53 protein-coding genes (2 of these 53 running past the window's edge) are annotated in these 57,671 nt (G+C 41.4%); 19 read left to right on the top strand and 34 right to left on the bottom strand.

Annotated elements, in window-relative coordinates; translation table 11 throughout:
* From VOI46_RS13565 to VOI46_RS13590, 6 genes are all read right to left on the bottom strand, one after another.
* Window positions 1-1,821 carry the 5' portion of a DEAD/DEAH box helicase family protein gene (locus VOI46_RS13565; RefSeq protein ID WP_324738067.1) on the bottom strand. It extends 642 nt beyond the left edge of the window, so 1,821 of the gene's 2,463 nt are visible here — the first part of the coding sequence; it begins with the start codon at window positions 1,819-1,821; the stop codon falls past the left edge of the window.
* Window positions 1,814-2,590 carry a hypothetical protein gene (locus VOI46_RS13570; RefSeq protein WP_004587590.1) on the bottom strand — a complete coding sequence of 259 codons (777 nt, stop codon included), beginning with the start codon at window positions 2,588-2,590 and terminating at the stop codon, window positions 1,814-1,816. Before VOI46_RS13570 ends, VOI46_RS13565 begins: the two co-directional genes overlap by 8 nt.
* 335 nt (window positions 2,591-2,925) lie before the next feature.
* A complete protein-coding gene (gene gcvP, locus VOI46_RS13575; RefSeq protein ID WP_324738068.1) occupies window positions 2,926-5,817 on the bottom strand; it encodes an aminomethyl-transferring glycine dehydrogenase in 2,892 nt (963 codons plus the stop codon).
* Window positions 5,818-5,971: 154 nt separating this feature from the next.
* Window positions 5,972-6,361, bottom strand: coding sequence for a glycine cleavage system protein GcvH (gcvH, locus tag VOI46_RS13580; protein ID WP_004587592.1), 390 nt, complete (start codon window positions 6,359-6,361; stop codon window positions 5,972-5,974).
* Between the two features lie 72 nt (window positions 6,362-6,433).
* Window positions 6,434-7,516 carry a glycine cleavage system aminomethyltransferase GcvT gene (gcvT, locus tag VOI46_RS13585; protein WP_289156407.1) on the bottom strand — a complete coding sequence of 361 codons (1,083 nt, stop codon included), beginning with the start codon at window positions 7,514-7,516 and terminating at the stop codon, window positions 6,434-6,436.
* A 98-nt stretch (window positions 7,517-7,614) separates the two neighbouring features.
* Complete coding sequence (locus VOI46_RS13590) at window positions 7,615-8,214, bottom strand: hypothetical protein (protein ID WP_004587594.1); 600 nt, start codon at window positions 8,212-8,214, stop codon at window positions 7,615-7,617.
* A gap of 126 nt (window positions 8,215-8,340) precedes the next feature.
* Between VOI46_RS13590 and VOI46_RS13595 the strand changes: the two genes are divergently transcribed.
* Complete coding sequence (locus VOI46_RS13595) at window positions 8,341-9,189, top strand: LysR family transcriptional regulator (RefSeq protein WP_054982828.1); 849 nt, start codon at window positions 8,341-8,343, stop codon at window positions 9,187-9,189.
* A 199-nt stretch (window positions 9,190-9,388) separates the two neighbouring features.
* Here VOI46_RS13595 and rlmB read toward each other — a convergent pair whose 3' ends face one another.
* The 5 genes from rlmB to VOI46_RS13620 all read right to left on the bottom strand — a co-directional run bounded on the left by rlmB (window position 9,389) and on the right by VOI46_RS13620 (window position 14,664).
* Window positions 9,389-10,132, bottom strand: a complete 744-nt coding sequence (gene rlmB / locus VOI46_RS13600; RefSeq protein WP_004587596.1) for a 23S rRNA (guanosine(2251)-2'-O)-methyltransferase RlmB — start codon at window positions 10,130-10,132, stop codon at window positions 9,389-9,391.
* Entirely contained in the window at window positions 10,129-12,636 is a 2,508-nt protein-coding gene (gene rnr / locus VOI46_RS13605; protein WP_004587597.1) for a ribonuclease R, read from the bottom strand. The genes rlmB and rnr overlap by 4 nt, the downstream gene beginning before the upstream one ends.
* Before the next feature lie 146 nt (window positions 12,637-12,782).
* Window positions 12,783-13,397, bottom strand: a complete 615-nt coding sequence (locus VOI46_RS13610) for a response regulator transcription factor (protein ID WP_004587598.1) — start codon at window positions 13,395-13,397, stop codon at window positions 12,783-12,785.
* Between the two features lie 2 nt (window positions 13,398-13,399).
* Entirely contained in the window at window positions 13,400-14,497 is a 1,098-nt protein-coding gene (locus VOI46_RS13615) for a sensor histidine kinase (protein ID WP_004587599.1), read from the bottom strand.
* Window positions 14,494-14,664 carry a hypothetical protein gene (locus tag VOI46_RS13620; RefSeq protein WP_004587600.1) on the bottom strand — a complete coding sequence of 57 codons (171 nt, stop codon included), beginning with the start codon at window positions 14,662-14,664 and terminating at the stop codon, window positions 14,494-14,496. Before VOI46_RS13620 ends, VOI46_RS13615 begins: the two co-directional genes overlap by 4 nt.
* 158 nt (window positions 14,665-14,822) lie before the next feature.
* Here VOI46_RS13620 and VOI46_RS13625 point away from each other — a divergent pair, with 158 nt between their 5' ends.
* From VOI46_RS13625 to queG, 4 genes are all read left to right on the top strand, one after another.
* Complete coding sequence (locus VOI46_RS13625) at window positions 14,823-15,689, top strand: DMT family transporter (RefSeq protein ID WP_004587601.1); 867 nt, start codon at window positions 14,823-14,825, stop codon at window positions 15,687-15,689.
* The gene (locus VOI46_RS13630; protein ID WP_004587602.1) at window positions 15,686-16,387 is read left to right on the top strand and encodes a glycerophosphodiester phosphodiesterase family protein; all 702 of its coding nucleotides are present in this window, start codon (window positions 15,686-15,688) and stop codon (window positions 16,385-16,387) included. The genes VOI46_RS13625 and VOI46_RS13630 overlap by 4 nt, the downstream gene beginning before the upstream one ends.
* Before the next feature lie 313 nt (window positions 16,388-16,700).
* Window positions 16,701-17,918 carry a methyl-accepting chemotaxis protein gene (locus VOI46_RS13635; protein ID WP_004589438.1) on the top strand — a complete coding sequence of 406 codons (1,218 nt, stop codon included), beginning with the start codon at window positions 16,701-16,703 and terminating at the stop codon, window positions 17,916-17,918.
* Window positions 17,919-18,035: 117 nt separating this feature from the next.
* Complete coding sequence (gene queG, locus VOI46_RS13640; protein ID WP_039972514.1) at window positions 18,036-19,169, top strand: tRNA epoxyqueuosine(34) reductase QueG; 1,134 nt, start codon at window positions 18,036-18,038, stop codon at window positions 19,167-19,169.
* Between the two features lie 32 nt (window positions 19,170-19,201).
* On the opposite strand, the gene VOI46_RS13645 is transcribed toward queG, so the two are convergent.
* The 3 genes from VOI46_RS13645 to VOI46_RS13655 all read right to left on the bottom strand — a co-directional run bounded on the left by VOI46_RS13645 (window position 19,202) and on the right by VOI46_RS13655 (window position 22,972).
* The gene (locus tag VOI46_RS13645; RefSeq protein ID WP_004589436.1) at window positions 19,202-20,329 is read right to left on the bottom strand and encodes a response regulator; all 1,128 of its coding nucleotides are present in this window, start codon (window positions 20,327-20,329) and stop codon (window positions 19,202-19,204) included.
* A 49-nt stretch (window positions 20,330-20,378) separates the two neighbouring features.
* Window positions 20,379-22,370 (bottom strand): ATP-binding protein, encoded by a 1,992-nt coding sequence (locus VOI46_RS13650; protein WP_004589435.1) that lies wholly within the window; start codon window positions 22,368-22,370, stop codon window positions 20,379-20,381.
* 110 nt (window positions 22,371-22,480) lie between these two features.
* A complete protein-coding gene (locus VOI46_RS13655) occupies window positions 22,481-22,972 on the bottom strand; it encodes a GNAT family N-acetyltransferase (protein WP_004589434.1) in 492 nt (163 codons plus the stop codon).
* 82 nt (window positions 22,973-23,054) lie between these two features.
* Here VOI46_RS13655 and VOI46_RS13660 point away from each other — a divergent pair, with 82 nt between their 5' ends.
* From VOI46_RS13660 to VOI46_RS13685, 6 genes are all read left to right on the top strand, one after another.
* Window positions 23,055-23,627, top strand: a complete 573-nt coding sequence (locus VOI46_RS13660) for a glutathione peroxidase (protein ID WP_004589433.1) — start codon at window positions 23,055-23,057, stop codon at window positions 23,625-23,627.
* Window positions 23,628-23,706: 79 nt separating this feature from the next.
* Complete coding sequence (locus VOI46_RS13665; RefSeq protein ID WP_004589432.1) at window positions 23,707-23,988, top strand: peptidylprolyl isomerase; 282 nt, start codon at window positions 23,707-23,709, stop codon at window positions 23,986-23,988.
* A 55-nt stretch (window positions 23,989-24,043) separates the two neighbouring features.
* A complete protein-coding gene (locus tag VOI46_RS13670) occupies window positions 24,044-24,622 on the top strand; it encodes a glutathione S-transferase family protein (protein WP_324738069.1) in 579 nt (192 codons plus the stop codon).
* A 17-nt stretch (window positions 24,623-24,639) separates the two neighbouring features.
* A complete protein-coding gene (locus VOI46_RS13675; RefSeq protein WP_004589430.1) occupies window positions 24,640-24,990 on the top strand; it encodes a DUF2750 domain-containing protein in 351 nt (116 codons plus the stop codon).
* A 153-nt stretch (window positions 24,991-25,143) separates the two neighbouring features.
* A complete protein-coding gene (locus VOI46_RS13680; protein ID WP_004589429.1) occupies window positions 25,144-25,824 on the top strand; it encodes a hypothetical protein in 681 nt (226 codons plus the stop codon).
* 148 nt (window positions 25,825-25,972) lie between these two features.
* On the top strand, window positions 25,973-28,546 hold the full coding sequence (locus tag VOI46_RS13685) for a M1 family metallopeptidase (protein WP_004589428.1): 2,574 nt from the start codon (window positions 25,973-25,975) through the stop codon (window positions 28,544-28,546).
* 65 nt (window positions 28,547-28,611) lie between these two features.
* Here the strand turns inward: VOI46_RS13685 and VOI46_RS13690 are convergent, their stop codons facing one another.
* Complete coding sequence (locus VOI46_RS13690) at window positions 28,612-28,977, bottom strand: hypothetical protein (protein ID WP_004589427.1); 366 nt, start codon at window positions 28,975-28,977, stop codon at window positions 28,612-28,614.
* Window positions 28,978-29,040: 63 nt separating this feature from the next.
* Window positions 29,041-29,913, bottom strand: coding sequence for a hypothetical protein (locus tag VOI46_RS13695; protein ID WP_004589426.1), 873 nt, complete (start codon window positions 29,911-29,913; stop codon window positions 29,041-29,043).
* Window positions 29,914-30,029: 116 nt separating this feature from the next.
* On the opposite strand from VOI46_RS13695, the gene VOI46_RS13700 reads away from it, so the two are divergent.
* The 3 genes from VOI46_RS13700 to yjjG all read left to right on the top strand — a co-directional run bounded on the left by VOI46_RS13700 (window position 30,030) and on the right by yjjG (window position 32,209).
* Complete coding sequence (locus tag VOI46_RS13700) at window positions 30,030-30,929, top strand: phosphoribulokinase (protein ID WP_004589425.1); 900 nt, start codon at window positions 30,030-30,032, stop codon at window positions 30,927-30,929.
* 63 nt (window positions 30,930-30,992) lie between these two features.
* Entirely contained in the window at window positions 30,993-31,535 is a 543-nt protein-coding gene (gene yjjX, locus VOI46_RS13705) for an inosine/xanthosine triphosphatase (RefSeq protein ID WP_004589424.1), read from the top strand.
* Entirely contained in the window at window positions 31,535-32,209 is a 675-nt protein-coding gene (gene yjjG, locus VOI46_RS13710) for a pyrimidine 5'-nucleotidase (protein ID WP_004589423.1), read from the top strand. The genes yjjX and yjjG overlap by 1 nt, the downstream gene beginning before the upstream one ends.
* A gap of 129 nt (window positions 32,210-32,338) precedes the next feature.
* Here the strand turns inward: yjjG and lpxC are convergent, their stop codons facing one another.
* The 16 genes from lpxC to mraZ form a co-directional block, all read right to left on the bottom strand.
* Complete coding sequence (gene lpxC, locus VOI46_RS13715; RefSeq protein ID WP_004589422.1) at window positions 32,339-33,250, bottom strand: UDP-3-O-acyl-N-acetylglucosamine deacetylase; 912 nt, start codon at window positions 33,248-33,250, stop codon at window positions 32,339-32,341.
* Between the two features lie 107 nt (window positions 33,251-33,357).
* Window positions 33,358-34,605, bottom strand: a complete 1,248-nt coding sequence (gene ftsZ, locus VOI46_RS13720) for a cell division protein FtsZ (RefSeq protein ID WP_004589421.1) — start codon at window positions 34,603-34,605, stop codon at window positions 33,358-33,360.
* A gap of 23 nt (window positions 34,606-34,628) precedes the next feature.
* The gene (ftsA, locus tag VOI46_RS13725) at window positions 34,629-35,861 is read right to left on the bottom strand and encodes a cell division protein FtsA (protein WP_004589420.1); all 1,233 of its coding nucleotides are present in this window, start codon (window positions 35,859-35,861) and stop codon (window positions 34,629-34,631) included.
* Window positions 35,858-36,643 carry a cell division protein FtsQ/DivIB gene (locus VOI46_RS13730; RefSeq protein WP_004589419.1) on the bottom strand — a complete coding sequence of 262 codons (786 nt, stop codon included), beginning with the start codon at window positions 36,641-36,643 and terminating at the stop codon, window positions 35,858-35,860. Before VOI46_RS13730 ends, ftsA begins: the two co-directional genes overlap by 4 nt.
* Before the next feature lies 1 nt (window position 36,644).
* Window positions 36,645-37,565 carry a D-alanine--D-alanine ligase gene (locus tag VOI46_RS13735; protein ID WP_004589418.1) on the bottom strand — a complete coding sequence of 307 codons (921 nt, stop codon included), beginning with the start codon at window positions 37,563-37,565 and terminating at the stop codon, window positions 36,645-36,647.
* A complete protein-coding gene (murC, locus tag VOI46_RS13740) occupies window positions 37,562-39,013 on the bottom strand; it encodes a UDP-N-acetylmuramate--L-alanine ligase (RefSeq protein ID WP_004589417.1) in 1,452 nt (483 codons plus the stop codon). Before murC ends, VOI46_RS13735 begins: the two co-directional genes overlap by 4 nt.
* On the bottom strand, window positions 39,014-40,090 hold the full coding sequence (gene murG, locus VOI46_RS13745) for an undecaprenyldiphospho-muramoylpentapeptide beta-N-acetylglucosaminyltransferase (RefSeq protein WP_004589416.1): 1,077 nt from the start codon (window positions 40,088-40,090) through the stop codon (window positions 39,014-39,016).
* A complete protein-coding gene (gene ftsW / locus VOI46_RS13750) occupies window positions 40,087-41,262 on the bottom strand; it encodes a cell division protein FtsW (protein WP_004589415.1) in 1,176 nt (391 codons plus the stop codon). The genes murG and ftsW overlap by 4 nt, the downstream gene beginning before the upstream one ends.
* Window positions 41,259-42,593, bottom strand: a complete 1,335-nt coding sequence (murD, locus tag VOI46_RS13755) for a UDP-N-acetylmuramoyl-L-alanine--D-glutamate ligase (RefSeq protein WP_004589414.1) — start codon at window positions 42,591-42,593, stop codon at window positions 41,259-41,261. The genes ftsW and murD overlap by 4 nt, the downstream gene beginning before the upstream one ends.
* Window positions 42,594-43,676 (bottom strand): phospho-N-acetylmuramoyl-pentapeptide-transferase, encoded by a 1,083-nt coding sequence (mraY, locus tag VOI46_RS13760; RefSeq protein WP_004589413.1) that lies wholly within the window; start codon window positions 43,674-43,676, stop codon window positions 42,594-42,596.
* A complete protein-coding gene (murF, locus tag VOI46_RS13765) occupies window positions 43,676-45,058 on the bottom strand; it encodes a UDP-N-acetylmuramoyl-tripeptide--D-alanyl-D-alanine ligase (RefSeq protein ID WP_004589412.1) in 1,383 nt (460 codons plus the stop codon). Before murF ends, mraY begins: the two co-directional genes overlap by 1 nt.
* Entirely contained in the window at window positions 45,055-46,533 is a 1,479-nt protein-coding gene (gene murE, locus VOI46_RS13770; RefSeq protein ID WP_004589411.1) for a UDP-N-acetylmuramoyl-L-alanyl-D-glutamate--2,6-diaminopimelate ligase, read from the bottom strand. The genes murF and murE overlap by 4 nt, the downstream gene beginning before the upstream one ends.
* Entirely contained in the window at window positions 46,526-48,343 is a 1,818-nt protein-coding gene (locus tag VOI46_RS13775) for a peptidoglycan glycosyltransferase FtsI (protein WP_004589410.1), read from the bottom strand. The genes murE and VOI46_RS13775 overlap by 8 nt, the downstream gene beginning before the upstream one ends.
* Complete coding sequence (gene ftsL, locus VOI46_RS13780) at window positions 48,340-48,666, bottom strand: cell division protein FtsL (RefSeq protein WP_004589409.1); 327 nt, start codon at window positions 48,664-48,666, stop codon at window positions 48,340-48,342. The genes VOI46_RS13775 and ftsL overlap by 4 nt, the downstream gene beginning before the upstream one ends.
* Window positions 48,663-49,601 (bottom strand): 16S rRNA (cytosine(1402)-N(4))-methyltransferase RsmH, encoded by a 939-nt coding sequence (gene rsmH / locus VOI46_RS13785; RefSeq protein WP_004589408.1) that lies wholly within the window; start codon window positions 49,599-49,601, stop codon window positions 48,663-48,665. The genes ftsL and rsmH overlap by 4 nt, the downstream gene beginning before the upstream one ends.
* Window positions 49,602-49,629: 28 nt before the next feature.
* Entirely contained in the window at window positions 49,630-50,088 is a 459-nt protein-coding gene (mraZ, locus tag VOI46_RS13790) for a division/cell wall cluster transcriptional repressor MraZ (RefSeq protein ID WP_004589407.1), read from the bottom strand.
* 769 nt (window positions 50,089-50,857) lie between these two features.
* On the opposite strand from mraZ, the gene VOI46_RS13795 reads away from it, so the two are divergent.
* From VOI46_RS13795 to VOI46_RS13805, 3 genes are read left to right on the top strand one after another with little or no spacing between them, the layout of a single operon-like run.
* Window positions 50,858-51,196, top strand: a complete 339-nt coding sequence (locus tag VOI46_RS13795) for a hypothetical protein (protein ID WP_004589131.1) — start codon at window positions 50,858-50,860, stop codon at window positions 51,194-51,196.
* Window positions 51,197-51,202: 6 nt separating this feature from the next.
* On the top strand, window positions 51,203-51,649 hold the full coding sequence (locus tag VOI46_RS13800) for a hypothetical protein (protein WP_004589130.1): 447 nt from the start codon (window positions 51,203-51,205) through the stop codon (window positions 51,647-51,649).
* Between the two features lie 10 nt (window positions 51,650-51,659).
* A complete protein-coding gene (locus VOI46_RS13805) occupies window positions 51,660-51,902 on the top strand; it encodes a hypothetical protein (protein WP_004589129.1) in 243 nt (80 codons plus the stop codon).
* 60 nt (window positions 51,903-51,962) lie between these two features.
* Here the strand turns inward: VOI46_RS13805 and VOI46_RS13810 are convergent, their stop codons facing one another.
* Window positions 51,963-52,943 carry a glutathione S-transferase family protein gene (locus tag VOI46_RS13810; RefSeq protein ID WP_004589128.1) on the bottom strand — a complete coding sequence of 327 codons (981 nt, stop codon included), beginning with the start codon at window positions 52,941-52,943 and terminating at the stop codon, window positions 51,963-51,965.
* A 21-nt stretch (window positions 52,944-52,964) separates the two neighbouring features.
* Complete coding sequence (locus VOI46_RS13815; protein ID WP_004589127.1) at window positions 52,965-53,807, bottom strand: pirin family protein; 843 nt, start codon at window positions 53,805-53,807, stop codon at window positions 52,965-52,967.
* A gap of 345 nt (window positions 53,808-54,152) precedes the next feature.
* On the opposite strand from VOI46_RS13815, the gene VOI46_RS13820 reads away from it, so the two are divergent.
* Together VOI46_RS13820 and VOI46_RS13825 are read left to right on the top strand one after the other, a co-directional pair.
* Window positions 54,153-57,173: an EAL domain-containing protein gene (locus tag VOI46_RS13820; RefSeq protein ID WP_004589126.1), complete on the top strand. Its 3,021-nt coding sequence runs from the start codon at window positions 54,153-54,155 to the stop codon at window positions 57,171-57,173.
* Window positions 57,174-57,246: 73 nt separating this feature from the next.
* Window positions 57,247-57,671 carry the beginning of a LysR family transcriptional regulator gene (locus VOI46_RS13825; RefSeq protein WP_004589125.1) on the top strand. 466 nt of this gene lie beyond the right edge of the window, so 425 of the gene's 891 nt are visible here — the first part of the coding sequence; the start codon lies at window positions 57,247-57,249; its stop codon lies off the right edge, out of view.

The following is a 57,671-nucleotide window of genomic DNA, read 5'->3' on the forward strand; positions in this document are numbered from 1 at the left end:
ATCCATCCACTCTACATCTGCCTTGAAATGTAAGAGTCTGACATATAATTCATCCGTTAATGAGTCTGCATCGAAATATGTAAAATGAAGGCCAGCCTCAATGAATGAGGCTTTGAGTTTATCTAACTCACCTTCATGCTCAGAAATTAAAAAAGCTTCCCTTTCCCTGATTGCCATCACTGTATTTTTCTTATTGATGGCCTCTGTTCTCTTATCTAAATCTGTGGAATGCTCAATCGTTTCATCAAACTGTTCTATGTCAAATTCAAGTAAAGTGGGGTTTTTAATTACATCTTTAAAAGTATTCGACTTTAGCTGTTTAATCTTATTCAGCATATTACTTCGCTGACGGTTAAACTCTTCGGAATTAACAAAATGAATGGTTGGTTCGAGTTTGTTCAAATTAGAAGCTACTCCGTTAAAAATCTCATTCAACCGATTTACTCGCCCGATAAGGTTGATTAGCTTCTTAGTATCTAAGTCATACGTATTTAAAATATATAAATTATCAATGGGCAGATTAACTCCTTCCAAAATGACGGAGTTTGCTACCAAGTATTTCAATTCAGATATATGACGAAACTTGTATTCTAAATACTCTTTAATCAAATCTGGTAATTTGCCATGAATATATAATAAACCTTTCTTTACAAGTTCGACACAATAGAAATCTTCATGAACATTTCTGGCGATGACATCCGCAAGCTCAGTCAAAACTTCATTATCCGAGTTAGGAAGTTCTTGAGCTAACAGACCAGCAAAACTCTCAACTTTCCTAGGTGCTCTCAAATAAAGAAAGTTATTCTGTTTACTTTCAGAAAGTATGTATTGCATAAAATTAGTGTTATCACTAACTTCAAACTGCTTATCGAGAAACCTGTTATATATATAGCTTTGATTATTTAATTTGTATTCAAAAAGCTTGGCTTCTTTAATATTGAAGTGAATTTTTTTACCTTCAATATTCTGCTGCTCTTCAAATTTTAAGTTATTAATATCATTAATCAGCGGAGAAAAATAAAATATTCGGGACCTTGTTTCTCTTTTTCTATTTCTTCTAATTAAGCGACTTAGCAAGATGCTCCTGCTATCCTTTTCAAACAAATTGTGAGCTTCATCTATTAAAAGTGCGTCAAAAGCTAAGCTTGATTCACTCTTCATTAATCTCAAAGCTCTTTCTTGAGTGAATACAGCAATGAAGTTATTTTCACCATTATACATTTCATCATGGAAAATTACTTTTCTCTGCTTGAATGCATCATTAATCAAACGATAAGTTTGTGTCAAAAGTGACTTTGTAGGCACGATAATCGCTACTTTAGCTAGATTCAATTCATTAATTAAATCGACCATAAGTGAACTTTTACCAAACGATGTCGGTGCAACGTAACAACAATCTATTGCTTCAGTATGCAGAATATCAGTGCGATTTACTTGTTGATCTAGCGTTTCTGTTATTTCGTTGTACGAAAATCTTCCTAATTTTTTTTCAATGAAATGACCGTTTAACGTTGATGAATCAACCATTCCATAATTAATAAGGCTTTTTGTAATGGGATAAAAACCAAGGTTAGTTGCCATATCATACAAAGGTTCATAGTCCACCATTAGCAGGCTGTAACTTAAAATTAGATAATATCCAAATTCTAAATAAGATCCCCTTCGCTTATCTGACTGATATGTTTTAATAAAAAATATAGCAACGGCTAGACAATATATTGATTCATCATCGCTCAAATTAGTACCTAATGAGAGCTTTCTTATTATCTCAGTGAGCCTTTCATCATCCTTCAGCCAAGTGAGTGTTTGAATACTACTCATTACGTCCCTCCAAATAAGCTAAGAAAGCCGCAATAGTTTTATTTGTGATACATACTACTTTTAAGGTTTTGGCTTTTAACGCAAGAAAAAATACATCATCTTCGGCTAAAATTGATTCAGAAAAGTGTGCCGACCATTCATCGTCAAGAAAAAGACTAGAACATGGTATGACATTGAAATTTTCTATCTGTTGATAGATCCCTTGATCAAATAGATCAGACAATTCTTTCAAGTTATTTCGTATGCTTTTTTTTGTGTTTACATCAATATGACTCGCATGATTATATGCATTTCGCCACGGATTATTTTGACCTTTTGCACTTTTTTTACTTGCACCACCTATTGTTGATACTATGTCATTATAAGCTTCTTTAATCTTAGCTTTATGCGAAATGTTCCTAGTTGATTCAAAGCCAGATTTGCTTTCAACAATGAATTGAGTTTCACCTTGCGAAAAATAACCATCAAAACCTTTTTTGATTGATCGTTCTTCTAGATTGTAAAATAGAAACTCTTGCTTGTAGCCAAGCTCTCTTAAGAATAAGTGAATAAAAAACTCTGCAACAGCACCTATTTTTGTTGTGTCATCTTTATTGCTCAAAAAATCTAAAAACGTTAACTTCGCGGCATCAAGTGAAGTATCACTTTCTCCTTCACATATTTCCACTAGATTTCTATTTATTAGGCTAATTGTATCTAGACACAAAGTTGGCAAGTCATAAACATATAGTTCTAAATCAGGTGAGATATGTTTTACTTCTGGAATCATTAGAATATCCTTAAAAAACTCTTCCTTTTCGAAGTAACTACTTCGTTATTTCAGGTCATACAACCAATATCTGCGGAGTCACTTATAGCAGCATTGCTTTTTACTGATAAAAATATACCAATATTAATTTTTAATTAAACTTCAACAAAATAACACTTTTGATAAGCAAGTTGTAGACAAAAATTCATATTGCTTTTGGAAATACCTCCATAAAATTCGATTTTTAACGTCATAACTTAGTACTACATTATTAAAACAAAAAAGGTGAGCACTAGGCTCACCTTTTCAATTCATTATGAGTCACAGACTTTATTAAAGTACGACAAGTTCAAAAATTAATCGCGATAAGTCTCTACCGCTGGGCATGAACATACTAAGTTACGGTCGCCGTATACGTCATCTATTCGTGTAACGGTTGGCCAGAACTTGTCTTTTGCTACCGAAGGCACTGGGAATGCAGCGTAAAAACGGTCGTACGCGCGGTCCCATTCGTTACCAAGTACGTCAGCTTGTGTATGTGGTGCAAACACAAGTGGGTTGTTTTCAATTGACCATTCGCCAGAGATTACTTTGTCGATTTCGCCTTTGATTGACACCATAGCTTCGATAAAGCGGTCTATCTCGCCTTTTGACTCAGATTCAGTTGGCTCAATCATTAACGTGCCCGCTACTGGGAACGACATAGTGGGTGAATGGAAGCCGTAATCTTGCAAGCGCTTAGCGACGTCCATTTCAGTAATGCCTGATTGCTCTTTAAGTGGGCGTAGGTCAACAATACATTCGTGCGCAACGCGGTTGTTACGGCCACGGTATAAAATTGGGAAGTGCTGGCTTAACTCGTGCGTTAAGTAGTTAGCATTCACAATCGCCATTTCAGTGGCTTGTTTTAAGCCCTCTGAGCCCATCATGGTAATGTAAGCCCATGAAATAGGTAAAATAGCGGCTGAGCCGTAAGGCGCTGCTGATACTGCACCGTTGTTAATGTTTGTACCCGGTACGTTAATTACGCTGTGGTTTGGCATAAATGGCGCTAGGTGCGATTTAACACCAATTGGGCCTACACCTGGGCCACCGCCACCGTGCGGAATACAAAACGTTTTGTGCAAGTTTAAGTGCGATACGTCTGAGCCAATAAAGCCTGGGCTTGTTACGCCTACTTGCGCGTTCATGTTTGCGCCATCCATGTAAACTTGACCACCGTGCTCGTGCACAATGTCACAAATTTCACGAATGGTTTCTTCGTAAACGCCGTGTGTAGATGGGTATGTGATCATAATACACGATAAGTTTTCAGACACTTCTTCGGCTTTCGCTTTTAGGTCGGCCATGTCTACGTTACCGTTTTTATCGCAATCAACCACTACAATTTTCATGCTGGCCATTTGCGCAGATGCAGGGTTAGTACCGTGCGCTGAGCTTGGAATTAAACATACGTTACGGTGCGCATCGCCGCGTGACTCGTGGTATTTACGAATAGCAATTAAGCCTGCGTATTCACCTTGTGCGCCAGAGTTTGGCTGAAGTGAAACGGCATCGTACCCAGTAATGTTAACTAGCCAGTCGTGTAGCTCGTTAATCATTATTTGGTAACCTTCGGCCTGATCGAGCGGGCAGAATGGGTGCAAGTTTGCAAATTCAGGCCATGTAATTGGGATCATCTCAGCGGTCGCGTTTAGTTTCATGGTACATGAACCTAACGAGATCATTGAGTGGTTAAGCGCTAAATCTTTGTTTTCTAGGCGCTTAATGTAGCGAAGCATGTCTGTTTCGCTGTGGTAGCTATTAAAGTTTGAATGCGTTAATACTTCGTCATCACGTACTAAACTAGCTGGAATAGAGTCGCTACCGTTTGCTTCAATATCGGCTGCAATACTATCTACGCTTAGGCCATGCCCTTCACCTAGTACAATATCAAATAGCTCAGCTACATCGGCGCGTGTGGTGGTTTCTGAAACCGAAATAGAGTATTCACCATCGTGGTTTGTGGCAAAGTTAACGCCTTTGGCAAGTGCACGTGCTATTACGTCTTCTTTGCTGTCGCTTACTACTGTTAGCGTATCAAACCAGGTGCTGTGTTTAAGTGCGATACCTTTAGCTTTTAGGCCAGCAGCTAAAATATCAGCAAAGCGATGTATACGCTGCGCGATAGTTTTTAAGCCTTGTGGGCCATGGTACACCGCGTAAAACGCGGCCATGTTGGCAAGTAGTACCTGCGCTGTACAAATGTTTGAGTTGGCTTTGTCGCGGCGAATGTGTTGTTCGCGCGTTTGCATTGCCATACGTAGTGCGTCGTTACCTAAACGGTCTTTAGATACGCCAATAATACGCCCTGGTAATGAGCGTTTGTATGCGTCACGCGTTGCAAAAAATGCAGCGTGTGGTCCGCCGTAACCCATAGGTACACCAAAACGCTGAGCCGAACCAAGTACTACGTCGGCACCTAATTTACCCGGTGCTTTTAATAGTAATAAGCTCATAATGTCGGCAGCAACACAGGCAATGGCCTTTTTGCTTTGTACGCCAGCAATTAGGTCGGTTATATCGACTACTTCACCTGTTGTAGATGGGTATTGGAAAAGTGCGCCAAAAATGTCGTGGTTAACGGCATCTTCTGCTTTACCTACAATGATTTCAAAACCAAACTGCTCAGCACGGGTGCTTACTACGTCGATTGTTTGTGTGTGTACGTCGTCGGCAATAAAAAAGGCATTGGCTTTTTTAGCTTTAGATACGCGTTTTGCAAGGCCCATAGCCTCAGCAGCAGCGGTTGATTCATCAAGTAACGACGCACTTGCTAAATCTAGGCCTGTTAAATCTAGGGTCATAGTTTGAAAATTTAATAACGACTCTAAACGCCCTTGCGCAATTTCTGGCTGGTACGGCGTATACGCAGTATACCAACCTGGGTTTTCTAGTACGTTACGTAAAATTACGTGCGGTACGTGCGTTGGGTGGTAGCCTTGGCCAATGTACGATTTGAAAACTTTATTTTTGCTTGCTACCGATTTTAAGTAGCTTAGTGTTTCAACTTCAGTACGGCTTTCGCCAACTGTTAATGGCTGCGCTAAGCGAATGCTTGCAGGTACAGTTTGGTCGATCAGCTCTTGCACACTTGATACTTCTAAAGCACTTAGCATATCGCTTACTTGTGCTGGGCTTGGCCCAATGTGGCGGCGAATAAAATCTTGCTTTTGCTCTAACTGTTCAAGAGATTTGGCGTTTGACATGCGTCTAGATTCCTATGATCCTAAATACTAACGGGTAATTAGTATTGATTAAAATATGTGATGATTTAATAACGTACTGTGTATGGGAAGTAGGCCGTTAAATCATAAAAGCCCCAAAAACTGTGAATGGGGCTTTTGTCATCTACTTAGAGTATTACTCTTCGTCGATTGTGTTAGCGTAGTCTTCTGCGCTAAGTAGGTTTTCAAGCTCTGACTCGTCAGTTGCTTTAATGCGGAATAACCAGCCGTCACCGTATGGGTCGTTGTTAACCGTTTCTGGTGCGTCTTCTAGCTCTTCGTTAATCGCTACAATTTCGCCGCCAACTGGTGCGTAAATGTCTGATGCAGCTTTAACCGACTCTGCTACTGCACAGTCTTCGCCTGCATCTACTGCATCGCCTACTTCTGGTAGTTCTACAAATACCATGTCGCCAAGCAGCTCTTGCGCATGCTCAGAAATACCCACAGTAAATGTACCGTCACCTTCGTTGCGAACCCACTCGTGAGAAGAGGCGTATTTTAAATCGCTAGGGATATTGCTCATTATTTTGTTCCTTTGGTTTATATTGGGAGGATACCAATCACAATAATTATTGTGATTGGTATAACCAAATTTTTAAATGATTGATTTGCCGTTACGTACAAAGCTAGGCTTTACTACTTTAACGTTAACTAATTTTTTGCGCATTTCTACTTGGGCTGTATCCCCTGTTGAACGCGGTACACGTGCAAGGGCTACACTAAAACCAAGTGTTGGTGAGAAAGTACCTGAGGTAATTACCCCTTCACCACCTTCAACAATTACTTTTGAGCCGCTACGCAATACGCCTTTTTCTTCAAGCACTAAACCAACAAGTTTATGGGTGCTTTTTTCGGCGCTTTGCTTAACAAGTACGTCACGACCAATAAAGTCACGATCTTCTGGTTCCCATGCAATAGTCCATGCCATGTTAGCTGCAAGTGGCGATACGCTTTCGTCCATATCTAGGCCGTAAAGGTTCATACCTGCTTCTAAGCGTAGCGTGTCGCGTGCACCTAAACCGGCTGGCGCTACACCTGCATCTAGCAGTTGTTGCCATAAATCGGCTGCTTGCTCGTTCGGTACTACAATTTCGTAACCGTCTTCGCCAGTATAACCCGTTGTGGCAATAAATAAATCACCCACTTGTACACCAAAAAATGGCTTCATGCCTTCAACGGCTGCTTGTTGCTCAGCATTTAAAAGTGTGGCTGTTTTTGCTTTTGCGTTAGGGCCTTGTACTGCAATCATTGCAAACTCTGGGCGCTCAGTTACGGTTACTGTAAAGTCGGCAGATACTTTAGCTAAGTGAGCTAAATCTTTTTCGCGGGTGGCAGAATTTACCACTAAGCGATAAAACGTTTCGCTAAAGTAGTAAATAATTAAATCGTCGATTACGCCGCCTTGCTCGTTAAGCATGCCCGTGTAAAGCGCTTTACCAGGGACTGTTAATTTTGCTACGTCGTTTGCTACTAACTTACGTAAAAATGCTTTTGCTTGTTCGCCTTCAATATCAACAATGGTCATGTGTGATACGTCAAACATACCTGCATCGGTACGCACTGCATTGTGTTCTTCTATTTGTGAGCCGTAGTTGATTGGCATTTCCCAGCCATGAAAATCAACCATTTTTGCGCCTGCTTCAAGGTGCTTAGCATGTAGTACAGTTTTAGAAGTCATAACATTCCTTCACTTTTAAATTAACCCTGTGCGGGCGTGGCTTAAATAGATTTAATTAAACAGGCAAACACGGTTATGTTTACCGGTTATTTTATGTATTAGGCAGCTTCGTTTTGCATTAGGGCAAAACCTTGTGCTTGTAAGTGCTGTTGCCATTTTTGTAGTTCTTGTTGCTTGGCTACTAACACAAAGTGCTGTTCGTCGTTTTTATCTATGGCGGTAATAAATACTTCGCCGCTTTGCGCGCCATAGCATAGTTGTGGGTTTGATAAACGCAGCCCTGGCGTTAATTTAAACGCGCTAATTAAGGTATCAAATGCGTTTGCTCCACACAGCGCAAGAGTTGCAAGGTCGCTACGTAGTACATAATCAATATCAAAACGAAGTTGCTGCTCGTTTATCAGTGCTTGTAATTGCAAGCTTGCGCTGTGCGGTAATACAAATCTAAATGCGGTTTCGCTAAAGTAATAAACGGCAAAGCTGTAATCAGAATTTAAATCACCATCTAGCGTACCTTTTAGGCCTAAGCCGCTGGCTGTAAGCTTTGTGAGATCTAACCCTAAAATAGTGCTTAAAAATACACTGGTTTCACTGCCACTAAAATCCATTACAACGAGGTTGTTATTTGCTTGCACGGCATTGGTAACTGCACTTGCAGCATTGCTGTGGCGGGCAAACATTATTGGGTTAAAAGTCATAACAAACACCTGTGTATTTTTGATACCAAAAGTATATTGCGCCACTGTGACAACAACAAATTGTAATTATTTATCAATTGATAAATAATACTTATATATGTAGCTATATAAATTGTAATTTTAAATATGAAAAACATATCAACCGACAGTTTGCGTACCTTTGTAATGGTTGTTGAGGTAGGTGGATTTGCAAAAGCCGGCGACCTTCTGGGATTATCGCAGCCTGCGGTAAGCTTGCAAATTAAACGCCTTGAAGATTTACTCGGTTATAAATTATTTAAAAAGCAGGGCCAGCGCCAAGTGCTTAATCAGTACGGTGAGCTACTTTTGCCTATGGCAAAACAAATGATGCAGTATAACGATGCTATTTTGCAGCAGTTCACCTCAGAGAGCATAACCGGTAAAGTGCGCTTGGGTATTCCTAGCGAATTTGCAGCACGTATTTTGCCCTCTATTATTGGTGATTTTGTCTCGCTTTATCCTGAGGTATCGCTGGAGGTTAAATCGCGTTTAAGTAAACATTTGCTGTCGGCCTCAAGGCAAGATCAATTTGATCTTGTTTTAGCACTTAACGAGCGCCTTAATTCAGACAAGTTCCCTATTTTTATGCAAGACGAGCTAGTATGGGTGGGCGACCTAGCACAGGCAAAAAATGAGGTAGTAACCTTAGTCACCGCGCCCGAGGGCTGTATTTATAGGCGCCGCGCTACAGATGCACTTAAAAGTGCCAATATCAAATACCGTATTGTTTACAGTAATGCCGATTTAACCGGATTAATAGCCGCTATAAAAGAAGGCTTAGGTATTACTGTACTGGCTAAAAGTACGGTGCCAAGCGATCTTAATTTTCAGGCGCAAAGTAAATATTTACCAGCTCTTGGTAGCATAGGCATTAGCTTAATAAAAAGCGGCGGCGAGTCGGAGCATGCTGTAGATAAACTTGCTGAATTTATCGCATTACGTTTAGGCTATTAGTGCGCGTTAGCGATTTGCTTAACCTGTAAAATTACCAACTACGCTACATAAAAAACGCCGAGGTTAAAATAACCTCGGCGTTTTGTAAGCTAAACCTGGCGCTAACTAAAACCCTCATTTGAACGATTAAATAACGAGTTTTTGTCTATCGACACGCTTAGCTGCCTAATAATAAATATATTAATTAAGCAAATGGATATTAGTTATTTACGTTACGTTGGCGTAGCACTTCAAATAAACAAATACCGGTGGCTACCGATACATTTAAGCTAGAAACACTTCCTGCCATCGGAATTTTAACTAACACGTCGCAATGCTCACGCGTTAAACGGCGCATGCCCTCGCCCTCTGCTCCCATTACTATTGCCATTGGCCCAGTAAGGTTTGCATCAAACACGTGGGTGTCTGTTTCGCCAGCTGTGCCCACAACCCATACGCCTGCATCTTTAATTTCGCGAAGCGTACGCGCCAGGTTTGTTACCTGAATAAGCGGTACGGTTTCGGCTGCGCCACAGGCTACTTTACGTGCTGTGCCGTTAAGCTTGGCCGACTTATCTTTAGGTACAATTATAGCGTGTACACCTGCTGCATCTGCGCTACGTAGGCAGGCACCTAAATTATGCGGATCGGTTATGCCATCTAGTACTAATAAAAACGGCGTGTCTTCGCGAGCAATGATCTCATCTAAATCTTTTTCGTTGTAAACACGCGCAGCTTTTACATTGGCAATAATGCCTTGGTGCTGCTCATCGTTTGCTTTGTTATCTAGCGCTTTTCGCTGCATAAATTGTACAGAAATACCAAATTTACGTGCTTCATTAATAATCGGGGTTAAGCGCTTATCATCACGACCTTTTAGGGCATAAATTTCTAAAAAACGCTCTGGCTCTTTTGTTAAAATTGCTTCAACAGAGTGAAAGCCAAAAATTAATTCATTACTCACGTATTGTTTGCTCCTGGGCTATTACGTTTACGGGCATTTTTGCCTGGTCTTTTAGGCTTTTTAACTGCCTTTTTTTTCGGTTTTTTCTTAGCGGTGGTTTCAGCGGCTTTTTTACCGGCTGGTTTTGCGCCAGACTTACCCGCTGGTTTGCCTTTGCTTTTGCTTTTACTGGCTGGTTTTTTACCAGCTTTGGGTTTTTCATCGCCTGATGTGTTTTTTCCAGGGATTTTACCCGCTTTAAGCTGCGATCTTACACTTGCTGGTGCATGGCTTGATTTACCGCGCCCTGCTCCTTTAGCTGAGCCACGGCGACGCGCGTATCTATCTTGAGCTACATCACCACTGAGCGTTAAATTTATACGGCGCTCATCTAAACTTACCGAAGCAACTTGTACCGTTACTTTATCGCCAAGGCGGTAAACGGTATGTGTATGCTCGCCAATTAGGGTGTGTTTTGCACCATCATGATGGAAGTATTCATCACCTAAATTAGTAACATGGATCAGCCCATCAATTTGTAAGTCGTCTAGGCGTATAAATAAACCAAAGTTAGTAACGGATGAAATAACCCCATTAAACTCATCACCCACGTGGTCTTGCATAAACTCACATTTAAGCCAGTCGGCAACTTCACGCGTTGCGTCGTCTGCACGGCGCTCGGTGGTTGAACACTGCTCGCCTAGTTGGTCTACTTCATCATCGGTGTAAGCGTATGCGCCCGATGTTTGCTGACCTTGTGCTTTTATTACCGCTTTAATTGCACGGTGTACCACTAAGTCAGGGTAACGGCGAATCGGTGAGGTAAAGTGTGCGTACGCAGGCAGCGCTAAGCCAAAGTGGCCTATGTTGTCTGGCTGATAAACCGCTTGCTTCATTGAACGAAGTAGCATGGTTTGAATAAGCTCGGCCTCTGGGCGGTCGCCTAAACGGGCTAACACTTGGGTAATTTCTTTCGGTGTTGGCTCATCGCTTAATGTGCTTTGAATGCCAAGTTCACTTAAAAACTGAGTAAAGTTACCTAGTTTTTCTTGATCTGGCTCATCGTGCACACGGTAAAGCGCGCTGGCTTCGTGTTTTTCTAATAATTTAGCCGCCGATACGTTGGCTAAAATCATACATTCTTCAATCAGTTTGTGCGCGTCGTTACGAACAACCGGCACAATTGATTCTATTTTACGGTGTGCGTTAAATACAAAACGCGTCTCGAGCGTTTCAAACTCAATAGCACCACGGGTTTGGCGCGCCGATTTAAGCGCCATATACATTTGCTGTAAGTCAGTTAAATGTGGTACTACGGGTGCGTATTCTTCGCGTAGTTTTTCATCGCCTTGTAAAATGGCATTTACTTTGGTGTAGGTTAAACGCGCATGCGAGTTCATCACCGCTTCGTAAAACTTATAACCCGAAAGCTTACCTGCGTCTGATACAGTCATTTCGGCCACCATACAAAGGCGGTCTACTTTAGGGTTAAGCGAACATAAACCGTTCGACAACACTTTTGGCAGCATTGGAATTACTTGCTCAGGAAAATACACTGAGTTACCGCGAGCAATCGCTTCTTTATTTAGCGGCGTGTTCATACCTACATAATGCGATACATCGGCAATGGCTACCCATAAGCGCCAGCCGCCAGATTTTTTACGCTCACAATATACGGCATCATCAAAGTCGCGGGCGTCTTCACCATCTATGGTGACCAGTGGAAGGTCGCGTAAATCTACACGGCCTTGTTTGTCGGCTTCATCAACAAACTCACCTAAATGAGCTACTTGTTCTTCTACTTCTTCTGGCCAAACATGAGGAATATCGTGATTGCGCAGTGCCACTTCTATTTCCATACCTGGCGCTAAATGCTCGCCCAGTACGTCAATAATTTTACCTACCGCGTTCATGTTGCGGCTAGGATTTTGAGTGATTTGCACTTGCACCATTTGGTTATGGCGCGCGCCGTTTTCACTGCCTGGCAGAATAATAATATCTTGGGTAATACGTGGGTCTTCTGCTACAACAACTGCAATACCATGCTCAACAAAGTAACGCCCTACAATAGGTGCGCGCTCGTTGGTAAGTACTTTAATTATGCGGGCATCACATTTTGAGCCTGAGCCACGTTTTGTGCCTTTAGCAAGTACGATGTCGCCGTGCAGCACCATGTTCATTTGATGCTTGGCTATAAACCAATCTTTGCTCTCGCCTTCAACTTCTAAAAAGCCAAAACCGTCTCTGTGGCCAATTACTTTGCCTTTGGTTAAACCGGCTTCGTCAATTAGGGCGTAACATTTAAACTTATTAAAATACAATTGGCCATCGCGCTCCATGGCACGAAGGCGGCGCTTAAATGCAATTTGGCGTTCGGTATCGTTTACAGCTAATTCATCACAAAGTTGCGTGAAGTTAGCAGGTTTTGAACGCTCTTGAAGGTGAGTAAGTATAAACTCACGACTAGGGACTGGGTTTTCGTACTTTTCTTGTTCTCGGCTGAGATTTGGATCTTGGTTTGACATTCACTATCTTGTTAGTTGGTTATGTAGGTATTTTAACCCATATACGTAAAATGAGACAGGTAAAAGCGTATGAAACTTTTAATAAACCGCTTTAATAAGTAAAACATACGCTTAATGGCCTTAATCAGCACTTAATATAAGTGCGATTATAACCAGCCTTTTTGCTTTGCAATACGCGCTGCATCTACGCGGTTAGTGGCATTGAGTTTTGCGATAGCATCGGATAAATAATTACGTGTTGTGCCTTCGCTTATAAAAAGCTGTTTGGCTATGTCGCTTGTTTTTAAGCCATCGCTTGCAAGCTTAAGTGCTTTGCGCTCTTTATCGGTGAGCGGGTCGGCATCATCAAGCGCGTTAATGGCAAGCTCTGGGTCTATAACCTTTTGCCCTTGCATTACTTTTTTAAGTGCATTGATAAGCTCATCACTTGGCGCTTCTTTTAAAATGAAACCTTTAACGCCTAGGGCGAGCGAGCGCCTAATATAACCAGCTCGCGAAAACGTGGTCATAATAACCATTTTAATGGTTGGGAACGTGGCCGCTATTTGCTCACTTAGCTCTATACCGCTCATGTGTGGCATTTCAATATCGGTTAAAATTATGTCTGGCAATGCCTCATCGGCCAGTGCTTTTATTGCATTAAGTGCATCTTGGCCGTTACTGGCTTGGCCTATCACTTCAATATTAAAATCAAGGCTTAACAATGCCCCTACTGCGTCGCGCACGAGTGCTTGATCTTCCACTAAATATACTTTGATCATTGTTAATCCTTAGCTGAAATTGGCAGCATTACGTTTAAAGTAAACTTCTCACCACAGGTAAACGTGGCATGGCCATTAAGTTGCTCTGCGCGCTCTTTAATACCATTTAAACCGTTACCTGCGTTTAACGTGCTGCAAGGTGCGTTATCAACCACACTTATATGCAGCTGATGCTGTGTTTGCTCTATATTTATTTCGGCGTTTTTATTACTGCTATGGCGTAATAAATTAGTTACCGCTTCTTTAATTATAAGCCCTGCGATCCCTTCTACTTTAGGAGGCAAGGTATTTAATACAACATTAAAGTTAACGTTAAAGTCTTGCTCTATTAGCCTTTGTTTAAGCTGGGCTATTTGGCTTATTAAATTAAGTTGTTTTAAATCGCTTACGGCGTTTCTTACATCGCTAAGTAACTGCCTTGCTAGATCTGCTACTTGTGCTATTTCGTTATTGGCTTGTTCGTAGCGCTCTCCTTGATTTAGCTTATTAGCAAGCTCAGCTTTTAAAGCAATAGATGATAGTGAGTGGCCTAAAATGTCGTGTAGGTCGCGCGCTATTCGTTCGCGCTCAGCAATGGCGGCCAATTGCTCTAATTGGTTAGCGCTTTCTTGTTCGCGCTTTTTATGCAGGCGCTCTTTTTGGGTTGCAATGCCAAAAGCCAACAGCGCTCCTGAAATTAATAAAGTGCCGGCTAAAAAGTATTTTATGTTTGCTATATCTGCCAAATAGGCGCTTAACGCCACCGTAAATATAAGGCTAAAAACGGCATATAATCTGCTTTTTTTAGCGTATGACTCACCAGCTATAAACGCGATAAAACCAAATAATGTAGAGGTCCCGATGGTATAAAATGTGGCGCTAAAACACACCACTAACATAATAACAAACAGCGTTGTTATACGCTTTGTTTCACAGTGCATGGCTTTTATGTAAAGCAAAATAAATACAATATAAAACGCCACGCTCATTACAATGGTATTGACTGGCAAGTTAGATAGATTAAAAAGAGTCGGAAGCAAATAAAACCCAGTAAAAATTAAAGGTGCGTATTCCCAAAACTTTTTATTACTGGGCTTTGAAGGCGTATTTGTTGTACTCATGCCAGTACCCCTAGTTCATTGTTATTGCTTATAACATTATTTTTATTAATAAATATAAATAACACAAAAATACTAATGAGTATAAAGTAATCATTTATTGAAACACTAAAGCTAAGTGATTCTAAAAACTCGCTAATAGCGAGACTTATTAAAATTAACGTATTCATAGCCACCTCCCATTAAGATAAGTTAACTATGCCAAAGCCAAAAAATAATAAGAGTGTGAAATGTCATTAACTTTGCTGACATTTGTCATGTTTTAAAAATTTCATCCTGTGAGTTCGCACCCAGTGATAAGATAATAAAAAAAGGAGTTCTCATTTAAATGCAGCCACAACAGCAAAGCCTGATTTACTTACATATTGCCGTGTTACTTTTTGGGGGCACCGCCCTTTTTGCAAAGTTAATAGGGTTAAATGCAATTGATATTACGGTGTACCGTACCGCTATTGCTGGCATGGCGATTTTGGCTATGCTGTATTTTCAAAAAAAACAAATTAAGTTAAACAAACCAAAAGATTACCTCATTGCGTTATTTTTAGGTGTGGCGGTAGGCATGCATTGGGTTACTTACTTTGCAGGTATGCAAATGGCGGGCGTAACTGTGGGTATGCTGGCTTTTTTTAGCTACCCAGTAATGACGGTATTTTTAGAGCCCTTGTTTAATAAAAGCAGGCCCCAAGCAAAAGATATTATAAGCGCAGCTGTGGTTGTATTAGGTATATATTTACTCGTACCCAGCGCAAATTTAGGCGACGATGTAACCTTAGGGGTTATTATGGGTGTGGTTTCGGCTTTGTTTTTTTCGATTAGAAATATTACCCATAAGCGCTTTTTTAGCCAGTATGGCGGCCCACAAACCATGTTTTATCAAACCTTAGTGGCAAGTGTTATGCTTTGCGCATTTATTAAGGTCCCTGTATATGAGGTGAGTAACCACGACCTTATTTTAATTGCTGTGGCGGGTATTATTTTTACCGCTACACCGCACTCGCTGTTTGCAGCGAGTTTAAAGCACTTATCGGCAGCTACTGCAGGGCTAATTTCATGCTTGCAGCCGCTTTACGGCACTTTGTTGGCTATTGTTATTATTCATGAGCGGCCAACGCTACTAACACTTATTGGCGGTGCACTCATAGTCAGTGCAGCCTGTTTTGAAACATGGTCTATTACTCAAAAGGCTAGCAAATGAAAATATTTGCGCACCGCGGGGCAAGCGGCAATTACCCAGAAAACACTAAAAGCGCTATTTTAGAAGCGTTAAATGTAGGGGTAGATGGCATTGAAGTTGATATTCAAAGTGCGCTTGATGACTATATGCTTATACACGACTCGTGGCTAGATAGAACCACCAGCGGGCACGGTAAAGTAAGCGACTTTACGGCGCAGCAACTTAGTCTGTTGGATGCCGGTAACGGCGAGCAAATCCCCACTCTACAGCAATTACTTGATTGGAATAGCAATAAAACATTACTCAATATAGAGCTTAAACATACCTTTGAGCTTGAAAAGTTTGCCACTATTTTAAACAACAATATTGCTAAAGGCGTTATTACTAAAGGTAATATTTTAGTGTCGTCGTTTGATCACCATCAAATTCATTGGCTTAAAAATAGGTTACCGTGGTTACACATTGGCGCGTTAACCTCATCAATTCCGTTAAATTATGCACAGTTTGCTCAACAGTTAAATGCGTATAGTGTTCATGTAGACAAAAGCTTTGTAAATAAAGCTTTTGTAGATGATGCCACAGCACGAGGCCTGCAAGTTTACGCCTACACCGTAGATAGGCCAGAAGACATGGATTTTATGCTAAAAATTGGGGTGCATGGTATTTTTACTAATTACCCCGCTCGTTCTAAAAAATATTTAGCAAACATTATTACTTGAGTTAACGGTAACTTAGTCGATAATCTAGCTAGGGCGTGATGATCTTTGCGGATTGAAATTTGTTCAATCTAGGGGCGATTAAATCGCGGCGCGAGGCTTGTAACCTAGTGGGCTAAGTAAAAACCGAGTAACAAAGAGTTTATCGCCCTTAGGCAGAACCCAAAGGGCAGCGCATGTTTGGCATTTATGCAGCGTTATCGCCTATTTATGGGGAATAACCACACTTCATAGGCTCTGCCTTGCCTAAAAGCCAAACATACTGCTGCAAATTCAACCATCAAAGGTCAACACACCCTAGATGGGTAAGCAATAAATGAGTGGTGTAATGCAATTTTATAATTATATTGAGCGAACATTTTTTTATACGCTTACGCGTAAAATAGTGGGTAATTTAAGCTTTGTTTTTTTGTTTCAGGCCATTACCTTATTTTGGTTATATCAAAGCTTAAGCGAGCAGCACAGTACTAGCGCATTTTGGTTGTTAACCTTGGTTATTGTAGCGGGCTTTGCCTTTACTATTTTTTATATGCGCTATTTAATAGTGCGCCCTGTAAAAGCTATGTGCGACACTTTAGTAAACATAAACCAGCAAGAGGCTAATTTAGCCGCCAACTTACCGCAATTTTCTTTTGACGAATTTAAAGAACTAAGTACGCAATATAACTTATTTACTAATCACTTAAGTGATTTACTAAGTACAACTCACGCCAGCGCTAAAGCCAGCGAGCAAAGTAATGTTGATGTAAATACCGCTATGCAAAATACGCAGCAGTTAAGTGAGCAGCAAACTCAGCTAAGCCACAATATTATTAATGCGAGTAACCAAATAGTGCAAAGCTTAGAGGGCATAGTGAGCAATACCGACAGCGTGCATAGCGTTAACAGCGAGCACTTAGACTTTGTTAAGCTTTCGTCGCAAGAGCTTGCAAGCTTAGTCGATAAGGTGTCGCTTATTGGCACCTTGCTGCAAAGATTTTCTAAAACGGTGTCTGGCCTTAAAGAAAACAGCGAAAACATTCGCAGCATTTTAAAAATGGTTGAGGAGTTTTCGGATCAAACTAATTTACTGGCACTAAACGCTGCCATTGAAGCGGCACGCGCTGGCGAAGCTGGTAGAGGGTTTGCGGTTGTTGCTGATGAAGTACGTACATTATCGGTAAAAGTAAGTGGCGCAACCCGACAAATAAGCGACTTTATTAACCAAATGAATGAACTGGTTAACGAAACCAACCAAGAAAGTGAGCAGTTAATTAGCCACTCAAGTACCGCACAAAGCGCAATTAGTAATACCTCTGAAGGGTTTAAAACAATGCTAAGCGAGTTTGAACAAAACCAACAGCAGCTACAGCAAATAGCGGATGCGGTGCATACGCTAGAGCAAGCGCAGCAGCACACTCACCAATCGGTAGAGCAAATTGTTACCTTAGGCGAGCAAGCTAAAAGCGCTATTGATCATGCACTAAGTAATAGCCAGCAATCACATGCACTTAGCCAACAAACGCAACAGCAATTAAAGCGTTTTGTGCAATAAGCAACTACAAAACAAAAGCCGAGCGGTATATTGCCTTAATATTTTAACTAGCAACATTCAACAGCGCTTTATAAATATGGTAAATTACGCAGCTAATTATTTAAGTGTGTAATGTGTGTGAGTAACTCAACCCCTAACTATCAACAGCTAGCCAAAAATATTAAAGCCTGGGGCCAAGAACTCGGCTTTAGTGAGGTGGGTATTACCGATATAGACCTATCTAAACACGAAGCACAATTACAGCGCTGGTTAGATGCGGGCTACCATGGCTCTATGGATTATATGGCAGCCCACGGCATGAAACGCGCACGCCCTGCTGAACTAGTCCCTGGCACCCAGCGGGTTATTTCGGTAAAAATGAACTACCTGCCCCCTGATGCTAGTTTTGCCAAAACACTAAAAAACACCGAAAAAGCCTATATTAGCCGCTACGCATTAGGGCGTGACTATCACAAATTAATGCGCAACCGACTAAAAAAGCTGGGCCAAAAAATAGAGCAAGAAATTGGCGATTACGGTTTTAGGCCATTTGTAGACTCTGCGCCTGTGCTTGAGCGCCAGCTTGCTGAAAAAGCGGGATTAGGCTGGCGAGGTAAACACTCTTTATTAATAAACCAAGAAGCTGGGTCGTGGTTTTTTTTAGGTGAGCTTTTTGTTGATTTACCCCTGCCAATAGATAATGAAAACACGTTTGAAGGCTGCGGAAAATGCGTTGCTTGCATTACGCTTTGCCCAACAGGCGCAATTGTAGAGCCGTATGTGGTAGATGCACGCAAATGTATTTCGTACTTAACCATTGAGCACCAAGGGCCTATACCTGAGCAATACCGTGCATTCTTGGGGAACCGAGTTTATGGCTGCGACGATTGCCAATTGGTTTGCCCATGGAACCGTTATGGTCAAATTACCGATGAGCAAGACTTCCATCCCCGTACGCAATTAAAAAACAAAGACTTACTTGAGCTATTTACCTGGGACGAACCTACATTTTTAAAAAATACCGAAGGCAGCCCAATTCGCCGTATTGGACACGAACGTTGGTTGCGTAATTTAGCGGTGGGTTTAGGCAATGCCGATTTTAGCCCTAGCATTATTAACGCTTTAGAAAGCAAACATGAGTCTAGCTCACAGCTAGTAAAAGAGCATATAGAGTGGGCGCTTGAGCAACAAAATAATAAACAACGAGAACAACTTCGTAAAACACAGCGCCTAATTAGAATTGTCGAAAAAGGCTTACCTCGTGATGCGTAAATCTCTCAGGTGAGCCTTATTATGGGAGAGATTTATTTTTTAAGTAACAAAGATAAATCTTGTTCAATTTCAGTAAAGGCGGCTTTAACTTGTTTAACCGACTCTTCTCTGGCAATTGAATTTTGAATAGTTTCGTCCACTTTTTTATAAATAAACACCTCTTGGTCTTCATCTAACCCCATTGTGGGTATGCGCACTTCAAGGTCTTCTTGTAATTGCTTGAATACTTTTTCGTTACTTTCACGGTTTTCGTTTAGTAACCCAATCAAGCCATGAAACTTACTATGCACTGTGCTGGCTACATCATTTAGCTTTTGCTGCTGCGACTCAAGCATTTGCTTGGTCATAATTGCACGTAACTGCTGCTCAGTCACACTGACAATAAAGCAAACGTGGTCACGAATACGCCCGTGTTTATCTGGGTCGTGATCTGGCATATTCAGAATTAATAAGCTTATCATCTCGTAGTTAACTAATATTCGGTGAGAAAACTCATGTAAGCGACCTTTGTTTTTAAGCATATCAAACAGCTCAATTACAATAGGCGAACACACTCCGCTAAGGGCAAAGTGCTCTATTGTATCGCCATGTCTAAATTCAACATTACTTTGTAGGTCAAACGTTTGTAAGCAGTCTATTAAGGCTTTACCTAAATCTTGCGGATTATTAATAAAACCAATGTTTTCAATGTAATTAACTATTTGCCCCATTTCGCTACTGTTTGCCATAGCGTTAAATGCCGTAGATGTTGCATCTTCTACTTGTTTTTCAAGGCTTTGTTTTTCTATTAATACTTGGTTTAAGTTTTTAAGTTTTGATTTAAGCTCATCATGCCCAAACGGTTTTACAATGTAATCCTCAGCACCGACTGAGTAACCTTCCATACGCTCTTCAACCGTTCCTCTAGCGGAAACAAACATAACAATTATATGCGCGGTATTCGGGTTCGCCTTTAATGCTTTACACACTTCGTAGCCATTCATTTGCGGCATGCTTACATCAAGTAAAATAACTTGGGGCATGTAGCCTTCAACCATGGCTAAACACTCAGGGCCGCTTGTAGCAACTTGTAATTCGAAATCAAGCTCTTCTAAAATTTCTTCAATAATTTCAAGGTTGAAAGGTTCATCATCTACAGCAAGAATTTTAGTTAAGGCCATATTTTCATCATCCAATTAAATATTATTTAAACATTAATTACACATATAATTAGCTATCTTGCACTGCTAGCTTATCATCGGCTAAATGCTCATCTAAATCTATTTCTAGGGGTACCTGAATCCTAATTGTTGCACCACCATCGCTATTATTACTTGCCGTAATTTCGCCTTGATGAAGTGCTACAAACTCTCTACAAAGCGCAAGCCCTAAACCAGTACCACCAGCGCCACTGTTCGTTTTGCTGCTTTGTACAAATTTAGTAAACACGTGCTCTAATTCATCCTCAGGTATACCTATTCCATTGTCTATTACATCAATAATGGCGCTATCTTGATCAGCCATTAAGTTCACTTCAATACGACTTTTAGGTTCGCTAAATTTAAGTGCGTTACCTAACACATTGCGCAATAGCTGATTAATTTGCTCTTCATCACACTGCACAACCACTGGCCCGGGTTTTGAAAAAACAATTTCAATTTCTTTTTCCATAGCCGTACCAGAGACATCATCAATACTGGTTTTTATAATACTTTCTATATTGTATGGGCGTGGATTAAATGGAAATTTCCCCACATCCAATTTAGATAAATCAAGTAAGTTGTTTAATAACGACAGTAAACGCTCGCCGCTGCTTTCAATACGGGATAAATATTTTAAGAGTTTATCTTTAGCAAAATCGCCCGCTTCTAACTTACTCAAACCAAATCGAGAAAAGCTTAATATAGAGTGCATAGGGGTGCGTAACTCGTGCGACATGTTAGCCAAAAATTCCGATTTGCTTAAATTGGCAGCTTCGGCCACATTTTTAGCGTGCTCTAGCTGCGAAGTACGAGCTCGCACTTGCTCCTCAAGTAGGTCTTTGGCTTCAAGGAGTAATTCTTCTTTTTGTTTTAAGTGAGTTACATTTTTAAATATAACCGCTAACGCAATTTCGCCATGGTGGTCTATTTCGTTAAACGAACCAACTAGCGGAATATACCCGCCGTCTGTTTTTTGCAAACGTAGGTCGCTACTAAATTGGCGGTTACGATTGAGTGTGCTGATTTTATTTTTTATTTCAGCACTTGATTCCTCATCTAAAAATTCAAATACAGAAAAGCCCGCGAGTTTGTCAAAGGGCAGCTTAAACAGCCTTAAGCAGGCATCGTTTGCTTCTATTACTTTGCCGCTGCGCTCAAATAGCATAATGGCGTCAGGCGTATTTTTATAAATAACTTGTAGTAGGCTGTCTTTTTCGATTAATGCATCAACGGTATCTTGTAAACGCTCAACTAGCTCAGCGTTACGGCGTTTTAAAAGCTCTGTTTGCCACAATTTATGGACCGATTGCAGCAGTACGCTATCGGTTAGAGGCTTTATTAAAACATCTTCGACCCCTTTACGAATTGCCTCAATCATTGAAACTTGCTCAGGGCGTGCGGTAAACAATAAGCATCGGCAATCTGGCTGAGACATTTTAATAGCAGAAAAAATATTTAAACCGGTGCCATCTTCAAAGCTAAAATCGCTAATTAAAATATCTATACTGTTTTCATTCGCCACTGTCACCGCCTCGGTAGCACTGGTTGCGGTTAGCGTTTTGATATGCGCCCCGACTAAATTACTTTTCATTTTTTCAAGGCGCTCAGGCATATGATCAACAAGTAAAATAGTGGGGAGTTTTAGAACGTGACTAGAGCCAAGCTCTAAGAGGTTTTCGAGTAATGAGATAATTTCTTTATTTGAAAAAAACGGATAAATAACCGTTGCATCTGGGACTAGCTTATTAAGCTCGCTAAAGGCGCTAAGTTGCTCACCGCTTTCGGCTTTAGGGGCAAGTAATACACAGCGGTCTTGTGAGATTTTTTGAGCTAACGACTTTACTACTTCGCACGGCACTCCGTAAGCACCAATTACCAAGTCATACTGGCTGGTGTTAGAGTATAAATCAATCATAGAGTAATGAACGAGCTCAGCCTCACAACCTATTAATTCTAGTAAAACTTTCACTCTCATTGCGATAACACTGCTGCTATCTACAATTAAAATTTTTCGACTCATTAAGCCACACTATCGTAAACACTTTATATGTTAATAGCGTAGCCTATAATTTCTTAGTTGGTATAGGTTGTTAGACTTAATTTTGATTTTTTTACCGATAAGCTCCACAACTATTTTGGTAGATGCTTACCGAATATTGTTAAACTGTAGCGCGTGTTATCCATTACCGCGATATGAGGCAACTCACCCCATACGCTAAAACCAAAGTGCTTGAATAACTTAATACTTGGTAAGTTGTGGCTAAATATAAAACCAAGCAATACATCAATTCCTAGCTGTTTAGCCTCTATTTGGGCAAACTCCATCAGCTTTTTGCCAAGTCCTTTACCTTGCGCCGCTTTGGTAATATAAATGCTCATTTCGACGGTGCCATCGTATGCGGGGCGCCCATAAAACGATTTATAACTTAGCCAGGCAAGTACTTGGTCATTTTCGCAATAAACATAAATAGGCCGCTTATCGGTGTGGCTATTAAACCACTCACGTTTGCTCTGTACCGATACTTCTTCGGTATCGGCGGTCACCATACGCGAGGCGATCGTTTCGTTGTATATTGCGACAATGGCAGGTAAATCTTCTATAGTGGCTAAACGTGTAGTCATAACAGCTTAATATTGTTGATCACTTTTGTGCATATTAGCGTAAGATAGACTAGTCAAACAATTATAAATTTAGGCGTTGAGTATGTTAAAAAAAACGATACTAGGGCTCAGTATTTTTATTACGAGCTTAGCTGCCCAAGCAAATGACACGTTACCCAGCAAACAACAGCAGCAACAATGTGAAGACTTTACAAATGTAGAGATACGTAAGCTGCGCTCAAAAGAATCCTTAAACTTATGCCAATTTAAAAACCGCCCTTTGCTCATTGTAAATACGGCTAGCAATTGTGGTTTTACATCTCAATTTGAAGGCCTTGAAAAAGTACACCAACAATACAAAGACAAAGGTTTAGTGGTATTAGGTTTTCCATCTGATGATTTTTTTCAAGAAGAAAACGATGAAAAAGACATAGCAAAAGTGTGTTTTATTAATTACGGCGTTACTTTTACTATGTTTACTACCAGCGAAGTTCGCGGCAGTGATGCAAATCCAATATTTAAACACTTAAACGCGCAGACCAGCTCACCTAACTGGAACTTTTATAAATATTTAGTTTCAGCTGATCGCAAAACAATTAAACGCTTTAACAGTAAAGTAGCTCCTAATTCAAAAGAATTAATTGATGCAATTGAAAATACGCTACTCATCAATTAAGTTTATACTGGTACTGCGAGTTAAAACTAACTAGACTGGCTTTAATGGTTAAATACACCAACTTTAAACAGGAGATTTTATGGCAGTGGCAAGTGCAAGGCACATTTTAGTAGACAGCGAAGCAGAGTGCTTAGATTTAAAAGCTAAGATTGAACAAGGCGAAGACTTTGCAGAGCTTGCAAAAACATATTCAAACTGTCCTTCTGGTCAAGACGGCGGAGCACTTGGCGAGTTTGGCCCAGGTATGATGGTACCTGAGTTTGATAAAGTTGTATTTTCAGCGCCAATTAATCAAGTACAAGGCCCTGTACAAACACAGTTTGGCTATCACTTACTAGAAGTGACAAGCCGCTCAGAATAACGTTGACTTATCGCAACGCAAAAAGCCGCTTATGCGGCTTTTTTTAGGAGCAATTATGAAACTTATAGGATCTAACCCTTCTCCATTTGCGCGCAGAGTAAGAATGTGGACAGCACAAAACAATGTTGACTTAGCGCTAGTAAACCTAGATATTTTTTCTGAGCAAGACCGCCCTACCTTAGCCAGTAACAACCCTGGAAGAAAAATACCGGTTTTAATTGATGGTGATTTAACGCTAAGCGATTCAACCATTATTTTACGTTACCTTATCGCCAAGGCTGGTAAAACACCACTAAGCTGGTCGCAAGAGCACCTACTTAATATTATTAACGCCTGTAACGACTCGTTAGTAGAATTAGCACTTAGCAGACGCTCAGGGTTTGATACTAGCGACGATAAATTATTTTTTAATCTGCAAAGCGAACGAATTGCACAAACATTAAGCTATTTAAATAGTCATTTAAACGATTATGAATTTAAAGGCTGTGAATGCCTTAACATCAGTTTATACTGCCTACTTGATTGGATTTGCTTTCGTGAATTAACAGACTTTAGCCAACACGCTGCTTTAGTCAGTTTTTATAACGACTATGGCACGCGTCAAGCTGCAGTAAGCACCGATCCCAGACTCTAAACAAATAAGGTAAACACATGAGCGATATTGAAATTGAATCACAACTAGTTAGCTTTGTAGAAAAAGTACGTTTAAGCGAGCAAGTGTGGGCGTTAGGTGGCGACGACGGCGGCTTTGTAGTGTGCGAATCTAACCAGTTTGCCGAAACGGATGTACTGCTTTTATGGGAAAGCGAAGACGCAGCAAAAGCCCAGTGTAAAGAAGAGTGGCAAGAATTTACGCCTGTAGAAATTAATTTAGATGAATTTTTAGATGAGTGGGTAGAAGATTTAAACGAAGACAGCGCATTAGTTGGTTTAAATTGGAATGACGACCAAGTGTGTGTAGAAATAGAGCCTGTTGGCTTAGCACGCGCACTTAGCGAATAACTGCCACTATAAATTAAATAGTGAATACAACACCTGCTTTTTAAGTGGGTGTTTTTGTTTTGTAGCTAAAAACATAAATACTAAAATCGATACTCGCATGTTTATCTGTTTTAAGTATAAAATATAACATGTCATTAATTTCAAGGGATTACGTTGAAAACCCATCTTGGCCGCCGCCCTTTTTCAGCAATGGAACTGCATACGCTTTATAACGGCTATATTTATGGCGACTTTAAAGTAGCAAGAGAGCAAGCAAAGCATTGGCATTTTTGGTTGCCTTTAATTGCCTATTACAGTGGCGCATATAGCGATGAAATTGGCTGCTTAACGCTTGACGATCTTGAGCTTAAAAATGGCATTTTATGTTTTAATTTTCATACTAATGGAAAAATAAAAGCGCGCTTGGTTCCGGTGCATCAAGCCTTAGTTGATGCAGGGCTTAACGACTTTATTGCCTTTGTTAAAGCACATAATCACACACGTTTGTTGTTTGATTTACCGGCTAAGTCTGGCCGTTACAGCGAAAAAGTACGCATTTGGTTTACTGGTGAAGGTGAGCGTGCGGGTTATTTGCAAAAATGTGCCATTCCCACTGTTGATCAACTCGGTATGAAAACCGCCATAAGTAGCCTACGACTTAATTTTGAGCAACAAGTACGTATTTACGCATTACAGGCTAATTCAAAAGACGCCTTTAATTATTTAATGGGGTTTAACGAATACCCCAATGATAAATTTGACGATACCGCCTTACTAAACAACGTAATACAGCAAATTCGGACCATTAACCCACAGCTGCATTGGCAGCGCTTTAAGCAGCGCCAGAGCCACTGACACTATTTGTTACTATTTTAAATCCAAGCAGCCACTTTATTAAATTACTCTCATAAAAAAAACTGCTAGGATATCTAAATCTCAATTTTTAAGGGCATAGAAATGCCTGTTTGAGTCAGTTTCTAACAACAACAATCTAGGGATCACTATGTTTTTAAAAAGCCTATTAACAGTAAGTGTTGCTTTAGCAATGACTACTGCCAACGCTAACGAGTTCGTTATCGAAAAGCTTGCTAAACCAAGTTCACAAAAGGTGTCGTTAACACTCGACCCAAGCCAAGACACCTTTACAGGGATGACAGAAGTAGCCCTAGAAGTGTTAAAACCCACTCATTACATTGAACTTAACGGCGTGGCTTACGCTGTTAAAATGGCGCAGTTACTAGGCGATGAAAACTGCGACTTAAATAACGAAATGCTAAAAACAGAAAAAGTAAAATTTAGCTGTGATGAGCAAATTCAACCGGGTAAGTACACCCTAAAAATAGATTTTTCGGCGCCGTATAATCGCCAAAGTGTAGGCTTATACAAAACAATTGATCAGGGCACACCTTATTTATTTACTCAGTTTGAAATGAATGATGCACGCCGTGCATTTCCGGTATTTGATGAGCCAAGTTATAAAATACCGTTTCAGTTGACGATTACAGCGCCAACGTCTCAAAAGGTTTATGCTAATACGCCAGAGCTTAAAACCACAGTTAACGGCGAGATGACGACGCATTACTTTGATAAAACGCCACCTATTCCTTCTTATTTAGTGGCTATGGCCGTGGGCCCTTTTGAAGAGCTTGAAATAAAAGACATGCCAATTCCAGGGCGTGTTATTACCCCGCAGGGTAAAATTCATTTAGCTGATTACGCAAAAAAGAACATGCCAAAAGTTCTTGCTGCACTTGAGGCGTATTTTGGTATTCCTTATATTTATAAAAAGCTCGATTCGGTAGCAGTACCCGAGTTTCCTTTTGGCGCAATGGAAAACTCAGGCCTAGTAACCTACCGCGAAGATATATTACTGGTTGATTTAGCAGCTGCTACACGCAGTAAAAAACAGCGTAATGTGTCGATTATTGCTCACGAGCTTGCCCATCAATGGTACGGTAACTTAGTTACCATGAAGTGGTGGAACGACTTATGGTTAAACGAAGCATTTGCCAGCTGGATGGCGGCAAAAATTACTAAACAGCTTAATCCAGAATTTGAATCTCACCTCGATTTACCACAAAACAACGTAATGGCATTAGATGCTCGCTTAAGCACTAAGCCGATTCGTAAACCGATTAAAACCGAAGCCGATATTATGGATGGTTTAGGGCTTGCCTACAGTAAAGGCAGCGCAGTACTGGCTATGGTTGAAAACTGGATTGGTGAAGACGCATTCCAAAAAGGGATTCAAAGTTACTTAAAAAAATTCTCGTATAAAAACGCCGAAGCAGCCGATTTATGGGAAGCACTAGGGAAAGCTTCTAATAAAGATGTTGCGAGTGTTTTAAAATCATTTATTGAACAGTCTTCTTTTCCGCTTGTAGATGTAAAACAAGACGGTAAAAAAATTACTATATCGCAAAGCCGCTTTGCTAATGCCGGTGTAGATGCACCCGCACAGCTTTGGAATGTCCCTGTTGGGATAAAATATGGCGCTGGCGATAAAGTAAAAACAGCCAGTATTTTACTCAATAAGCAAAGCCAAACCCTAACACTTGATTTTGAGCCACAGTGGATTTATCCCGATGAAGGGGCGCTAGGTTATTACCGTTGGGTAATGGACGATGCGCAGTTTGATTCACTAATAAAACATGCTCAGCAAGCACTTAATGATCGTGAGCGTTTAGCGCTGCTCTCTGCCACTGATGCACTACTTGATGCGGGTGTAATATCGGCGGCTAAGTTAATGCAAACCTTAGAAGTATTTGTGAGCGATGATCACCCTCGTGTTGCAAATACAGCGCTGGGCTACTTGTTATCGCAAAAAAATACCTTTAAAGATGAAAGCAACGAAGCGTTATGGCCTGAGTTTATTCGCAGTGCAGTAATGCCTGCAGCTAAAAAATACTCACTTGAAGCACAAGCTGGCGAAGACGGTGCAGTATCTCAACTACGTGCGGGTGTTGTGTCCTTACTAGGTTTTGATGGCGAAGATCAACGTGTGATCAGCAAAGCAAAAGAGCAAACGCAAGTGTACTTAAACGATCCGCAAAAAGTGGATCCGTATTTAGCAGCTACCTACTTAAAACTTGCCGCCTATAATGGGGATAAAGCCTTACTTGATCAATTTATGGCAACCTTTAAAACCACTAAAGATCCACAAGTACGCACAAACATGCTGGCTGCAATGGGCTTTATGGGTAAAGCGCAGTTACAAAAGCAAGTATTAGCGTACACCCTAACCGACGAAGTCACCGCATCTGATATGCGCACTATTTTAGCAGGTCAAAGTTATAGCGAGCCACGCCAAGCACTATTTATTGAGTGGATATACAACAATTACGACAAGGTAACACAAAGCTTACCGCCGTTTTTTGTGCCTAACTTACCGTACTTTACAACCGCGCGTTGTGATGAACAAAGTTTAGCAACCACGCAAGCATTCTTTAAAGATAAAATTGAAGAAACACCGGGCTACGCGCGTACGCTAAGCAAGCTCGAAGAAAGTACCCATGACTGTATTGCGCTTAAAGAGCGTGAACTGGCATCAGTTAATGACTTTTTAAAAAGCAAGTAAGCTTAATTAAAAGTAAATATGCATAATTAAAAAAGCCGCTGAGTTACTCACTCAGCGGCTTTTATTTACCCGTTAATAATCTGTGTTAGCTTGGCAATAAAGTCTTTTGCTGCTTGCTCTGAGTTAATTTTAAAGGCCACACCATAGTGAATCGGCTGCGCACTTTTGTGAATACGTGTAGGAAAGCGTGTCATCTCACTACTATGAAAATAACCTTGTACTCGTGTTACCTCATCAATTGTTGCAAAATCATCGCTAAACACCTCAAAGGCTGGGCGAATAATTATTTTGCCTTTACCCGCTTCGCTGTGGGTATAAATTGCTTCTTTAGAATTTGCTAACATGTACTCAGCAATGTTTTTAATTTTAAAGTTGCTTCTGCACTTTAACTGAATGAGCTGCTCTGTTAACTCATCTGCACTATAAGCCACGTGGTGATCCCTTTAATGTTTAATTGTGCATTACATTAGCCTATACGCGCTGCAAAGTCCGAATTATTTTACATCGCATACAAAGGCAAGTTTGTCGTTTTTATAACTCATTCGCGTTATGTTTGTCTCGCAATATGGGCTCAAGTTAAGCCATTGAGAAACCTCATCGCTGCCGCTTAAATTACGCATATATACACGGTTTTTAACCGCATAAGCCACTGTATTAGCATCTTTTAAAATAAAGTCTTGTACTTGCTCTGGCAATCTAAGTAAATCTTCTACCTGTTTAGATTGCGGGTTAAAGCTTGCTAAAATATGCTGATCATTTTTTGTGTAACTAAATAAAAATGTTGCGGTTTTACTGTTATAAATAAGCGTACGCCCTATGTTACTTGCTACCAGCTCGCCTTTTGCCGCAGCAACCGAAGTATATTGCAATGTATGTGGCTCACCTAAAATAAACATCACTAAATCGCTTTGAGCGCCCCATGCGTGGTAGCCAACAGGTTCAATCCAATCAAAAATACGGCTTGGTGCTTGCTCAGTATTGAGTGGGTATTGCCACAACTTTTGTTTGCTATCTTGCTCTACCACAATGGCCGATAAACTTTGTTTTGAGGGCATAACAGTGGGCGAATATTCGCTCACTGGCGTATTTATTATGTTGCTTACTTGCTTGGTTGCTAAATCATAATAGGCAATATCGGTTTGACTTTGCTCGCTTGAAATAACTTCATGGGTGAAATAAATACCCTGGTTTGTTAAATAAGGTTGGTTGTTATAGCTATTTTTGTCGCTCACTATACTCACTTGCATACCGTAGGGTGTATTTAAATCAGCAAGTAATATTTGGCTTTTAGGCATGCTAGCCTGCGCTGTAGCAAGGCTTAGCGCCGCTAAAGAGACTAGCCCAAGCCATGGTTTAATAAGTTTCATGCTTTCTCTCGTTTTATTTTTAAGCACCTCATGATAACGTTATTTGCCGATGGCGTCACTTGACCTAAGTCAGTCAACTCTTTATAACTAACTTGGTCCTAAAAAAGAGAAAATACATGTCAGCTAAACATCCTATCATTGCTATTACAGGTTCGTCGGGTGCGGGAACTACCACTACCACCAATGCAATTAAACATATTTTTCGTAGCCTCAACATTGATGCGGCTTTTATCGAAGGAGATAGCTTTCATCGTTACACGCGCCCAGAAATGGATAAAAAAGTACGCGAAGCACAACAAGAAGGTAAACACATAAGTTACTTTGGCCGTGAAGCCAATGACTTTGGCGCATTAGAAACCTTATTTGGTACCTACGGCGAAACAGGCCAAGGCAAATTGCGCCGATACTTACATACCTTTGACGAAGCAGTGCCTTATAATCAATTACCGGGAACGTTTACCCCTTGGCAAGATCTTGAAACAAACACTGATTTAATGTTTTACGAAGGCTTGCACGGTGGCGTGGTTGATCAGGATCATGATGTAGCTAAGCACGTGGATCTACTTATAGGCATGGTGCCTATTATTAACCTTGAATGGATCCAAAAATTGATCCGCGATACGCAAGACCGCGGCCACTCTCGCGAAAAAGTAATGGACTCAATTGTACGCAGTATGGATGACTACATTAACCACATCACACCGCAGTTTTCGCGCACCCATATTAACTTTCAACGTGTGCCAACGGTTGATACGTCAAACCCATTTAGTGCAAAAGATATTCCTTCGCTAGATGAAAGCTTTGTGGTTATTCGCTTTAGAGGAATTGATGACGTTGATTTTCCGTATTATTTACAGATGATTGAAGGCAGCTTTATGTCGCGTATAAATACCCTTGTGGTGCCAGGCGGTAAAATGGGTTTAGCAATGGAGCTGGTGCTTACCCCGCTTATTAAAGACATTATTGTTAAAAAGCGTGCTCTTGAAAACCTAGCCCCTTTAGATATACCCATTTAGCCCCTCTTTTATGATTTACACTTCTGACGTACACTGCTGCTTTTGCTAACAGTGAGGGAAAACGTGTCGCACTCATTAAAAATTATTGTGGGCTCTAAAAACCCAGTAAAAATTAACGCTGCAAAACATATTTTTGCAATGTACTTTCCTAGTTACGAAATTGATTGCCAAGGCGTTGATGCTCCCTCAAATGTTCCCGATCAACCAATTGGCGAGGAACAAACCCGTATAGGCGCACAAAACCGAGTTACTTACTGTAAAAACATGTACCAAGCAGATTACTACTGTGCAATGGAAGGCGGTGCAGAGCAATTTAGCTATGGAGCTGCCACCTTTGCCTATGTTGTTATTAATAATGGCTCTGAGCAAGCGATAGGACGCAGCAGTAACCTGCCGTTACCGCAAGTGTTATATAACGCGCTGCTAAGCGGAGAAGAGCTTGGCGATGTAATGGATAAAGCATTTAACACCCATAATGTTAAGCAAAAAGGCGGCGCGATAGGGCTTCTCACAAACAATCATGCCACTCGCCAAAGCACCTACACCCAAGCGCTTACCTTAGCTATGGCTCCTTTTTTACACCCTAGCCTTTATCAGGAAAATTAATGAAATACAGTTATGTACTGTTTGATGCAGACGAAACACTATTCAGATTTGATATTTTAGCGGGAATGACCCGCATGTTTAAAGCGTACAACATTGAGTTTACTCAAGCTGATTACATCCATTACCAAAAAACTAATAAGCAGCTGTGGATAGATTATCAAGATGGAAAAATTAGCGCCGATTACTTACAAGTAACCCGCTTTAACGAGTGGGCTGTAAAATTAGGGGTACCCGCTAAAGAGCTAAACGATGCATTTTTAGATGCTATGGCACAAATTTGTGAACCACTCCCCGGCGCAATCGATTTACTAAATGCCTTAAAACCGCATGCACGATTGGGTATTATTACTAATGGCTTTGCACGTTTGCAAGCCCTGCGCCTAGCGCATACCGGCCTTGAAAATATGTTTGATTGGCTGGTTATATCAGAGCTGGTAGGCATTGCTAAGCCTAACAAGGCTATTTTTGAGCACACATTTGAGCTTATGGGTAACCCAGACAAAAGCAAAATATTAATGGTGGGCGACACTGCCTCTAGCGACATTTTAGGAGGCAATAATGCCGGTATTGATACCTGTTGGCTACAGCACCCAGGCGAGCAGTTACCAGCAGGCATAAGCCCAACCTACACCATAACTGAACTGGCACAGTTACCAACAATTTTAGCGCTTTAAGCTGCGCGTTAATTATTAAAAATTAATAGTAATTAGCTGCAACTCGCTAATTTAAGGCAAAAAAAATGACGCTATTAAGCGTCATTTTTTATAACTGTTTGTGAGCGTGTATTTTTAAAAAATACTAAATTAGGCCGTCGCTAATTCAAGGCCGGGTGCAGGCATCGTAACAGGCGTTTCAAATGTTGCCCACTCCCATGCTGACTCTGTTGCCATAATTTTGCGAAGTAACTTATTATTTAAATCGTGACCCGATTTATAAGCCGTTACTTTACCTAGTAGGTTATGACCTGTCATAAACATGTCGCCCACACAGTCTAATATTTTGTGTTTTACAAATTCATCGCTGTAGCGCAAACCATTTGGGTTTAGCACTTTAAAGTCATCAAGTACTACTGCGCTGTCCATGCTGCCACCAAGTGCTAGGTTATTAGCATGCATGTATTCAATGTCTTTCATAAAACCAAACGTACGTGCACGGCTAATTTCTTCAGTAAAGCTTTGCGCAGTAATATCTAAACCAATGCGCTGGCGGCTTTCATTAATGGCCGGGTGATCAAAGGCAATTTCAAAGTCGATATGAAAACCATCATATGGTTCTACTTCGGCCCATTTATCACCTTCTTCAATACGTACTTTTTCTTTTATACGAATAAAGCGTTTCGCAACATTTTGCTCTTCAATGCCGCCTTTTTGTAACAAATAAATGAACGGTAATGCACTACCATCCATAATCGGCACTTCTGAGCTGTCTAATTCAACAATTAAATTATCGATACCCATTGCAGCAACCGCGGCAATTAGGTGCTCAGTCGTTGATAAGCGAACGCCATCTTTGTTAATTAAACAGGTACACAGCTGCGTATCACCAACGGCTTCAGGTGTTGTTTCAAAATCAACAACCGGATCAAGGTCGACACGACGAAATACAATCCCGGTATTTGCGCTCGCAGGTCGGAGAGTTATTGTGACCTTCTCACCTTTATGAAGTCCAATTCCTATGGCTTTGACTACTTGTGCAATCGTACGCTGTTTAATCATAGGTTCGCTCACTTTTAAATCAGTTACAGGTTAGACGGCGGAGTTTAACATAAATCCTTTTGCCTTTCAATATTTGTACATATTTCAAACAAAAGCATTAGTAAATGTTAATCAGCCTGCTTACGTAAAAAAGCCGGAATATCAAAATAATCTCCGCCTTCTGATTTATCCGCTTTTTTACTGTTTTGCGCTGATGAACTTGCCGTGTTGCTTGAGCTTGTAGATGGCGCTTGTTCTTTGCTTTCTACTTGCGTGCTTGGCGTCGTTTCTTCAGTGCTTGTGCCTTGGCTTGCAAAGCTTGGTACGTACATGCTGCTAGATTGGTTTGATGAACTTGCTACATCAGAACCTGATGCCTTTTTAAAGCCGTTATCAACAATACCAAACTGCGGACGACGATCGCCGCCTAAACCCGTAGCAACAACGGTTACACGTAACTCGTCGCTCATTTCTGGGTCAATAACCGCACCTACAACCACAGTTGCATTTTCAGACGCTAGCGCTTTAACGTGGTTACCCACAATTTCAAATTCTTCAATCGCAATGTCCATACCCGCAGTAATATTAACCAAAATACCTTTAGCACCGGTTAAATCAACGTCTTCTAGTAATGGGCTTGAGATAGCCGCTTCTGCAGCTTCTTGAGCACGATCTGGGCCTGATGCAGAGGCTGTGCCCATCATGGCAGTACCCATTGCTGACATTACGGTACGTACGTCGGCGAAATCCACGTTAATTAAACCAGAACGTGTAATTAGCTCCGCAATACCTTGAACAGCACCAAAAAGTACATCGTTTGCTTTAGCGAAGGCATCTAACAGTGTAGTCCCTTTACCTAAAACTTTAAGCAATTTATTGTTCGGAATTGTAATAAGTGAGTCTACAATTTCTGACAATTCGTTAATGCCTTGTTCAGCAGCTGCTGCGCGCTTTTTGCCTTCAAAGTCAAAAGGACGCGTTACTACAGCAACCGTTAAAATACCTAATTCTTTGGCAATTTTAGCAACCACTGGTGCAGCACCAGTACCTGTACCACCGCCCATGCCGGCAGCAATAAATACCATATCTGCGCCTTCAAGGCTGGCACGGATTGTTTCTGCATCTTCTTCAGCCGATTCGCGGCCTACTTCTGGGTTTGCACCTGCACCTAACCCTGAAGTTATTTGCGTGCCTAGTTGTACAGTAATATCGGCAGCGGAATTACGTAATGCTTGCGCATCCGTATTTGCGGCTATAAAGCGCACACCTTCTATTTGTTGTTTTACCATGTGCTCAACAGCGTTACCGCCGCCACCGCCCACGCCAATTACCTTAATTACAGCTTCTTCGCTGTGTTGTTCCATCATATCAAACATGTTTACTCTCCGACTTGAGTACTTTAAAACTCGCCTTGGAACCATTTAGTAATGCGGTTCCACCAATTATTATTATCCTCTGCTTTCGACTTTTGTGCATTCATCGATTGCATAGTGCGCCCGTATTGTAACAAACCTACAGCGGTTGCGTACGAAGGATCGTCTACGTAGTCTGTCAAACCAACTATCCCGATTGGTTTGCCTATCCTCACTGGCATTTGGAAAATGTCTTCAGCCACTTCCATTGCGCCAGTCATTTTAGCAGTCCCGCCTGTAATAACGAGGCCTGCCGCAATTTGGTCTTCTAAACCTGAGCGACGAATTTCTTCCATCGCTAATTCAAATAATTCTCTAAAACGAGGCTCTACCACTTCAGATAAAGTATGGCGCGACATTAATCGTGCTGGTCGCCCGCCTACACTTGGTACTTCTATGGTGTCTTCGTTACTGGCCATTTGGCTACTTGCACATGCATATTGTACTTTGAGTGACTCAGCATGTGATATAGGTGTACGAAATATTTTTGCAATATCACCGGTTACTTGATTACCCGCCACTGGGATAACCGAAGAATGACGTAATGCCCCGTTAATATAAATAGTGATATCCATTGTACCACCACCAATATCAAGTACCGCTACGCCAAGCTCTTTTTCGTCATCGGTTAAAACCGAGTAACACGATGCAAGTGCGGTAAATATAAGCTGATCAACCTCTAAACCACAGCGCTCAACACATTTTTCAATGTTTTTAGCCATGTCGTTTGAGCAGGTAATAATGTGTGCACGTGCTTCCATACGTACACCGCTCATACCAAGGGGGTTTTTAATGCCCTCTTGCATATCAATACTGTATTCTTGCGGTAATGCATGCAGCATTTTACGCTCGGCCGAAATAGGCACAGAGCGCGCTATATGAATTACATTTTCAATGTCTTCATCGGTTACTTCTGTATTATTGATAGCAACCACGCCGCTTTCGTTTTGACATTGTATGTGCTTGCCAGAAATCCCTAAGTACACTGAGCTAATACGACAATCGGCCATTAACTCGGCTTCATCTATTGCTCGGCGAATCGACTCAGACACTAAGTTTAAATCGTTAACGCCGCCTTTATCCATACCATGAGATACTTGGCTGCCCACACCAACAATGCTGAGCTTGTTATCTGCGGTGATTTCACCTACCGTGGCCACCACTTTTGAGGTACCAACGTCTAATCCAATCACTAGGTTTCTTTCTGCTGACTTAGTCATGCCTTACTCTTATTTTGTAATTGCTGTTCTTGCACAGGCTTATAGCTAACTGCAAGGCCGGTATCATAGCGTAAATCTATTGCATCTATTTGTGCATCTGCACGCTTTTCCATGCGCGGGTACACATCTATAAACCGCTGTACTCGCTTTGCTTTGTCTTTGCGCCCTAAATTTAAGCGCACACCATTATCTAACCATAACTGCCACGAAAAACGCTCCGAAAGGGCTAAGCTTTTTAACGTTAATGCATTTACCTTTAGCATTTCGTCAAACTGCTTAAAGGCAATCCACGCTTCTTTTTCGCTGCCTTCTGGGCCGTAAAGTTGCGGTAAATCATTGGCGAGTTTATCGCTACTTGCTTCAAAGGCATCGCCACTTTGGTTTAGCAGTAAATCGCTATTCCAATGGGCTACGGCTTCGTGTTCAACTACGTACACTTGTATTGTATCGGGCCATTGCTTGCGTACCGATACGGTTGCAACCCAAGGTAAATCTTTTACCAGTTGCTGTACGCGTTTTACATCTAGCTCAAAAAAACTGCTTAAATCGGCCTTTTTTATTGCTTTTATTATGGCCTTTTCGTCAGTGTATTTGGGCTTTCCTAGCACTGTTAAGTGCTTTATTTGTGCATCTTTGTTCTCTACTAGCCAATCAGATACACCGGTAGTTATTTGCACGAGCCCAATCACTACCACCAGAAAAAAGCTCACACCAAAAATTAGCGACCAATTAAAGTTAAGTTGCTGTTTTAACTGTTGAGCTTTTTCTAAAAGGGGATGCATATTAAAGCGTTTGCCCCAAAATGCGAACAACTAATTGCTCAAATGTTGCCCCGTTTGCTTTTGCCGCCATAGGCACCAGCGATTTTTCGGTCATGCCAGGGACTGTATTTACTTCTAATAAATAAAAGTTCCCCTGCTCATCTTGCATGGCATCTACACGGCCCCAGCCGCTTGCACCCACTAAATCAAACGCCTCTAACGAGATAGCCTGTAAGTGCTGTGTATCTTGCGCCGATAAATCTGCAGGGCAATGATACTGTGTTGTATTTGATTGATACTTAGCTTGGTAATCGTAAAAACCATTTGGAGTCGTCATTTCAATCGCAGGCTGTACTTCATCGCCTAATACAGTCACGGTAAATTCGCGGCCGGTTATCCACTGCTCTACTAACACTTGGCTATCAAACTTAAAAGCATGTGTAAGAGCATCTTCAAGCTCTTGAGCGGTACTTGCTTGCGCCATACCTATGCTTGAGCCTTCGTGCGATGGCTTCACCATTACTTTTTTAAACTCATCCATAATAGCTTTTGCATCAAAGCCTTTTTTAGCATCAACAACTGCATAAGGCGCTGTACTTAGCCCTGCAGATTTAAATAAGTGCTTACAACGTACTTTATCCATTGCCAAGGCTGAGCCTAATACAGTGCTGCCCGTGTATGGCAAGTTCATAAATTCAAGCGCGCCTTGCACTGTCCCATCTTCGCCACCACGGCCATGCAAAGCAATAAAAACACGATCGACCTGTAATTCTTTTAGCTCCCACAAAGAGCGATTTTGCGGGTCAAAAGCAATGGCATCAACACCGGCATTTTGTAGTGCATTAAGCACCGCTTGCCCTGAACGTAGTGACACTTCGCGCTCTGCTGAGTTACCCCCAAGCAGTACTGCTACTTTACCAAATTGCGCGTTTTCTTGCGTCATACTTCACCTTGCTTTAATTTTTCCACCGACATACCTGTTGCCGCTAATGTTTTAACCAATTGTCCTATATTACCAGCGCCTTGCGTTAAAACTAAGTCGTTATTTTGTAAGTTATCGGCCAATACACCAGCAAGCTCTGCGCTCGTTGCTACATGTAGAGGCTCTTTTCCGCGCTGACGTAAGCTGCGGCACAGGCTTTTACTGTCTGCGCCAACAATAGGCTCTTCGCCGGCACTGTACACATCTAGTAATAAAAGTTGATCTACATCTGCTAATACTTTTACAAAGTCTTCGTATAAATCGCGTGTACGGGTAAACCTGTGTGGTTGATAAACCATAACTAAACGCTTTTCTGGCCAGCCTTCGCGTACCGCTGCAATGGTGGCAGCAACTTCTGATGGGTGATGTCCGTAATCATCCACCAGCATGACATTGCCGCGCTCATTTTCAAAATTGCCATAATGCTGGAAGCGTCGTCCTATGCCTTCAAATTTTTGCAGCGCCTCTAAAATTGCGTGGTTAGCAATGTTTTGATCTTTAGCCACTGCAATTGCCGCCGTGGCATTAAGTGCGTTGTGCTTACCTGGCATATTAAGCGTTGCACTTAAGCTTTCACCGCTTTTATGTGTCACTGTAAAAGTACAAGTACTTGCTGATTGGCTAAAATCGCTCATGCGGTAGTCGGCATCTTTTGACTCGCCATACGTGATCACAGGGCGACCAAAACGCGGGATCAGCTCACTTGCTACTTGCGAGTCTATGCACACTACGGCTAAGCCATAAAATGGCAGGTTATGAATAAAGTCCACATAAGTGTCTTTCATTTTCTCAAGACTGCCGCCATAGGTTTCCATGTGATCTTCTTCAATATTGGTGATCACCGATACCATAGGCTGTAAATGCAAAAACGATGCATCGCTTTCATCTGCCTCAGCAATTAAAAAGTCGCTCTTGCCCACTTTTGCATTACTGCCCGCGCTATTTAATAAGCCGCCAATAATAAAAGTAGGATCAAGCCCTGCCTGAGCATAAATGCTGGCAATTAAACTGGTTGTTGTGGTTTTACCATGTGTGCCCGCAATAGCAATGCCATGGCGAAAACGCATTAATTCGGCAAGCATTTCTGCACGGCGAACTACCGGTATACGCGCTGCTTTTGCAGCAATAATCTCAGGGTTTGTTTCATCAATAGCACTTGAAACAACAACTACGTTGGCATCTTTTACGTTGTTTTCGTGATGGCCTATAAATACTTCTGCACCGGCTTTAATTAAGCGTTCGGTCATTGCGCTGTGCGCTATATCTGAGCCTGTAATGCGGTAGCCTTCAAAAGCCAGTACTTCAGCAATGCCGCCCATACCCGCACCACCAATACCAATAAAATGGATGGTTTCTATTCGACGCATAGCAGGTCGAGTTTGTTGTTCTTGTATTGACTTATCTTTCACTTATTTTCTCTTATTTGTTACTTGCTCACAGTGCGAGGCAACGCTTGCTGTGGCATCTAAAATGGCTTGCTGCTTAGCATTACTGGCCATTTGTTTAATTAATATAGGCTTTGCCAAATACGGGTTTAATAGCTCAACTATTGAATCTTTATTAAACTGCGGCTGAGGCATTAAAAGCGCGCCATTTGCGGTTACTAAATATTTTGCGTTGGCGGTTTGATGATCGTCTACCGCATGTGGAAACGGCACAAATACAGCCATTTTACCCGCGGCGGCAATTTCACTAACAGTCAGTGCACCAGCACGGCAAATAACAATATCGGCCCACGCGTAGGCGGCGTCCATAACATCAATAAATTCAGCAACTTTTAGGTCTTCATCTGCAATGTTGTTTTTCGCATACGCGCTTTTCACGCCCTCAATATGGCCTTTACCTGTTTGGTGCCACATTTTAATTGGCGCTGTTTTAGCAAGTAAATTAAACGCCTCTGGCAGTGTTTGGTTAAGCACTTGTGCGCCTAGCGAGCCTCCCACCACTAAAATATTAATAGGGATTGAAACATCACGTTTAGCTACATTAGCAACGCTTGCACGTACTGGGTTACCGACTAATTCGGCTTGCCCTGGTGCAAAGGCGCTTGGAAACGCAGCAAGTACTCTGTTAGCAAATTTTGCCAACCACTTGTTGCTCATTCCTGCTACTGCATTTTGCTCATGAATCACCAGTGGGATGCCTAAACTTTTAGCGGCAATGCCGGTTGGCCCAGTTACATAGCCGCCCATAGCAAGCACTACATCTGGTTGCTGAGATTTCAATACCTTACGCGCCTGCAATATTGCATTAAGTACCATGAATGGGGCTTTAATAAGACGCTTTAAGCCATTACCGCGTACGCCCTTTACATTAATAAAATCAATTTCAATGTTGTGCTTTGGTACAACATCCGCTTCCATTCTGTCTGGCGTGCCTATCCAGCTTACTTGCCAGCCTTGCTCTTTTAAATAATCGGCTACAGCAATACCTGGGAATATATGCCCGCCTGTACCACCGGCCACAACTACTAATTTTTTACTCATCGCTTACCTCCGCGTGAGGTGGCTTGTTTGGTTGCCATTTTGGTTTCAAAATCAACACGCAATAAAATACCGGTGGCAATCGTCATTATTAATAAACTTGAACCACCATACGAAATAAACGGCAAGGTTAACCCTTTAGTCGGTAATAACCCCGCACTGGCGCCTACATTAACCATGGTTTGAAACGCAAACCAAATGCCAATAGCAAACGCAAAATAGCCTTCGTATTCTTTGCCACATTTTAAAGCTTGTTGGCCTATTAAAAGCGCCCTAAATACAAACACAGCCAACACACATAAAATACTTGCTACACCTACAAGGCCTAGCTCTTCACCTATAACGGCAAAAATAAAATCGTTATGCGCCTCGGGTAAATACTGTAACTTTTGCACGCTGTTACCTAACCCTTGGCCAAACCAGCCGCCTTGGCTGTAGGCCATAAGCGATTGCACTAACTGATACCCTTTGCCAAATGGGTCTTCCCAAGGGTCTAAAAAGCCCACCACTCGCGCCATTCTGTATGGCTCTACAATAATCAGTAATACAACAAGCCCTACGCCCGTTAAAATAAGTACAAAAAACTGCCATAACTTTGCGCCGGCCAAAAATAACAGCCCCACAGTTGTTACAAACATAACCACCACGGTTCCTAAATCGGGCTGTAGTAAAATAAGTAAGGCATAGACCGCAAATACAGCGATAGGCTTAGCAAAGCCTTTAATATTTTCTTGTACTTCTTCGCGCTTTCTTACCAAGTAGCCTGCTATATAACTGAAAAAGTATAATTTAGCGGCCTCGGCTACCTGAAAACCAACAGGTCCAATGGGTATCCAACGCTTAGCGCCGTTGACTTCACGGCCTATAATTAACACCGCAATAAGTAGCACCATACCAAGCAGCAACAAATACGGGTTTGAGCGCTTCCACCAATCCATAGGCACGCTGGCGGCAATCCAAAATAAAACAAATGCCATCGCTAAAAACATGCTGTGGCGAATGGTAATATGGTATGAGTTATCAAACAGCCTTTCGGCTGTGGGCATTGAGGCGCTGGTCACCATTATAAAACCCACCCCTATAAGCATTAACATGCAATAAAGCAGTGGCACATCGTAAAGCTGTGCTGAGGGTTTTGGGGTGAGTGTTTCTTTTAAATCGGCAAAGGCAATCATAATTGCCCTTCCATTACACATTGCACAAAGTCATCACCGCGTTGCATGTAGTTGTTATACATATCAATGCTGGCACAGGCAGGGGCAAGTAATACAATGTCACCGCGCTTGCTAAGTACTTTAGCGAGCGATACCGCCTCTTGCATTGTGTTTACTAAGTGCGATTTACTCGTTAAAGCAGCAAGCTCTGCTGCATCTTTCCCAAAGCATATAAGCGCTTTTACATGACTTTTTATATATGGCTTTAACGCACTTAAATCAGCGCCTTTAGCATCACCACCGGCTATAACAATCAGGTTTTCGTGATCTGAGGCCAAACTATCTATTGCCGCTATAGTGGCGCCAACATTGGTGGCTTTAGAGTCGTTAAAGTATTGAACACCATGTTGCTCATCAACAAACTGGCAACGGTGCGCTAAACCATTAAATTGACAAAGCGCCGCTGCGTACTGTTCTTTACTAATATCAAACGGGCTTAATAACGCCATAACCGCAAGTGTATTTAAGTAATTGTGCTTACCAACGACCGCAAGCGTGCTAACAGGTAAGTACGCCTCGCCTTTTACTATAAAGTGCAGCTCATTATTGCGCTCAGCTAAGTGGTAATCACCTTGGTCGGTGCCAAAGCTCATTTGCGGCGCTAAAGCGCGACTAATAGGCTTAGTTTGAATATCATCTGCGTTGGTTACTAAAAGCTCAGCATTGTTATAAATACTTAATTTAGAGTCGATATAGGCTTGGTAGCTGTCGTAACGATCTAAATGATCTTCAGATATATTTAATACCGCTGCGCTTATTGGTTTTAAGCTTGAGCAGGTATCTAGCTGAAAACTCGAAAGCTCCAGCACATACACGTCAAAATCATCACTTAGTAAATCCAATACCGCAGTGCCAATATTGCCACCTAATGCCACCTTATAACCTGCTGCTTTTAATACCTCGTAGGCCAAGGTAACAACGGTTGATTTACCATTAGAGCCTGTAACAGCAACAACCGGTTTTGTATTTATACGAGCAAACAGCTCTACATCACCAATTACTTCAATGCCTGACTCTATTGCTTGAGCAATTGCGGGAATTTTTAAGCTAAGCCCGGGGCTTATGATGATCATGTCGGTTTTACAAAGCGCGGCGCTAGCTAAATCACCAAAATGCGTATTAAGCTCAGGAGCATGCTCGCTTAGCCAATCCATACCTGGTGGCGCAACCCGGCTATCAACGACCTTGGGTGCAAAACCATGAGATAATAAAAAACGCACAATGCCCAGACCGGTTACACCGAGTCCGAGCACTGTTATATGTTTGTTTTTTATCTCGTTTAAATACTGCATTTATCGAATCTTTAATGTCGCAAGGCCAGCAAGTACTAGCACAATTGAAATTATCCAAAAGCGCACAATAACACGTGGCTCTGGCCAACCTTTTAGCTCGTAATGATGATGAATCGGCGCCATTCTAAAAATGCGCTGTCCGCGTAATTTGTATGAGCCCACTTGTAAAATTACCGATAAAGCTTCCATTACAAACACACCGCCCATAATAATAAGCAGTAGCTCTTGGCGTACTAAAATAGCAATAATGCCCAGCGCGCCGCCAAGTGCCAGCGACCCTACATCACCCATAAACACTTGTGCTGGGTAAGTGTTAAACCATAAAAAGCCTAACCCAGCGCCAACAATAGCGGTACACACAACCACCAGCTCACTAGCAAGCGGTAAATGCGGGATATGTAAGTAAGCCGAAAAGTTAATATTACCGGTTAAATAAGCAATTATGGCCAGTGCTGCAGCCACTAAAATAGTCGGCACAATCGCCAGGCCATCTAAGCCATCAGTCAGGTTTACCGCGTTTGAAGTGCCCACTAATGCAAAGTAAGTAATTACAATGTAAAACAAGCCTAATTGTGGCAATACATCTTTAAAAAATGGCACAACGAGTGAGGTTTCTGACGCTTGTGTACTCGTTGCATACAGTGCAGTTGCCACCACTAGAGCAATAACCGATTGCCAAAAATACTTCCATTTAGCAATTAACCCTTTAGGATCTTTGCGTATTACTTTGCGGTAGTCATCTATAAAGCCCACTAAACCTAATGAGCCAATTACAAATAAGGTTGCCCATACGTATTTGTTTGATAAATCAGCCCATAATAAGGTGCTGGTAAATATGGCGCCTAAAATAAGTAAGCCTCCCATAGTAGGAGTGCCTTTTTTAGATAAGTGAGATTCGGGGCCATCATCACGTACTACTTGGCCAATTTGCATTTTTTGTAACGAACGAATGAGCTTAGGGCCAAAATAAAGCGACATCATTAACGCTGTTAATATGCCTAAAATGGCACGTAGGGTTAAATACGAAAAAACATTAAAGCCACTGTAATATTGGGTTAAATACTCTGCCAGCCAAACTAACATTATGATACTCCATTGATGGCTTGTTGCTGGCCATTTACTAAATCGGTTACTAATAATTCCATGCGAGAACTGCGCGATCCTTTCACCACAAGCGTGGTTTTATTGTTTGTGTTATTAAGACTGGTTTGAATTTGCTTGAGCATCTCTTCGCGGTTAGAAAAATGACGGTTTGGCTTATCAAATACATCGCTTGCGTATTTACTTAACACACCTAACGTATACAGCTCATCAATGCCTTGTTGTTTGGCGTATTCGCCTACTTCTTGATGGTAAGTTCTGGCTTGTTCACCAAGCTCTCCCATATCGCCCAGTGCTAAAATACGGAGCCCTTGAATATCACTTAATAAATCAATTGCTGCTTTTACCGACTTAACGTTTGCATTGTAGGTATCATCAATAACAGTCAGTGAATCACTTACTTTTATTAAATTTACGCGCCCCTTAACATCGCCCATGGTGGCAAGTGCGGTGGCTATCTCTTCAAGTGATACATCAAACTCGCTGGTTAAAGCCGCGGCAATAAGCGCGTTACTCACGTTGTGCTTACCAGGAAGAGCAAGCGTTACTGGTACTTTTTGATCTTGTGTACACAATAAAAAGCTTGCGCGAGCATTTTCGTCTAGGCTGATATTTTCAGCCCAAATATCAAGTTTTTCAGTACTTGAAAAACACTTAACAGTGCGCCCTTTTAATTTATCAAGCCAGTATTGGCTAAATTCGCTATCGCAGTTAACAATGGCAACGCCATCGTCTTTTAGGCCATCAAAAATCTCACCTTTTGCCTTCGCAACCCCCATTAGGCTGCCAAAGCCTTCTAAATGCGCAGCGGCCACATTACACACCACAGCTACATCGGGTTTTGCCATGGCGGTAGTGTAAGCAATTTCGCCTAAATGATTAGCGCCAAGCTCTATAACAGCAAAACGGTGCTGCGGCTCTAAACGTAATAGCGTAAGTGGTACGCCAATATCGTTATTAAAATTACCTTTTGTAGCAAGCACATCTCCGTGCACCGATAAAATAGCGGCGCACATTTCTTTTACCGTTGTTTTACCCACGCTGCCCGTAATAGCAATGGTTTTAGGGTTAACCTGCGCCATAACTGCCGCACCTATATTGCCTAATGCAATACGGGTATCGCTAACAACAAACTGCACAATATCTACATCTACTTTATGCTGAACAATAACGCCAATAGCGCCTTTTTGTTTAGCGTCAGCAATAAATTTATGGCCATCAAAATTAGGCCCTTTTAAAGCTAAAAACACCTCACCGTCGCAAATACTGCGGGTATCGGTATTAATATTTACTACATTGAGATTATCACCTTGATAATCGGTTGCTAGCACATTTGCCAGCCAATCAAAGTCCATTGGGATCATTGAGTTATCCCTCTTACTGCTTTTTTTAGTTGTTCTTTTACATAACTGCGATCGCAAAAGTCGATACGTTGATCGCCAATAATTTGGTAATCCTCGTGGCCTTTGCCGGCAATTAAAATTACGTCATCCGCATTTGCATTTTCTATTGCATAGCGAATGGCTTTTGCTCTATCAGCCTCTAAATGGGCTTTTTCAGGCTGCGATAAACCCGCTGCCACATCTGCCAAAATAGCATCTGGGTTTTCTGAACGCGGATTGTCGCTGGTAACAATAACCTTATCTGCATTTTGCTCTGCCGCTTGCGCCATTAAGGCACGCTTACCTTTATCTCTGTCGCCGCCACAACCAAAAACACAACTAACCCCACCAGGCACATGCTTTTGCAATGCTTGTAAAGCCAGAGCAAGTGCATCAGGCGTATGGGCGTAATCAACAACGCACGTGGGTAAATTAACTTCGCTAAACGCTTGCATACGCCCAGCAACGGGGTGCAAATGCGCGCATCCGGCGGCTAACTGCTCAAGCGGATAACCTAGCCCCAACAATGTTGCCAGTGCCGCAGTTAAATTATATAAGTTAAACTCACCAAATAGAGGCGATGTTACGCTAATATCACCCCAACTTGTGCTCAATTGCGCCGAAATACCATTTTTAGAATATTCAACATCAGAAAAATACACATACTGTGCATTTTTAGGTGCTAAATTTTTACGACCATAACAAATAAGATTATTAAAACTGTATTTTTCAAGCCATTGCTCTGCTTGCCCATCGTCTTGATTAAGCACCACTAGCTGTGGGTCAAAATCGCGAAACAGCATAAGCTTAGCGTCGCCATAACTTGTCATATCGCCGTGATAATCAAGGTGATCGCGCGATAAATTAGTAAATACCGCCGCTTTAAATTGGCATTGTGCCACACGTTGTTGCACTAACCCGTGCGATGAAACCTCCATCGCCACAAGCTTTTTATGCTGCTGTTTTAAGTCATGCAATATGTGCTGCAAGTCAACAGCCGAAGGCGTGGTATTAATAAGTGGCGTAAGTGTATCGGGGTGGCCATAACCTAATGTGCCTATAATGGCCGAAGGGGTACTACAAAACTGCGCTAAATGCGCCATCATGGCCGTTGTTGTAGATTTGCCATTAGTGCCCGTTACACCAATTAAATCGAGAGATTGGCTTGGGTTTTCATAAAATTGACTCGCTAGCTCTGGGAGTTTTTTATCAAGCTCAGTTACTAAATACAGTGGCTCAAAAGTGACATCAAATTCGCAGAGCCTATCGGCAATAATGGCTGTAGCGCCGTTTTCAATTGCTTTGGCAATAAACTGTCCGCCATCAAGCGCATGGCCTTTTATAGCCACAAATACATCGCCAGGGGTTACATCACGGCTATCAAGGCGTAAATCTTTAACTAGCTGCGAAGGTGCATCTATGTCGATGTATTTTAAAATAGCCTTTAAATCACGCATCGTTATCTTTACCTTTTACGTAAGCCACTTCTTCCTTATCAGGGGCTACGTTTAATATTCTTAATGCGTTAGAGACGATTTCTGCAAATGCAGGGCCTGCGGTGGCACCTCCATAGTACACATCGCCACCGGGCTCATTTATCATCACTACCACAGCCAAGCGTGGATTACTTGCCGGTGCTACACCTGCAAAATAACCTACGTATTCATCACCGTAACCACCAGCAACCGCCTTTTTAGAAGTACCGGTTTTGCCTGCCGCACGGTAGCCATCTACTTTTATGTTTCGGGCTGTACCGTCTTTTTCAAACACGCTTTCCATCATGTGAACAACGGCTTCTACGTCTTTTTGTTTAAAAATACGCTCGCCTTCTGGCACACCGTCTTGCTTTAAAATCGTTAACGGACGATTAATCCCACCGGCACCTAACATGGTGTAAAAGCGGGCCATTTGCGCCGTACTTACCGAAATAGCATAACCAAACGATAACGTGGCAATTTCAAAGTCAGACCAGCGGCGGTTTGGATAAAATAAACCACTACTTTCGCCGACCATGCCTGTGCCGGTATCGCTACCAAAGCCCACTTTTTGATATAAGCCAACTAAGTAATCTTTAGGTACTTGCTGCGTTACCTTCGCCACGCCCATGTTTGATGAATACTTTAAAATTTCGCGAAGCGTCATTTCACCGTGGTTACGGGTATCTTTTACTAAACTGCCGCCTAAACGCATCCAACCTGGGTAGGTATCAATGGTGTCGTCGGCTTTAATTGCGCCGTAGTCTAGCCCAGCTAAAATGGCTAGTGGCTTAACGGTTGAGCCTGGTTCAAACAAATCGGTAATTGCGCGGTTACGGCGTTTATGTGGTTGTGCATCGTTCAAATTATTTGGATTAAATGATGGGCTATTTACCATGGCCAAAACTTCACCGGTTTTAACATCAACCACCATGGCCGACCCCGATGTCGCTTTATATGTGAGTACAGCAGATTTTACTGCTTTATAAGCAATTGCTTGAATACGTTGATCAATACTCAGCTGAATATTTTCAGGCTCTACACGCTCACGCTCATCTAATACTTCAACTTCGCGGCCTTGAGCATCTTTACGAATAGTGCGACGGCCTTCTTCGCCTGTTAAGGCATTTTCGTAGAGTTTTTCAATGCCTTCTATGCCTTTTCCATCAATGTTAGTAAAACCAATAATGTGGGCCGTTACCTCTCCTGCAGGGTAATAACGTTTAGACTCATCTAACAAATGAATACCAGGTAAGCGTAATTGGCTAATGTAGTTGGCAACAGCCGGTGTAACTTGGCGCTTTAAATACACAAAACGACGGGTGGGATCATTTAATAAACGCGAATTTATTTTTTTAGGATCGATACGTAAAACATCTGCCAGCTCACGCCAACGCAGATCATTTTCATAATAAACAGAGGTACGCTTATCAAGCTCAGCGGCATTTTCTGCAAGCGTTTTATGATCTTCACCGTTTTTACGTGCTTGTTTTATAACTTTAGCAACAAGTGACTTATCCAATGCTTTAGGATCGGCATACACACTGACTACAGGCACACTTACAGCAAGCTCTTTGCCTTGACGATCGAAGATCATACCGCGTTGTACATGTAGTTTTTCTACACGCACGGTGCGTTTATCGCTTTCTGAACGGGCTTTATCTGGCTCAATAACTTGTAAATAGGCAGCACGCGACACCAGTGTTACAAACACTAAAAAAACCACAGTGCACACCAACATAAAGCGCCATGTGATTAAGTTATTGACCTGTTTTTTGCCGCGATTTCTCATTGTATTATTATTACCTGTTCATCCTGACTGGTAGGGCGCTTCATTTGAAGCTGCGTGGTAGCAACTTCTTCAATGCGCGCATGCTGCGAATAAAACTCTTCTTCTACAAGTAAATAACGCCATTCAAGGTCGAGCTCATCTCGCTCTTGTAGCAGCGTATCTTGCTCAATTAGCTGCGCGCGAGCCGAGTGCGTAACCTGAACTACTGCAAAGCTTGAAGCGAATATCACAACCAACAAGGCCGAGGTTAGCTTGTTAGCTCCTAGGCCTTTTAATATTTCTAAAAATAAATTGGGTTGGCGATGATTCGCTTTAGTGTTCATCCAAGCCTCTGTGCAATCCTAAGTACTGAGCTGCGAGAGCGTGGATTACGCTCTATTTCTTCAGCACTTGGTTTAATAGCTTTACCCACTGCTTTTAACGTCAGGTTTTTATTTATTTGTGCGTCGGTTAAAGGCAGACCTCTGGGTATCGCTTCTCCCTTACTCTGTTTTCTAATAAATTGCTTCACTATTCTGTCTTCAAGTGAATGAAACGAAATAACCACTAAACGTCCACCTGGCTTTAATACTTTTACAGCGGCTTGCAGTGCGGTTTGAATTTCTTCCAGTTCACTGTTTATGTAAATTCTGATTGCCTGAAATGTACGTGTGGCTGGGTGTTTAAATTTATCTTTAACGGGCACCGCTTCATCGACTAAATCGGCAAGTTGCTTGGTTGTGGTAATTGGCGTGTGCTCTCTTACCTCAAGTACTTTGTGGGCAATACGCTTACCAAATTTTTCTTCACCGTAGGTTTTAATTACATGGGTAATGTCTTCAAGCTCAGCTTCGGCTAGCCACTGCGCTGCACTGCGCCCACTTGTTGGGTCCATGCGCATATCAAGAGGGCCGTCTTTCATAAAGCTAAAGCCACGCTCTGCGTCATCAAGCTGGGGTGAGGACACGCCAATATCTAATAAAATGCCATCAACTTTACCTAACAGATCGTTTTGCTCTGCAACATCGTATAAGTTAGAAAAGCGGGTGTGAGCTATAGCAAAGCGTGCGTCATCGGCAAATTTTTCAGCCGACTTTATTGCTTGTGGATCTTGATCAATGGCCTGTAAACGCCCTTGCTCACCAAGTCGAGCAAGTATTTGACCTGAGTGTCCGCCACGTCCAAAAGTACCATCCATGTATATGCCGTCTGGCTTAATTGCAAGAGCATCGATGGTTTCGTCCATTAATACGGATACGTGTTCAAATTGCGCAGTCATTAGCTTGTGTTTGCCTTTTTTAGTGCCGTTAGAGTGTGAAATTATCTAAATCTTGGTTTGCTTCAAAATCGCCGAGCCTTTCCAGCTCAGTGTCTTGGCGCATTTGTTCGTGCCAACGCGCTTCATCCCAAATTTCAAATTTATTCATTAAACCAACTAGCATGATCTTTTTGCCAAGTTCTGCGTGGCTACGCAATGAAGGCGCCAGCAAAATTCGACCATTTTTATCAAGTTGATACTCTGTGGCATTACCTAACAACATACGTTGCATTCGGCGAGCGCGTGGATTCATATTAGAGATTTTAGATAAGCGGCTTTCTATTTCTTGCCACTGTGCAAGAGGATACAACCATAAACACGGCTCGTTTAGCGCAATGGTACATATTACCGTTCCTTGATCTTCAGACAGCAAAGCGTCTCGGTACTTAGTCGGTACCGCAAAACGTCCTTTATCATCCAAGCTCAGTGAACTAGCGCCACGAAACATAAAAAGCCTACTTTTAAATTGTGTAATCGAGTTTCGATTAATTTGATCCAGTTAGATCCACTAAAAACCACTTTTTACCACAGTGCTCCAGTTTAGGGCTTGACAAGCCTTTTTGTCAAGTAAGCTGACCAGCTTTAACGTCTCGCTAAGCTAGAAAAAATAAGGCTTTACGCAAAGCGATTGAATTACGTGGGAAAAAGTGGAGGTAGTAGATAAAATTTTTTTAAAGCGTTGCTAATAACGTTTGGTTCACATAATTTGCTTACTGAATAATCAATGAATAATTACAAAAAAATGAATCTAGGGCCTGTTGACCTTTAAGGATTATAATTTGTTCAATCTAAGGGGTATTTAATCGCGGCTTGAGGTTTGTAACCTAGTGGGCTAAGTAAAAACCGAGTAACAGAGAGTAAATGCCCCCTAGGCAGAACCCTTCGGGCAGCGCCTGTTTGACATTTATACGTCGTTATCGCCTATTTATGGGGAATAACCACACTACATAGGCTCTACCTTGCCTAAATCCCAAACAGACTGCTGCAAATTAAATCTCGAAAGGTAAACAGGCCCTAGGTTTATAGCCATGTAAAATTTACTTAGCACAGCAGCAATACTTACTTCATGCTGCTTTTTATTTAATCTACCGCACCCTACCTTAAATATATAAAAACAATAGAATCAAGTGGTTAAATTATTTTTAATGGTTGGTTTAATCGTTGCATCTGCTATAGCACCAGTTAAATTTTTTTATTTTATTTATTAAGGATTGATTATGGCTACTGCAACAAATACAAAACCGAATACTGAAACAAACATGAAACCTGATCTTAAACAAAAAGAGAGTGAGGCACCGTTGACTGAAAAAGCAACGTCTGTAGCACACGATGCAGTAGATGCACTTTCAAGCAAGGCATCAGTTGCTGAGTCAAGCGTACGTAAAGGCGCTTCAAGCTCTGCAGAAGCACTAAGCGAAAAACAACTTATTGCTCGTGAAAAACTAACTGAGTGCAGCGCAAAAACGCGTGCTTTTGCCTCAGAAAATCCGCTAGCAACAGCGGGGATTGCTTTTGCGGCGGGTATGCTTGTAACGTCACTATTTCGTCGTAAGTAATAAATAATGAGTAGCTCACAAACAACAGCAACCACGGACGGTAATGCTCAAAATCAAACAACTGATGACCCTAGCCAAAAGGATGATTGGCAGGATCATATAGCAAAGATCATTGAATACTCTGACCAGCTCAAGGAGGATTATAAAACGCAAGGAAAGCTTACCCACCAACTTGCAAAGGCTGAGTGGAAGCTGTCGTTACGATCAATGGCGTTGATCACTATATTTTTAGGATGTTTTGCCAGTGGTTTGATTTTGTTGTGGGCCGGCTTACTAGGTGCAATTGGCTACGGTGTATATGATTTATTTGGCTCGGTTTGGCTTAGCTTTGCTACTGCTGCACTCGCGCAAATAATTTGTTTAATTTGGCTTTGGCGAAATACCGTATACCTAAGCAATAAAATTGGCTTTAGTAAAACGATTAAAAGTTTAAAGCAACTTTTAAATCTATAAGGAAATAACCATGCTCGTTAATTTTCTAATTAAAGAACCCAATGAGAACGTTGACACGTTAAATAAGCAAATGGATTTACAGCATGCATTAAAGCGCCAGCACCATGCAGCAATAAAGTATCGCTTTAAGCGCTTTGCAGCCACCAAGGTAGGATTGGCATCAGCCTTTTTAGCCGGAGCAACTGTTCAAGCTGGCAAAAGCGAAACCAGCTTTGTGCGAAAATACGGCTGGCTGGTAAAGTTATTTGCATAGCAGCAATTGCATTTATAAAAGCATTTTTAAAAGTGCAATTGCCGCTTACTTTAATACCTCTTAGTCCAACTCGTCTCTATTATGGTTTTGGCTAAAGTTTAACGCCGGCCCTTTTGGAATAATTTGCGTTGGGTTGATCATTGTGTGGCTAAAATAGTAATGCCGCTTAATATGCTCAAGGTTAACCGTACTGGCTACTCCCTCTATTTGGTATAACTCACGTACATAGTTACTCAGCGCTGGGTAGCTTTCAATGGTGCGTAAATTACACTTAAAATGCCCTACATACACGCTATCGAACCGAATGAGTGTGGTAAATAAACGCCAATCCGCTTCAGTTAATGTGCTCCCCATCAGGTAACGATTTTTACTTAGTATGCCTTCTACTTTATCAAGTGCTTTAAATAACGCAGTAAATGCATCTTCGTATGCTGTTTGTGTGGTTGCAAAACCCGCTTTATACACCCCATTATTAATATTGGTATAAACAAGGTCGTTAATTTCATCAATATCAGCTTGTAGTGATTGTGGGTAATAGTCATCCGTATTATTCGTAATTTCATTAAATGCGGTATTGAACATACGAATAATATCTGCAGATTCATTACTAACAATTTTATTTTGCTGCTTATCCCAAAGCACAGGCACAGTTACTCGCCCACTGTAATTTTCATCGTGCTTAGTATAAATTTGATGTAAGTATTCACTATTAAATAAATCATCGCCGCTACTGAGGTTATCTTTATCAAAGCTCCACCCCTTATCTAACATATCTGGGCTGACTACCGATACGCTAATAATATCGCTTAGGCCTTTTAGCTGTATGAATATAAGTGTGCGATGCGCCCACGGGCACGCTAAGGCAACATATAAGTGGTAGCGATTTGCTTGCGCTTTAAACCCACCACTTCCTGTAGGTCCAGGGCTGCCATCTTTTGTGATCCAATTACGAAGCTGCGCTGCTTCGCGTTTAAATTTACCATTATTCGAGTCGGTGTCGTACCATTTGTCTTGCCATTGGCCATCAACTAATAAACCCATAATAACCTCCTCAATTAACTATTAAATGTTGCCAAATTCGCCGTTTTGATAATCACGCACCGCTTGTTTAATTTCCTCTTGCGTGGTCATTACAAATGGGCCCATATGTGCAATAGGTTGCTCAAGTGGGTCACCCGCTAAAATAAGTATCCCCGCCCCCTTTTGTGAAGATATATCAATGTCACTGTTTTCACTTAATATAAGCAACTTGCCAGCATTAAATGTTTGCTCGTCACCTGTAATAAGCTCACCGGTATGAACATAAATCATCACTTTACGTTGTTTAAGCCCTGCTAACTGCATGCGTGTATTAACGGGGAGAGTAACATTGGCCAGTGCAGCATTGGCCGCTAAGCTTTGCAAACTCGACGTTAACGTACAATCTTCAAACTGCCAATTACCCGCAAGTGCGCTAAAGCTCACGCCGTGCTTGTTAGTGACTTCAGGCGCTGGATTTTGTGTAGTATCTTGATAACGTGGCGCACGCATTTTTTCGCCACTGGGCATATTGATCCAAATTTGAAAGCCATGCAGCCCCTCTTTTGCATCTGTCAGTGGCATTTCACTGTGCATTACGCCTCTACCTGTACTCATCCATTGTACATCGCCAGATCGGATCGCTTTTTTGTTGCCCATTTGATCTTGGTGTTCAAAGCCACCTTTAATAATGTACGTAAAGGTTTCAATGCCGCGATGAGGGTGCGGTGGAAAGCCACCAATATAGTCACTTTCATTGTTAGACTTTAGCTCATCAATCATTAAAAAAGGGTCGAGATATTTGCCATCAAAACCAGGTATTCGACTTATGTTTACACCATCACCATCTTGGGTGGCGTAAGCAGTTAACACTTTTGCTATGTTCATATTTAAAATACTGTAGTAGATTAATTAATGAGCTTATTAAAGCATTCATAAAACAATACGACTATGTCTTTAAATCGAGCAAAACATTCTATTTTTTAGAAAGTTGAGTGCTTATTTTGATAATTCGTTTATTTGGCATAATAAGCTTCATGATTAAAAACACAGACTTAAGCTGATTTCTAATAACTTTTTAGTGCAACCCTATATTTTGTATGGTTATTTTTGGCTTTTATGTCTACAATCACTTTTTAGGGACGCAGAGCTTAAGGAAAACTTATTTTTACTTCATCGCTTAAAAGCCAGCTTTACAGGTTACTCATCCTACTTAGCATTCCCGGCGCCGCTGTGACGGTATTTACGCTATGGTATGAGCGTGATGCTGCCATTGAAAAAAGTGAAGAAAGAATAGTAAATATAGCTAAGCAATTGACACAACATCAAAAAACAATGGTTGATGATGTTAAACGTATTACTATTTATTTAGCCGATAAAACAGCAAAAAATGAAACACTCCCCACAACCTGCCCTAATTACTTTTACGAAATAAAAGCCCTTTATAAGAATATTGCAAATATAGGTATTGTTGATAAAAATGGCGACCTACAGTGCGTGACAAATGGTCGTAGTAAAAATATTAATATTAGCGATCGTACTTATTTTCAAAATGCCATCAGTAATAAAAGTTTTTCGGTGGGGTATTTTCAATACGACCGAAGTATTCAAGCGCAAAGTGTCAATTTTGCCTACCCAATTATAGATAGTAATAACCAACTAAAAGGCACACTGGTTACCGTTATTGCATTGAATTGGTGGAATATCGCCTTAAGCGAAGCAAAATTACCTAACAATGCCAAGGCCGTTATTGCCGACTCTAATGGCTTAATACTGGCCAACTACCCTAATCAACCACGTAATTTAGGCCAAAAAATTACTGACATAGATTTACTTCACGATAAAAGCTCGTTAACCGTATTTAAAAATGCAGAAGGCGAAAACCAGGTTTTTCACCGCTCAGTTATATACAAAGACGGCCACGATAATAATTTAGATATTTATATAGCCGTTTCGGTTGAAGACTTTATTAATAAAGTGAATGAAAGCTTTGCTAAAACCATTTTTGCGTTTTTATCGGCTATTGCCCTGTTGGTGTTGCTCGCTAGGCGCTTAATTAAACAAAGTATATTTAAGCCTATCGCTAATTTAACCAAAGCCACAGATGAACTGGCAAATGGCACTATGCCCAAACATATTAAGAAGCCCAATAGCCCAGAGCTGCGCGCGCTTTATGACCGTTTTGCTGTTATGGCACAAACCCGGCTATCTGCAGAGGCTAAATTAAAAAATAAGCACAACGAGTTAATGAGCTTATTAAATGCTTTACCCGATACCTACATACGTATAAATGCCCAAGGCAAAATCCTTTATATTGGCGGCTATATTAGCCCTGTGCTAAATGTTGAGACAGGCAAAGCTTTAAAATTAGTTGATGTACTCTCTGAGGCCAACGCAGAGTTACTGCTTTCTCATTTAGGTATTTTAGAGGGTTCACAAACCGTTGAATTTACATTGTTTAAAAAATCTAAAGAGCACTTTTTTGAGGCAAGAATCAATGCACTCACTAATAATGAATACATTATTGTTCTTAGAGATATAAGCCAAAAAAAGGTCAACGAAAAAGCACTTCATTTAGCGTCGCTTGTTTACAGTAATAGTAGTGAAGGGATGATGATTACAGACCCCGACGGCATTATTTATGACGTAAACCCTGCGTTTTGCGAAACAACTCTATACAGTAAAGAAGAAGCGATAGGTAAAACCAGCCGTATTTTAGCATCTGGCAAACACTCAAAAGCATTTTATGAAAAAATGTGGGCAGAGCTCAGAGAAACTGGCCGTTGGCAGGGTGAGATAATTAATCGTAAAAAAAATGGCGACACCTATACCGAGTTTCTGATCATAGATACCGTTTACGATGATAATAACATGCCTACTCGCCGGGTGGCCATTTTTACCGACCTAACAGAAAAAAAACAAGCCGATGAAACCATATGGCGAAAAACTCACTTCGACCACTTAACTGATTTACCAAATAGGCTAGAGCTTAAAGAGCGTTTAAATAAGCGTTTTGATGAAGTAACAGGCGACAAATGCGAACTTGTTGTGATGCTGCTCGATATTGATCACTTTAAAGATATTAACGACACGTTAGGCCATCATTATGGCGATAATCTACTTAAGTTAGTTTCTCAACGGATAATTCAAGCTGCAATAAACGCCAGTTTTGTCGCGCGTATTGGCGGTGATGAGTTTGTGATTGTATACGACCATGTTAAAAGCAGTCGCCATATAAACCAAATTGCCAGCAATATATTGCAAAGCCTTTCATCAAGTATACAGCTTGAAGACGAGGAGCTATTTATTAGCGCTAGTATCGGCATTGCATGCGCACCTAGCGATGGCCAAAGTACAGAGCTGCTATTAAAAGCTGCCGACCAAGCCATGTATAAAGCTAAAAATAACGGCCGTAATGGGTTTGAGTTTTTTTCAAAAGATATGCGTATTCATGCGCAAGCGCGTATGCAGCTATTAAAAGATTTACGCACCGCCATAGAGCTTGAACAATTTGAGCTATTTTATCAGCCTATTGTGGCATTAAACGATTTGCACATTCATAAAGCCGAAGGGCTTATTCGCTGGCACCACCCTAAAAAGGGGTTAGTCTCGCCGGCGACGTTTATACCGCTTGCAGAGGAAACTAGGCAAATAAATGCGCTGGGCCAATTTGTATTTACACAAGCAATACACACCCTAAAAGAAATAAACACCACCATGGGGGAGCAATTTCAAATTAGTATAAATGTCTCTCCTGTGCAGTTATCAACAATCGATAGCGGAATTGACGATTGGTGTGAGATTTTAAAAGCAGCCAAGCTACCTGCCTCCTCTATTGTGGCCGAGATCACAGAAGGCCTTATGGTTAACCCAGAGCCACTAACTCAAAGTCGCTTAAAAACATTAGTCCAGTCAGGTGTGCAATTAGCGCTAGATGACTTTGGCACCGGCTATTCATCGCTCGCGTACTTACAGGAAATGGATACCGATTACCTAAAAATAGATAAACGCTTTATTGATAATATTAAGGCAGGGAGCCAAGAGCTTGCTTTATGTGAAGCCATTATTGTAATGGCCCACCAGCTTGGCCTAAAAGTTATTGCTGAAGGAATTGAAACGCAGCAACAAATGCAGCTACTACTAAAAGCAGGATGCGACTACGGGCAAGGTTATTTGTTTTCAAAGCCAGTGCCTAAAAAAGAGTTTATGACGTTGCTGAGCAGCAAAAAAATGGTTATTGCCAATAATAAATAAGTAGTTACGCAATAAATAGAGTGCCTACACGGTCAGGTAATTTAATCAATAGTAAGTAGTAACAAGGTTTAAAATGGCAAAGGCAACACTCGAGCAATGGAGAATGTTTAAAGCTGTTGTAGAGCATGGTGGATTTGCCGGTGCTAGCAGCGCGGTATTTAAAAGCCAATCAACCGTGCACCATGCAGTGCAAAAGTTAGAGTCGGCACTGCAAGTAAAATTGCTTGAAGTAAAAGGCCGTAAAGCGTATTTAACCGAAAACGGTAAGCTTATATTGCGCCGCGCCGAATTTTTAATAGATGAAGCCAGCAAAATAGAATCGGTTGCTAATACGTTAAGCGAAGGTATTGAAAGCACATTAAAAATAGCAGTAGATGAAGTGTTTCCGCAGCATTTATTGTACCAAGCGCTAAGCCATATTAATGAGCAATACCCGCTGGTAAAAATAGAACTGATAGAAAGCGTACTTAATGGCGCAAACGAATTACTTACCAATGC

This window comes from Pseudoalteromonas sp. CuT4-3 (assembly GCF_035666335.1).
Classification (GTDB): domain Bacteria; phylum Pseudomonadota; class Gammaproteobacteria; order Enterobacterales; family Alteromonadaceae; genus Pseudoalteromonas; species Pseudoalteromonas atlantica.

Bases quoted from the DNA above. Each gene is read 5' to 3' on its own strand.
- VOI46_RS13570 (WP_004587590.1), bottom strand. From the start codon at position 2,590: ATGATTCCAGAAGTAAAACATATCTCACCTGATTTAGAACTATATGTT.
- gcvP (WP_324738068.1), bottom strand. From the start codon at position 5,817: ATGTCAAACGCCAAATCTCTTGAACAGTTAGAGCAAAAGCAAGATTTT.
- gcvH (WP_004587592.1), bottom strand. From the start codon at position 6,361: ATGAGCAATATCCCTAGCGATTTAAAATACGCCTCTTCTCACGAGTGG.
- gcvT (WP_289156407.1), bottom strand. From the start codon at position 7,516: ATGACTTCTAAAACTGTACTACATGCTAAGCACCTTGAAGCAGGCGCA.
- VOI46_RS13590 (WP_004587594.1), bottom strand. From the start codon at position 8,214: ATGACTTTTAACCCAATAATGTTTGCCCGCCACAGCAATGCTGCAAGT.
- VOI46_RS13595 (WP_054982828.1), top strand. From the start codon at position 8,341: ATGAAAAACATATCAACCGACAGTTTGCGTACCTTTGTAATGGTTGTT.
- rnr (WP_004587597.1), bottom strand. From the start codon at position 12,636: ATGTCAAACCAAGATCCAAATCTCAGCCGAGAACAAGAAAAGTACGAA.
- VOI46_RS13610 (WP_004587598.1), bottom strand. From the start codon at position 13,397: ATGATCAAAGTATATTTAGTGGAAGATCAAGCACTCGTGCGCGACGCA.
- VOI46_RS13615 (WP_004587599.1), bottom strand. From the start codon at position 14,497: ATGAGTACAACAAATACGCCTTCAAAGCCCAGTAATAAAAAGTTTTGG.
- VOI46_RS13620 (WP_004587600.1), bottom strand. From the start codon at position 14,664: ATGAATACGTTAATTTTAATAAGTCTCGCTATTAGCGAGTTTTTAGAA.
- VOI46_RS13625 (WP_004587601.1), top strand. From the start codon at position 14,823: ATGCAGCCACAACAGCAAAGCCTGATTTACTTACATATTGCCGTGTTA.
- VOI46_RS13630 (WP_004587602.1), top strand. From the start codon at position 15,686: ATGAAAATATTTGCGCACCGCGGGGCAAGCGGCAATTACCCAGAAAAC.
- VOI46_RS13635 (WP_004589438.1), top strand. From the start codon at position 16,701: ATGAGTGGTGTAATGCAATTTTATAATTATATTGAGCGAACATTTTTT.
- VOI46_RS13645 (WP_004589436.1), bottom strand. From the start codon at position 20,329: ATGGCCTTAACTAAAATTCTTGCTGTAGATGATGAACCTTTCAACCTT.
- VOI46_RS13650 (WP_004589435.1), bottom strand. From the start codon at position 22,370: ATGAGTCGAAAAATTTTAATTGTAGATAGCAGCAGTGTTATCGCAATG.
- VOI46_RS13655 (WP_004589434.1), bottom strand. From the start codon at position 22,972: ATGACTACACGTTTAGCCACTATAGAAGATTTACCTGCCATTGTCGCA.
- VOI46_RS13660 (WP_004589433.1), top strand. From the start codon at position 23,055: ATGTTAAAAAAAACGATACTAGGGCTCAGTATTTTTATTACGAGCTTA.
- VOI46_RS13665 (WP_004589432.1), top strand. From the start codon at position 23,707: ATGGCAGTGGCAAGTGCAAGGCACATTTTAGTAGACAGCGAAGCAGAG.
- VOI46_RS13670 (WP_324738069.1), top strand. From the start codon at position 24,044: ATGAAACTTATAGGATCTAACCCTTCTCCATTTGCGCGCAGAGTAAGA.
- VOI46_RS13675 (WP_004589430.1), top strand. From the start codon at position 24,640: ATGAGCGATATTGAAATTGAATCACAACTAGTTAGCTTTGTAGAAAAA.
- VOI46_RS13685 (WP_004589428.1), top strand. From the start codon at position 25,973: ATGTTTTTAAAAAGCCTATTAACAGTAAGTGTTGCTTTAGCAATGACT.
- VOI46_RS13695 (WP_004589426.1), bottom strand. From the start codon at position 29,913: ATGAAACTTATTAAACCATGGCTTGGGCTAGTCTCTTTAGCGGCGCTA.
- VOI46_RS13700 (WP_004589425.1), top strand. From the start codon at position 30,030: ATGTCAGCTAAACATCCTATCATTGCTATTACAGGTTCGTCGGGTGCG.
- yjjG (WP_004589423.1), top strand. From the start codon at position 31,535: ATGAAATACAGTTATGTACTGTTTGATGCAGACGAAACACTATTCAGA.
- lpxC (WP_004589422.1), bottom strand. From the start codon at position 33,250: ATGATTAAACAGCGTACGATTGCACAAGTAGTCAAAGCCATAGGAATT.
- ftsZ (WP_004589421.1), bottom strand. From the start codon at position 34,605: ATGTTTGATATGATGGAACAACACAGCGAAGAAGCTGTAATTAAGGTA.
- ftsA (WP_004589420.1), bottom strand. From the start codon at position 35,861: ATGACTAAGTCAGCAGAAAGAAACCTAGTGATTGGATTAGACGTTGGT.
- VOI46_RS13730 (WP_004589419.1), bottom strand. From the start codon at position 36,643: ATGCATCCCCTTTTAGAAAAAGCTCAACAGTTAAAACAGCAACTTAAC.
- VOI46_RS13735 (WP_004589418.1), bottom strand. From the start codon at position 37,565: ATGACGCAAGAAAACGCGCAATTTGGTAAAGTAGCAGTACTGCTTGGG.
- murG (WP_004589416.1), bottom strand. From the start codon at position 40,090: ATGAGTAAAAAATTAGTAGTTGTGGCCGGTGGTACAGGCGGGCATATA.
- ftsW (WP_004589415.1), bottom strand. From the start codon at position 41,262: ATGATTGCCTTTGCCGATTTAAAAGAAACACTCACCCCAAAACCCTCA.
- murD (WP_004589414.1), bottom strand. From the start codon at position 42,593: ATGCAGTATTTAAACGAGATAAAAAACAAACATATAACAGTGCTCGGA.
- mraY (WP_004589413.1), bottom strand. From the start codon at position 43,676: ATGTTAGTTTGGCTGGCAGAGTATTTAACCCAATATTACAGTGGCTTT.
- murF (WP_004589412.1), bottom strand. From the start codon at position 45,058: ATGATCCCAATGGACTTTGATTGGCTGGCAAATGTGCTAGCAACCGAT.
- murE (WP_004589411.1), bottom strand. From the start codon at position 46,533: ATGCGTGATTTAAAGGCTATTTTAAAATACATCGACATAGATGCACCT.
- VOI46_RS13775 (WP_004589410.1), bottom strand. From the start codon at position 48,343: ATGAGAAATCGCGGCAAAAAACAGGTCAATAACTTAATCACATGGCGC.
- ftsL (WP_004589409.1), bottom strand. From the start codon at position 48,666: ATGAACACTAAAGCGAATCATCGCCAACCCAATTTATTTTTAGAAATA.
- rsmH (WP_004589408.1), bottom strand. From the start codon at position 49,601: ATGACTGCGCAATTTGAACACGTATCCGTATTAATGGACGAAACCATC.
- mraZ (WP_004589407.1), bottom strand. From the start codon at position 50,088: ATGTTTCGTGGCGCTAGTTCACTGAGCTTGGATGATAAAGGACGTTTT.
- VOI46_RS13795 (WP_004589131.1), top strand. From the start codon at position 50,858: ATGGCTACTGCAACAAATACAAAACCGAATACTGAAACAAACATGAAA.
- VOI46_RS13800 (WP_004589130.1), top strand. From the start codon at position 51,203: ATGAGTAGCTCACAAACAACAGCAACCACGGACGGTAATGCTCAAAAT.
- VOI46_RS13805 (WP_004589129.1), top strand. From the start codon at position 51,660: ATGCTCGTTAATTTTCTAATTAAAGAACCCAATGAGAACGTTGACACG.
- VOI46_RS13810 (WP_004589128.1), bottom strand. From the start codon at position 52,943: ATGGGTTTATTAGTTGATGGCCAATGGCAAGACAAATGGTACGACACC.
- VOI46_RS13815 (WP_004589127.1), bottom strand. From the start codon at position 53,807: ATGAACATAGCAAAAGTGTTAACTGCTTACGCCACCCAAGATGGTGAT.